The sequence below is a fragment of the Kineococcus sp. NBC_00420 genome (assembly GCF_036021035.1).
Lineage (GTDB): Bacteria > Actinomycetota > Actinomycetes > Actinomycetales > Kineococcaceae > Kineococcus.
Genome location: NZ_CP107930.1, coordinates 4,762,515 through 4,820,185, shown reverse-complemented (window position 1 = coordinate 4,820,185; position 57,671 = coordinate 4,762,515). Strand labels below are relative to the sequence as shown.

Sequence of the window (57,671 nt, the reverse complement as noted above, 5' to 3'; positions counted from 1 at the left end):
GAAGGCGGGCAGGCGGCGGACGACGGCGTGGACGAACGACTCGATCCCCCCGGTCCGCGGCGGGAAGTCGTTGGTGACGACGAGCGTGCTCACGGCCCCCACCCCACCAGGTCGCTCGCGACGTCGGCGCGCCAGGTCTCGACGACGTCCGCGAACGAGCGGCCCAGCGCCTGCCGGCAGGCGGCCTCCAGGTCCGTCCCGGCCAGCACCGTGCGGAGCAGCGCCGTCACCGCCGACGTCCCCGCCACCCGGGCCGCCGACGTCACCAGCGTCCACGCCGCGGCGTAGGCGAGCTGCAGCACCGCCGGCTCCGAGCTGCGGAACGCCGCGTCGTCGGGGACCTGCGGGACGCCGTCCGCGCTCAGCAGCGGGGCGGCGAGCGCCGTCGCGGCGACGTCACGGCGCAGGCGGGCGACGTGGTCGGCGTAGCCCTCGGTCAGCCAGGTGGGCACCACGGCACCGGCGGCGCGGGGGGTCGCCCGGGTCGCGACGTGGACGAGTTCGTGGGTGAGGGTGACGCTGCGCCCCAGCGGGCTCAGCGCGGTGAAGCGCTCCACCGAGAGCACGACGCGGACCCCGGCCGGGGCACCGTCGGGCAGGTCGGCGTCGAGGCCCACGGCGACGGCATCGAGCCGCCCGGAGGGGTCGCGTCCGGCGAACCGGGTGACCTCGGCGGCCGTGGGGAGGACGACGACCGCCGTCCCCCGGGGCCAGTCCCCGCCCCAGGCGGCGTCGACGCGCGCCGTGGCGTCGGGGAGGTCGGCCGCGACCTGGTCGGCGACCTCACCGGCGGCGAGGTCGAGCACGAGGACGACCCCGCCCCCGACGACCCGGGCCTCGACGTCACCGAGGTCCCACGGCTGCGGTGTCCCCGCGGTGGAGGTGCGGAGCCGACCGTCCCAGCCGGCCCGGAAGGCGCCGGCGACGGCCCGCCCCTCGCCCTCGACGCGGACCCGGAGGGTCCCCGCGACGCCCGCGGCAGCGTCGTCGAGCCCGCTGACGGCCCACTCGCGCAGTCCGGCGCGCACGGCCCGGGCGTCGAGGACGCGCACGGCGCTGCGCTCGGCGGGGTCGTAGCCCGCACCGGCCGCCGTGAGGTCACCGGCCACCAGCGCGGCCCCGCGGGCGGCGAGGACCTGCTGGACGCCGTCGGCTACGGGGGCCGTGGGCCGCGCGGAGCACCCGGCGAGGACGGGGGGCGCCAGGAGGAAGAGCCGTCGTGGCAACGACGGGACGGGACGCACCTCGGCATCATCCCGCCTCGCGCCGGGTCGCCAGCCGCAGCGGGGGGACCAGCCCGGAGGCCGCGAGCACCTCCACCGCCCCGAGCTCGTCGACGTCGAGCACCGCGTCCCCCGGTGGTCCGAGCAGGACCGAGACGACGCACTCGGAGCACGCCTGCGGACGGACCGTGCAGCTGTCGCAGTCGATGAGCACCGGGTGACCTCCGGATCGTCGGGACCGGCCCCAGCGGCCGGTGCTCCGCATCCCAGCACTGCCCTCCGACACGACCCCTCGAACGGGCGTTCGACCAGGTCAGCGGGCCGGGGGAGGTCCGTGGGCACCGCAGCGCCCGACGGAGCGGCGTGCCGGCCGACCACCGCGGAGGGCGGTCTGCGCGTGTCGCGCCGCGGTCGTGTCGGGCCCGGCGCCTACGGTCCCCCCATGTCCAGCGGCACCACCAGCTTCCAGAGCAGCTTCGAGGACCTGGGCCGGCCGCTGGCGGACGTGACCTTCGTGGTCGTCGACCTCGAGACGACCGGTGGCCCCCCGGCCGAGGCCGGCATCACCGAGATCGGCGCGGTGAAGGTCCGCGGGGGCCAGGTCCTCGGCGAGTTCCAGACCCTGGTGCGCCCGACCTCCCCCATCCCCGCCTTCGTCCAGGTCCTCACGGGGATCACGAACCGGATGGTCGCCTCGGCGCCGACGCTGCGGCAGGCGCTCCCCGCGTTCCTGGAGTTCGCCGGCTTCGACCGCGGCGCGGTCCTCGTCGCGCACAACGCCCGCTACGACGTCTCGTTCCTCGTCGCCGCCTGCGGGCTCACCGACCGCGACTGGCCGAAGCCGCGGGTGGTGGACACCGTCGTCCTGGCCCGTCAGCTCGTCGACCGCGACGAGGCCCCGAACAACAAGCTCGGCTCGCTGGCCCGGTTGTTCGGCACCGTGACCACCCCGGACCACCGCGCCCTCAACGACGCCCGCGCGACGGTCGACGTCCTGCACGCGCTGCTCGGGCGGGTCGGCAACCGCGGCGTCCACACGATCGAGGACCTGACCGCGTTCGCCGCGACGGTCGTCAGCAAGGCACGCCGGGAGAAGAAGCACCTCGCCGTCGGGCTGCCCTCGGCCCCGGGGGTCTACCAGTTCCGCGACGCCGCCGGGCGGGTCCTCTACGTCGGCACGTCCGTCGACGTGCACCGGCGGGTGTCGTCCTACTTCACGGCCTCGGAGACGCGTCCGCGGATGACCGAGATGGTCCGGGCGGCGACCAGCGTCGTCCCGGTGGTCTGCGAGACACCGCTGGAGGCGAGGGTGCGCGAACTCCGGCTCATCGCCGAGCACGCCCCGCCCTACAACCGGCGGTCGAAGACCCCGGAGAAGGTGACCTGGGTCAAGCTCACCACCGACGCCTGGCCCCGCCTGTCGCTGGTGCGGCAACGGCGCGAGGACGGTGGCGACTACCTGGGCCCCTTCCGCTCGGCCCGCACCGCCGAGCTCGCCGTGGAGGCCCTGCACGACGCCCACCCGTTGCGCCAGTGCACCCGTCGCATCCCGAAGAACCCTACGCAGGACGGCCCGGGCGCCTGCGTCCTGCTCGAGATCGGTCGTTGCGGCGCGCCCTGCCTGGGCACCGGACGCGGCGGGCAGGACGCGCAGTCCTACGCCGGTGTCGTCGCGGCCGTCCGCGACGCGATGCACCACGACGCGACGACGACCTTCACCCGCGGCCGGGACCGGTTGCAGCTCCTCACCGAGCAGCAGCGCTACGAGGAGGCCGCCGGGGCCCGGGACCGCCTCGAGGCGTTCCTGCACGCCGCCGACCGTTCCCAGCGTCGCGCGCCGATCGCCTCGGCCCCCGAGATCGTCGCGGCTCGGCGCAGCGTCGCGACGCCGGGCTGGCGCAACGGCGGCTGGGAGGTCGTCCTCATCCGTCACGGCCGGCTCGCCGGGACGTGCGTGACCCCGCGGGGGGCCGACCCGATGCCGCACATCGCCGCCCTGCGGGCCACCGGCGAGGCCGTCCCCGCGCCCGACGCCGCCCGCAGCGGCCTGCTGGTGGAGGAGACCGACCTGCTGCTGGGCTGGCTCGAGCAACCGGGGGTGCGCCTGGTCAGCGTCGAGGAGGACGACCGGCGCCCCTGGGCCTCACCCGTGCGCGGCGCGGGCTGGGCGCGGTACCACCTGCGCCCGGGGCAGCCCGAGTAGTCTCGGCGCGTGATCACCGCCATCGTCAACGTCCAGTGCGACGGCCGGCGCATCCCCGAGGTCGCGCAGGCGCTCGCCGACCTCGACGGGGTCAGCGAGGTCTACTCGGTGACCGGGGACGTCGACCTCGTCGTCATGGTCCGCGTGCAGGAGCACGACCGGCTGGCCGACGTCATCGCCGGCGGGATCGCGCGGGTCGACGGCGTCGTCAGCACGACGACGAACATCGCCTTCCGCGCCTACTCCAAGCACGACCTCGAGACGGCCTTCGCCCTCGGTTTCGACTGAGGGACGGTTTCGACCGAGGGACCCCCACCGCGGGGCGCCCGGGAGTCAGGCCGCGCTGGCGCGGACCCACCGGTCGAGCACGTCGGCCGCCGCGCCGGAGTCCAGCGCGGCCTCGGCCCGCCGCATCCCCTCGGCGAGGTGGTCGACGAGCGCGGGCGCGGGGTCGACGGCGGTGGAGCCCGCGGCCCGCACCCCGGCCGCGACCATCGCCGCGGCCGCGTTGAGGACGACGGCGTCGCGCACCGGACCCCGGGCTCCCGCGAGCAGGCTGCGGGCCACGCCCGCGTTGTAGGCCGCGTCCGCGCCGCGCAGGTCGGCCAGCGTCGACGGCGCCAGCCCGAGCTCTGCGACGGCGTCGAGCACCGTCTCGGTGACCTGGCCGCCGCTCACGACCCAGATCCGGGCCGGCCCCGTGCTCGTGAGCTCGTCGAGCCCGTCCTCGCCGCGGAAGACCAGCGCCGAGGTCCGCCGGCCGGCCAGGACGCCGGCCACGAGCGGGGCGATCCGGCGGTCGGCGACCCCGATGGCGCAGGCACCCGCCCGCGCCGGGTTGGTCAGCGGGCCGAGGACGTTGAAGGCCGTCGGGACCCCGAGGCCGCTGCGGGCACCGGCGGCGAAGCGCATGGCGGGGTGGAAGACCTGGGCGAAGCAGAACGTGATCCCGACCTCGACGGCGAGCTGGCCGACCCGCTGCGGCGGCAGGTCGAGCCGGACCCCGAGCGCCTCGAGCACGTCGGCGGAGCCGGAGGAGGACGAGGCGGCCCGGTTGCCGTGCTTGACGACGCGGTGGCCGGCTCCGGCGAGCACCAGCGAGGCCATGGTCGAGATGTTCACCGTGTGCGCGCGGTCCCCACCGGTGCCGACGAGGTCGACGATCGGGCCGGGGACCTCCAACGGCACGGCGTGGCTCAGCATGGCCTCGGCCAGCCCGGTCAGCTCGGCGCTGGTCTCACCCTTGGCGCGCAGGGCCACGAGGAAGCCCGCCAGCTGGACGTCGTTGGCCTCGCCGCGCATCACCTGGTCCATGGCCCACGACGCCTGCTCCAGGGCGAGGTCGCGACCGGCCATCAGCTCGGTCAGCAGCCCGGACCACGTGGGTGCGGCGGGGGTGGTCATGGCTGGTCCTGGCTCCCTGGGTCGACACGATCGAGCGCCGCGCTCGAGCACGCGGCGACCCGAACCCTACTGATCGCGGGAACGGGCGGGCCCACCTGCCGACGCGCCGGACACGCGGTCCCCAGATCGAGACCGTTCCGTGACCTCAGGGGGCGGTGGACGCCGTCGCGCGGCCCGGACGCCCTGCTCCACGCAGGATCCGCACCCTCCGCACGACCTGCGCACACCCCGTGGCGAACCTCCCCCGACCGGCCCAACGGAGATCTACGACACGTTGTCGGTGGGCCGGGCAGCGAAGCGGAAACGGGTGGGGCATGATTGTGCGCGTGGCGAGTGCACAGGCTGTCCAGAGCAGTACCCCGAGTCCGGCCCACGGGTCCGTGAACCGACCGAACATGGTGTCGGTCGGCGTGATCGTGTGGCTGTCGAGCGAGCTCATGTTCTTCGCGGGCCTGTTCGCCATGTACTTCACGATCAGGTCGGTGGCCCCGGCGCTCTGGGAGTCCGGACCCGAGCTGCTGAACGTGCCGTTCTCCAGCGTCAACACGACGATCCTCGTGATCTCGTCGTTCTGGTGCCAGTTCGGGGTGTTCGCCGCGGAGCGCTTCCAGCCGCGCCGCCTCGGCAAGCTCCACCAGCTCTCCAAGTGGGGCATGCAGGAGTGGTTCGTCCTCACCTACATCTTCGGAGCGCTCTTCGTCGCCGGTCAGGTCTTCGAGTACGCAGAACTCGCGCACGAGGGTCTGACCATCGCCACCAACGCCTACGGCTCGGTCTTCATCCTCGCCACCGGCTTCCACGGCATCCACGTCTTCGGCGGTCTGATCGCCTTCCTCATGGTCATCGGCCGGTCCTTCGCGGTGAAGCGCTTCGGGCACCAGGAGGCGACCAGCGCCATCGTCGTCTCGTACTACTGGCACTTCGTCGACGTCGTGTGGATCGGTCTGTTCACGATCATCTACATCCTGAAGTAACGGCCCGACCGCCAGCGCAGTTCCCGCAGTCCGAACGCCCCGTAGGAAGCGAGCACCAGCACCGTGACCAGGACCCTCACCGCACTCAGCGCCCGGCGGCGCCACCCGATGGCCGTCGTCGTGCTGATCGCGTTGGCGCTCCTCCTCGTCGGCGGCCTGTACGCCGCGGTGGCCCCGCGCGACGCGCAGGCGACCACCGCGACCGCGTCGGCCGACGACGTCGAGGCGGGCAAGAAGCTGTTCCTCGCCAACTGCAGCACCTGCCACGGGCTCAACGCGCAGGGTGGCGGCGTGGTCGAGGGCAAGAACCCCGGCCCCTCCCTCATCGGCGTGGGCGCCGCGGCCGTCGACTTCCAGGTCGGCTCCGGGCGCATGCCGTTGGCCCAGTCGGGCGCCCAGGCCCCCGAGGTGAGCAAGGTCCGCTTCTCGCAGGACCAGATCAACCAGATGGCGGCGTACATCGCCTCCCTCGCCCCGGGCCCGGCCATGCCGACGGACGAGCAGCTCGACACCAGCTCGGTCAGCAAGGAGCAGCTCGCGCAGGGCGCCGCGATCTTCCGCACCAACTGCGCGATGTGCCACAACTTCGCCGGCAAGGGTGGAGCTCTCACGGCCGGCAAGTACGCGCCGAGCCTCGACGGGGTCTCCGCCAAGCACATCTACGAGGCCATGGTCTCGGGCCCGCAGTCGATGCCGGTCTTCAACAACAACACCATCAGCACCGAGGACAAGACGGCGATCATCGCCTGGCTGACCAACGAGGACGTGCGGCCGGACCCGGGCGGCCTCACGCTGGGTTCCATCGGCCCGGTCTCCGAGGGTCTGCTGGCCTGGATCGGCGGCATCGGCCTCCTGATCGGCGTCTCCGTCTGGTTGGGGATGAAGTCGTCCTGATGAGCGACATCTGCAACACCGCGAAGCGACAGGCGAAGGAACCGGACGGACAGGGAGCATGAGCGACATCGAACGCGCCGAAGAGGCGCACGGGCAGGCGAACACCACCCTCGCCAAGCCCTCAGGCGGCGTTCCCGACCGCTTCGACAACCCGGGGCTGCCGGAGCACCGGCACCGCATGGGTGACACCGACCCGGCCGCCGCCCGGCGCGCCGAACGTCAGGTCGCCTTCTTCCTGATCCTCTCGATGATCGGCACGATCGGGATCATCGTCTCGATCATCGCGATCAAGTACGACGACAGCTTCGAGCGGGTCAGCCTGTCGACGAAGGCGATCGGCCTGTCGATGTTCGTCTCCCTCTTCGCCCTCGGGGTCGGGGCGGTGCACTGGGCCAAGACCCTCATGCCCGACGACGAGCGCATCGACCTCCGTCACCGCCAGCGCGGGACCACCGCCGAGCGTGACGAAGCCGTGGGGATCCTCAAGGAGGGCACCGCGGAGGCCGGTCTGGGGCGTCGTCCGCTCATCCGCAACACCCTCGTCGGTGCGCTGGCACTCTTCCCGATCCCCGCGGTGTTCTTCTTCCGCGACACGGGTCCGCTGCCCGGCAACAAGCTCTCCATCACGATGTGGGAAGCGGGCACCCACCTGGTCAAGGACCCCGAGGGTGGTCGCATCCGTGCGGCGGACGTCAGCATCGGGTCTGTCGTCCACGTGCTGCCCGAAGGCATCGAGAACGCCGAGTCGGTCCTCAACGAGAAGGCCAAGTCGGCCGTGCTGCTCATGCGTCTGGACGAGGGTCTGCTGACGCAGAAGTCCGCAGAGTGGGGGGTCGACGGAACCGTCGCCTACTCCAAGATCTGCACTCACATGGGCTGCCCGGTGGCCCTCTACGAACAGCAGACCCACCACCTGCTGTGCCCGTGTCACCAGTCGACGTTCGACCTGACGCAAGACTGCAAGGTGATCTTCGGCCCCGCCAAGAGGGCCCTCCCCCAACTGCCCATCGCGGTGGATGACGAGGGGTACCTCGTGGCGACGGACGGCTTCGACGAAGCCGTGGGCCCGAGCTTCTGGGAGCGCGGATGAGCACCATCGACAAGGCGGCCGGTGGCGTCGCGAACTTCGCCGACGACACCGTCGGCGCGAGCAAGGTCGTCAACGGGTTCGCCCGCAAGATCTTCCCCGACCACTGGTCGTTCATGCTCGGCGAGATCACGCTGTACAGCTTCGTGATCCTGCTGCTCACGGGCACCTTCCTCACGTTCTTCTACGAGCCGTCCGCGGCCGAGACGACGTACAACGGCATCTACCTGCCGCTGACGGGACAGCACGTCTCGGAGGCCTACGAGTCCACCCTGCGGTTGTCCTTCGACGTCCGTGGTGGACTGCTGATGCGCCAAGTCCACCACTGGGCCGCGCTGGTCTTCGTGGCCGCGACGGTCGTGCACATGTGCCGGGTGTTCTTCACCGGCGCGTTCCGCAAGCCGCGTGAGGTCAACTGGGTCATCGGCGTCCTGCTCGCCGTCCTCGCCGTCGGCGAGGGGTTCACCGGGTACTCGCTGCCGGACGACCTCCTCTCCGGTACCGGTATCCGCATCGCGTCGGCGATCATCCTCGCGATCCCGGTGGTCGGGAGCTACATCAGCTTCTTCCTCTTCGGTGGCGAGTTCCCCGGGACGGACTTCATCCCGCGGTTCTTCACCATCCACATCCTGCTGCTGCCGGCGATCATGCTCGCGCTCATCGCGGTGCACCTCATGTTCGTCGTCGTGCACAAGCACACCCAGTACCCCGGCCCGGGCCGCACCGAGGACAACGTCGTCGGCTTCCCCCTCTTCCCGGTGTACATGGCCAAGGCCGGCGGGTTCTTCTTCCTGGTCTTCGGGGTCATCGCCCTCATCGCGTCGCTGGTCTCGATCAACCCGATCTGGGCCTACGGCTCCTACGACCCCTCGCCCGTCACCGCCGGTTCGCAGCCGGACTGGTACATGGGTTGGACCGACGGTGCAGTCCGGCTGATGCCGGGGTGGCTGGAGTTCCAGCTGTGGGGTCACACCTTCTCGTTCAACATCCTGATGGCTCTCGTCATCTGCGGCTTGATGGTCCTCGCGGCGGTCGTCTACCCCTGGATCGAGCAGGCGGCGACGGGCGACCGTCGTGAGCACCACCTGCTGGACCGGCCGCGCAACCAGCCGACCCGTACGGGTCTCGGTGTGATGGCGCTGACGTTCTACGTCCTGCTGTGGATCTCGGGCGGCAACGACATCATCGCCCACATGTTCTCGTTGTCGATCAACGACATCACGCGCTTCCTGCGGCTCGCCGTATTCGTCCTCCCGGCCCTCGCGTTCGTCATCACCAAGCGCATCTGCCTCGGCCTGCAGCGGGCCGACCGCGAAAAGGCGTTGCACGGTCGCGAGACCGGGCGCATCGTCCGCCTCCCCCACGGTGAGTTCATCGAGGTCCACGCCCCGTTGACCGATTTGGAGCGGTGGACCCTGGTCCAGCACGACAACCCGCGCCCCATGGAGATCGACGACCGCGTCGACGCTGGGAACCCGGACACGATCTACGGGAAGATCCAGCGCCAGCTGTCGAAGTTCTACTTCGAAGACCGCGTCGAGCCGGTGACCCCGACGGAACTGGCCGCCTCGCACCACGACGAGCACAGTGAGCTCGAGAACGCCCACGCCGACGAGCTCGAGCGGGGTGACAACCCGGCCATCGGGACGTCGCAGACGACCCACGGCTGATCAGCTCCACCGAAGGGCCCCGAGCCGGGAACGGTTCGGGGCCCTTCTGCTGTCCCTCGACACGTCGAACCGTTGAACCGAACAGTTAGGCTCTCCCCCCGTGACTTCCCCCCTCGCCCCTGACACCCTGACCGGCAAGCGCGTCCTCGTCACCGGTTCCTCCCGCGGCATCGGCGCCCAGACCGTCACGTACTTCGCTCAGGCGGGTGCGTCCGTGGTGATCAACTACCGCAACAAGGCCGTCCGCGCCGAGAAGCTCGTCGCCCAGCTCACCGAGTCGGGCGCCACGGCCTTCGCCGTCGCCGCGGACCTGACGGACGACGCCTCCGTCACCGCGATGTTCGACACGGTCCGCGCCGAACTCGGTGGTCTCGACGTGCTGGTGCTCAACGCCTCGGGCGGCATGGAACAGGGCATGGCCGAGGACTACGCGATGCAGCTCAACCGCGACGCCCAGGTGCGCGTCCTGCAGACCGCGCTCCCCCTGCTCGCCGCCGGCTCCCGCATCGTCTTCGTCACCAGCCACCAGGCGCACTTCATCAACACGACCGAGACCATGCCGGAGTACGAAGCGGTCGCGCGCAGCAAGCGGGCCGGAGAGGACGCACTGCGGGCTCTCCTCCCCGATCTCGAGGCGCGCGGGATCGAGTTCGTCGTCGTGTCCGGGGACATGATCGAGGGCACCATCACCGCCACCCTGCTCGAACGCTCCAACCCCGGTGCGCTGGCCACCCGCAAGGAGGCCGCCGGCAAGCTCTACGACGTCGCCGAGTTCGCCGCCGAGGTGGCGAGTGCCGCGGTCGACCCGGTCCCCGCGGACCACACCCGCTACGTCGGCGACACGGGCAGCTTCACCGGCTGATCCCGCCCGCCCGGGTGGGAACCGTCGACGCACCGGGCGGACCGTCTCGCCCGGTGCGTCGACGGTCCGAACCCCTAGACCGCGCGGCGCCGCCGCAGCCAGAGGAGAGCGACCCAGGCGAAGGGTACGCGGAGCCAGAACGTCAGGGCCCGGTAGAGGAGCGCGGCGGAGAGAGCGGGCACCGGGTCGAGCCCCGACGCCACCAGTCCCGCGGCCAGTGAGGCCTCGGAGGCGCCGATGCCCCCCGGAACGGGGATCGCGGCGGCGACGGCGGAGCTCCCGACGACGACGAGCACCAGCAGGGGCAGCGAGGGGTCTCCCCCGACCGCACGGGCGCAGCAGAGCAGGGTGGAGGCGAACCCCAGGGGCACCGCCAGGTGTCCGAGCAGGGCCACCAGGACGCGGGTCGGGTGGGTCAGGACGCGGCGCAGCGCCGGCCATTCCGCCCGGACCGGCTCGACCACCTTCTCGGCGACGAGACGCCGGGCGCGGGGCCACCAGCGGACGACGAGGAACAGCACGCCCGCGAGCACGACCGCCCCGCCGAGGACCGGCCAGGGCAGCGACACCCCGGCCTCGGGCTCGCGACCCGCGAGGAGGACGCAGCCGAGCAGGAGCACCGCGGTGACGACGAACGAGGTGGACTGGACGATGCCGATGGTGGTGGCCGCGACCGCGAGCGGCAGGCCCCGCTGCTGCAGGTAGCGGACGGTCAGCGCGACCCCCCCGGTGCTCGACGGGGTGACGAGGTTGACGAAGGACGTCGCGAGCCAGAGCAGGCAGGTCCGCACGACCGGGATCCGCACGGGCGAGAGGGCCGTCATGGAGGCGACGTTGCCGAGCAGGGGGACGACGGCGACGATCGCGGCGATCGTCACCCAGCCGGGGTCGGCGGAGCGCAGCCGCTCCCCCAGGTCGGCCCCCTGCAGACGGTGCACGAGGACGACCACGGCCACGACGGTGGCGACCGCGAGGAGGGCCCGCCAGGAGCGACGGGCCCACAGTCGGCGGCGTCTCAGGCGGTCAGCGCGGAGCCCTGGCGCCACTGGTCGTAGGTCTCGTTCCACACGTTGAAGCCGTTGCCGGGTTCGATGCCGCGGTCGCTGCCGGTGTAGGTCACGACGTCACCGACCTTGGAGTTCTGGAACATCCACTGCGCGTTCTCGGTGCTCATGCCCGTGCAGCCGTGACTGACGTTCGCCCTGCCCTGCGAGGCGACGGACCACGGGGCGGCGTGCAGGAACTCCCCCGAGTTGGTGAGACGCATCGCGTACTTCACGTCGAGGTTGTAGTAGCGCGGGTCGTCCTGCCCGATGCCGGTGGTCTCGGAGTTCATCTCCCGGGACTTCTCGAGACTCATGATCACCTTGGTGCCGCTGCGGGTGACGAACTGCCCGCCGCTGCCGGACTGCCCCAGGGTGACGGGGATGGTCTTGAGGACCTCACCGTCGCGGGTGACGGTGAGGGTGTGCGCGCCGATGTCGACGGTGCTGAGCATCGCGGAGCCGATCGTGAAGTCGATGTCGCGGCTCTTGCCCCACACGCCCGGGGCGACCTCGATCGCGCCGAGCGCGAGGCCGACGTGCACCGTGCTGTGCGCGGGCCAGTACTGCTCGGGCCGGAACTCGACCTTGGTGTCGGAACGCCAGTTCCACGACCCGGCGACGGGGTTCGGGGACCCCGTGACGGTCATGTTCTGCTCGACGACGCTGCGCTTGTCCTTGGCGACGGGGGCGTCGAAGGTGACGATGACCGGCATCCCGACCCCGACCTCGGAACCGGCCAGCGGCGCCACGGCCGGGAAGGCTGTCTCGGTCGGGGTCAACGTCGTGAGGGTGCTGTCCCGCGTCGCGGCCGAACCCGCGGTGTTCGTGGCGACGGCGTGCACGGCGTAGGCCGTGGCCGGCGCGAGTGCCGCGCTGCTGGTCCACGTGGTCCCGGCGGCGTCCACGGCACCGGCCAGCGGGGTGCCGTCGGCCGCGGTCACGGTGACGTCGGTGAGCTTGCCCCCGGCCGCGGTGACGGTGACGGGTGCGTCCGGACGGACGTCACCGGTCAGGTCGGCCGGGGTCACGGTGATCGTGGCCGGCGGTGCGGACGGCGTCCCGCTCGCGGACGGCTTCCCGGCCGCGCCGGAGTCGGCGTCCGACTGGCAGGCGGTCAGCCCGAACGGCAGGGCGACCCCTGCCAGGACCGCCGCGACGATCGTGCGTCGCCGCACCTGGACGTACGTGCTGTTCTCCACCGAGCGCTTCTCCCCCGGGTCACCAGGACCCTCTCGTACTTCCCCCGCCGTCGATCCTCGCACCTGGACGGCTCACCCTGGTGACGCCGCGCGGACACGTCGCGTTGCACGCGTGCACATCACGATCCGGTCACGGTCGCGACAGGCACCGACCGGGGTGCCAGCAACGGGAGACCGCGATCCCCGGACGACCAGCCGCAGGGTTTCCCCGCCCGGGCAGGGCCCCGGATGTTCCCGGCCCCGGCGAAACGAGCTGTTCACAGGAACGAGACGAGCAAGCAACGCGGACGACCTACGTTCGACTCGAGTGACATTCGAAGTCATCGAAGCAGGTCACGCACCCACCCACGACCAACCGAGGAGTCTCGTGGACGTCGGCGTCTTCATCCCGATCGGCAACAACGGCTGGCTCATCTCCACGTCGTCGCCGCAGTACATGCCCAGCTTCGAACTGAACAAGACCATCGTCCAGAAGGCGGAGCAGCACGGGTTCGACTTCGCCCTCTCGATGATCAAACTCCGCGGTTTCGGCGGGGAGACGGAGTTCTGGGACCACAACCTGGAGTCCTTCACGTTGATGGCCGGGCTCGCGGCGGTCACCGACCGCATCAAGCTCTACGCCTCGACCGCGATCCTCACCCTGCCCCCGGCGTTGGTCGCCCGCATGGTGTCGACCATCGACTCGATCGCCCCCGGGCGGATCGGCGTGAACATCGTCACCGGGTGGGCCCCGAAGGAGTACTCGCAGATGGGTCTCTGGCCCGGCGACGACCACTTCCGCGACCGCTACCGCCGCGCCGAGGAGTACGTGCGGGTCCTGCGCGACCTCACCGAGAACGGTCGCAGCGACCTCGAGGGCGAGTTCTACACGATGGACGACTGCGTGCTCTCCCCCCGCCCCGGACACATCGACGTCGTCGCCGCCGGTCAGTCCGAGACCGGGATCCGCTTCGCGGCCGAGAACACCGAGTACGACTTCCTCAACGGCGTCGGGATCAACACCCCGACCGCGATGGCCCCGCACGGCGAACGCCTGCTGGCCGCGACGAAGGAGTCCGGGCGCGACGTCGGCGCGCTCGCCCTGTTCATGGTGATCGCCGACGAGACCGACGAGCTGGCCATGGCGAAGTGGCACGACTACCACGCCAACGCCGACCTCTCCGCCCTCGACTACCGCGCCGACGAGGCCGCCGCCGACGTGCACGCCGACGCTGACTCGACCGCCCGCACCATCTCCCTCCCCGAGGGCGCGGTGAACTTCAACATGGGAACCCTCATCGGTTCCTACGCCTCCGTCGCGCGGATGCTCGACGAGTTGTCCACGGTCCCCGGGATCGCCGGCGTCATGCTGACCTTCGACGACTTCGTCGCCGGCGTGGACGCGTTCGGGGAACGCATCCAGCCGCTCATGACCAGTCGCCGGCACGTGGCGGTCCCCGCGTGAGCCGGGTCCTGCGCGCGGCGGTCGTCCAGGCCGGGGAGTCCACCGAAGACCTCGACGCGAACCTCGATCCACTGGAAGCGCTGGTGCGCAGGGCATCCCGACGCGACGACGGGACGTCCCCGGACCTCGTGCTGCTCCCGGAACTCATCACCACCCCCTACTTCTGCACCTCCCGGGCGACGGACCGCTCCGGGTGGGCGCAGACCCTGCCCGGGCCCACCACCGGACGCTTCGCCGCCCTCGCCCGCGAACTCGGGGTCGCGATCGTCTGGGGGATGTACGAGCGGACGGGTTCCGACGTCCTGCACAACTCCGCCGTCGCGGTCGACGCGAACGGCGACCTGCTCCCCTGGCGGGACGCCGACGGGAACAGCCGCCCGGCCTACCGGAAGTTGTCGTTGCCGGCCAACCACGTCGGTGGTGTCGACGTGGACGAGAAGTTCTTCTTCTCCCCCGGCGCCTCCCCCGTCGTCCTCGACGTGCTCGGGGTCCGCTTCGCCTGCGTCATCTGCTACGACCGGTCCTTCCCCGAGCACTGGGCGCTGGCCCGGGCGATGGGCGCCGAGGTCGTGCTGGCCGTCGTGAGTTCCCTGGGGAGCCGGGAGGAGCTGTTCCTGCAGGAACTGTCGATCCGGGCGATGGAGTCGCAGGTGTTCGTCCTCGCCGCCAACCGGGCCGGCGCCGAGGAGCTCAACGGCCACCGGGTCAGCTACTTCGGCCGTTCCTGCGCGGTCGACCCCACCGGCGCCGTCCTCTCCGAGGCACCCGCGCACTCCGCCGGAGCAGTCCTGCAGGTCGACCTGGACCTCGACCTGGTCACCCGCACCCGCGCGGCGTTCCCGTTGTCGCGCGACCGCCGTTCCGACGTCGTCGAACTGCTCGCCCGCCTCGTCGCGACCCGCTGAACCACCAGCACGAAACCCCCCACGAACTCCCGCCGACCCTCCAGGAGCTCCTGTGCCCGTCGCCTCGCCGCGCCGCCCCTCGTTCCGGGCCGCTGCCCTCCTCCTCGCCGTCGGCCTGTCCGCGACCCTCACCGCCTGCAGCAGTTCCGACGCCTCGACCGGTGGTGGTTCCGGCGACGTCGACCAGGCCGGGGTGACCGCGGCCGCGGCCGCGGTCGAGGCCGCCAGCGTCGACCCGACGTTCACCCTCGACGCCCCGGCGTTCGCGATGTCCGGTATCAAGGGCAAGAAGATCTTCAACATCCCGAACTCCAGCGCGATCCCCTACATCCAGGCCGTCGACGACGAGAGCGCGACGATCGCCGAGAAGTACGGAGCCACCTGGGTGGAGTACACCAACCAGGGCACCCCCACCGAGCACAGCGCCGGGATCGACCAGGCCATCAGCCAGGGCGCGGACCTCATCGTGCTCGCGCAGGGCATCAACGCCGACCTGCTGACCCCGGCCCTGCAACGGGCCAAGACCGCGGGCATCCCGGTCATCGTGACCCACACCCAGCAGACGGGGACGACGTTCAGCGCCACCTCGGCGCCCCTGATCGCGGCTCAGGTCACGGCCCCGTTCAACGAGGCCGCCGCCCTCATCGCGAACTGGTCCATCGCCGACTCCGGGGGTTCGGTCGACGCCGTCATCATCACCTCCCAGGAGGTGCCGCCCTCCAACGGCATGGTCGAGGCGATGCAGGCCACGCTGAAGGAGAACTGCCCCTCCTGCACGAGCAAGGTCGTCAACGTCCCGACCACCGACTGGGCGACGAAGATCTCCGGCGAGGTCCAGACCGCCCTGCAGTCCGACCCGGAGGTGAACTACGTCCTGCCGATCTACGACTCCATGTCGATCTACGCGCAGCAGGGCATCACCGCGACCGGGAAGACCGGCCAGGTCCAGATGGCCTCGTTCAACGGGACCCCCGACCTGCTGAAGCTCATCCAGGACGGCGACGTCATGGCGATGGACGTCGGCGAGAACATCTCCTGGCTGGCCTACTCGACGTTGGACCAGGCCGGGCGCGTCCTGACCGGGGCCCCGATCGTCGAGGACGGCGACGAGGGCACCCCGCTGAAGGTCTTCACCGACGACAACGTCGCCGAGACGGGCACCCCGCCGGCCGCCGGCACCGGCTACGGCGACGCCTACGTCGCGGGGTACGAGGCGCTCTGGGGCCGACCGTGACAGCCGCCCCCGCCATCCGGCTGACCGGGCTGACCAAGACCTTCGGCGGCCACCGCGCCCTGGACGACGTCAGCCTGGAGATCCCCGCCGGGACCGTCCACGGGCTCCTGGGGGAGAACGGGTCGGGCAAGTCGACCCTCATCAAGGTCCTCACCGGGGTCTACGAGCCGGACGCCGGAGCGGTCCTGGAGGTGGGGGGCCGCCCTGCCCCCCTGCCGCTGGCCCCGGGGGCCTTCCGGGCCCTCGGGATCAGCGTCGTGCACCAGGACCTCGGGTTGCTGCCCGAGCTGTCCGTGGCCGAGAACATGCGCATCGCCCAGGGGATCGCCACCCGTCGCGCGGTGGTCTCCTGGCGGACCGAACGCCGACTGGCGGGCGAGACCCTGCGCCGGCACGGCCTCGACATCGACCCGGCCGCCGCGGTCTCCACCCTCAGCGACACCGAACGGGCGCTGGTGGCGATCCTGCGCGCGGTCGACGAGCTCGGGGACTCCCGCACGCTGCTGATCCTCGACGAGCCCACCGTCTTCCTCCCCCGCGAGGGCACCGACCTGCTGTTCCGGGTCGTGCGCGACCTCGTCGCGGACGGCCGCACCTCGGTCCTGCTGGTCTCCCACGACCTCACCGAGGTGCTGGAGCACACCGCCCAGGTCACCGTCCTGCGCGACGGTCGCCGGGCGGGGACGGTGGACTCCGCCACGACGGACCCGGTCGGTCTCACCGAGCTGATCGTGGGCGCCGACCTGGCCGCGGCCCTGCGCAAGCGCGCCGACGCGGACGCACCGGGTCCGCAGCCGGGACCGGTCCCGGGGCAGGGCCTGGTCCAGGTCGCCCGCCTGGTCGCGCCACGCCTGCACGGGGTGTCCTTCGACGTCGGACGCGGCGAGGTCCTCGGGCTCACCGGGTTGGCCGGTTCCGGCTACGACGAGGTCCTCCCCGCGCTCTACGGAGCCGCGGACGACGTCTCCGGGGACCTCCTCGTCGACCGCGACGCCCTCCAGCTCTCGTCCCTGACCCCCGCCCGGGCCCTCGGCGTGGGGATCGTCCTGGTTCCCGCCGACCGTCGCCGCGACGGTGGCATCGCCGAGGAGTCGGTGGAGCGGAACGTGACGATGCCGGTCATGACGACGCTGGGGTCGCGGTTCCGCCTCGACCGCCGTGCCCTGCAGCGCCGGGCCCAGGAGCTGTCCCGGCGCTACGACGTGCGGCCCTTCGACCCGGGCAAGGCGTTCGGGACCCTCTCCGGCGGCAACCAGCAGAAGGCCGTCCTGGCCAAGTGGTTGCAGACCGACCCGCGGGTCGTCCTGCTCGCCGAACCGACCCAGGGGATCGACGTGGGCGCCAAGGCCTTCGTCTTCGACCTGCTGCGCCAGGCGGCCGAGCGGGGCGCCTCGATCCTGCTCGCCAGCTCCGACTACGAGCAGCTCGCCACGGTCTGCGACCGCGTCCTGGTCCTGGCCCGCGGCCACGTGGTCGCCGAACTGAGCGGCGCCGAGCTCACCCAGGCCACGCTGTCCGACCGCGTCCTGTCCAGCACCCGGCTGCTGGACACCCACTTCCCCGTCCCCACCCAGACCAGGGAGGCCTCGTGAGCACGAGCACCCGCACCGCCACGTCCACCGACCCCAGCACGGAGGCCGGTGGCCGGAGCCGGTGGCGACTGGCTCCGCACGCCGAGCGGTTCGCCCTCATCGGCGTCTGGGTCGTCGTCCTGGTGGTGTTCTCCCTCGCCCGGCCGCAGACCTACCCGACCGCCGGGAACCTGCAGGGCGTCCTGGGTTCCCAGGCGGTCCTGCTGGTCGCCTCCCTCGGTGTCCTGCTCCCCCTCATCACCGGGGAGTTCGACCTCTCGGTCGCCTCCGCGCTGGGTCTGTCCTCCATGGTCACGGCCGTCATGAACGTCCAGCACGGCTGGAGCATCGGTGCGGCGGTGCTGGCCGGGGTCGCCTCCGCGCTCTGCGTGGGCATCGTCAACGCCCTCGGCGTCGTCGTGTTCGGGATCCCGTCGTTCATCGTGACGCTCGGGTCCGGCACCTTCGCGCTCGGCGTCGTGCAGTGGATCTCGGGGCAGTCCACGGTGACCGGGATCGACCCCCACCTCGTCCAGGCGACCGTCGGGACGCGACTGCTGGGGGTGCCGCTGCAGTTCTTCTACGGTCTCGCCGCCGCGGTCCTGCTCGCCGCGCTCCTGGAGTTCACCCCCCTGGGACGACGGCTGCTCTTCGTCGGTCGTTCCCCGCAGGTGGCGAAGCTGTCCGGGTTCGACGTCCCGCGCCTGCGGGCGGGGGCGTTCCTCGGGTGCTCGACCATCGCCGGTCTCGCCGGTGTCGTCTACGCCGGGGCCCTCGGCGGCGCCGACCCGTCCTCGGCGCAGTCGTTCCTGCTGCCGGCCTTCGCCGCGGCCTACCTCGGCGCGACCGCGATCGTCCCGGGCCAGTTCAACCCCCTCGGCACCGTCGTCGCCGTGTACTTCCTCTCCTCCGGGGTCGTCGGTCTGCAGATGCTGGGCGCGCAGAGCTTCGTCCAGCAGCTCTTCTACGGCGGGGCGCTGGTCGTGGCCGTCGGCCTCTCCCGCTACGTCCGCCACCGCGCGACCCGCTGAGCCCCCACCGCACGACGAAGGGCCCCGCACCGGATTCCGGTGCGGGGCCCTTCCTCGTGCGGGTGGAACTCAGTGGGCGTGCTCGCCCTTGTAGTACTCGAAGACCCAGCCGACGATCATCGGCACGGAGATGACGACCCCGATGAACCAGAGCCACCAGCCGACCGCGACCCCGAAGAAGGTCACCGCCCCGCCGGCGGAGAGGAACAACGGCCACCAGGAGTGCGGGGAGAACATGCCCTGCTCGCCCGCGCCTTCGCTGATGTCGGCCCGGGGGTTGTCCTCGGGACGCTCGTCGATACGCCGTGCGGTGATGGTCAGGTAGGTACCGACCAGCAGGGCGAGACCACCGGTGAGCAGCAGGGCGATGAAGCCGACCCACTCCGTCCACTGGGTCAGCATCCCGTAGACGAACGCGACGGGGACGAAGAACAGGATCCCGCCGGAGAACAGCCAGGTTTCGGGTTTCATCGTCAGCGGCCTTCCGTCACGTCTTCACGGCCACGGCGGTCGGAACCGCCGTACACCGCGTCCAGCAGGTTGCCGCCGCCGTCGTGGATGTCGTGCGCGGCGATCTCGGGGTGGTGCAGGTCGAACGCCGGACGCTCCGAGCGGATCCGGGGCAGCGAGGTGAAGTTGTGCCGCGGCGGCGGGCAGGACGTCGCCCACTCCAGCGAGGCGCCGTAGCCCCAGGGGTCGTCCACGGTGACCTGCTCGCCGTGGCGGGCGGTGCGGTAGACGTTCCAGAGGAAGGGCAGGAACGACAGGCCCAGGATGAAGGACCCGATGGTGGAGATCTGGTTCATGGTGGTGAACCCCTCACCGGGCAGGTAGTCCGCGTAACGACGCGGCATCCCGGCCGCACCCAGCCAGTGCTGGATGAGGAAGGTCGTGTGGAACCCGACGAAGAGCAGCCAGAAGTGCAGCTTGCCCCAGCCCTCGTGCAGCATCTTCCCGGTCAGCTTCGGCCACCAGAAGTAGAAGCCGGCGAACATCGCGAAGACGACGGTCCCGAAGACGACGTAGTGGAAGTGCGCCACGACGAAGTAGGAGTCGGAGAGCTGGAAGTCCAGCGGAGGCGCGGAGAGGATGACGCCGGTCAGACCACCGAAGAGGAAGGTGATGAGGAAGCCGACGGCCCAGAGCATCGGGGTGTCGAAGGTCAGCGACCCGCGCCACATCGTGCCGATCCAGTTGAAGAACTTCACGCCCGTCGGGACCGCGATGAGCATCGTCATGAACGAGAAGAACGGCAGCAGGACCTTGCCGGTCACGTACATGTGGTGGGCCCAGACCGTCACCGAGAGGCCGGCGATGGAGATCGTCGCGAAGACGAGGCCCTTGTAGCCGAAGACGGGCTTGCGGCTGAACACCGGGAAGATCTCGGTCACGATGCCGAAGAACGGCAACGCGATGATGTAGACCTCCGGGTGCCCGAAGAACCAGAACAGGTGCTGCCAGAGGATCGGCCCACCGTTCGCGGCCTCGAAGACGTGGGCCCCGAGGATGCGGTCCGCGGCCAGCGCGAGCAGCGCGGCGGCCAGCACCGGGAAGGCCATCAGGACCAGCACGCTGGTGATGAGGGTGTTCCAGGTGAAGATCGGCATCCGGAACATCGTCATGCCGGGGGCGCGCATGCAGATGATCGTGGTGATGAAGTTGACGGCACCGAGGATCGTCCCGAACCCGGAGAACGCCAGGCCCATGACCCAGAGGTTCCCGCCCAGACCGGGCGAGTGGACGACGTCGCTCAGCGGCGCGTAGGCGAACCACCCGAAGGAGGCGGCGCCGCCGGGGGTGACGAAACCGGCCGCGGCGGTGAGACCGCCGAAGAGGAAGAGCCAGTACGCGAACATGTTCAGCCGCGGGAAGGCGACGTCCGGTGCACCGATCTGCAGCGGCATGATCGCGTTCGCGAAGGCGGAGAACAACGGCGTCGCGAACAGCAGCAGCATGATCGTGCCGTGCATCGTGAACGCCTGGTTGTACTCGTTCTTGGTGTTGAACACCTGCATGCCGGGCTCGAAGAGCTCGGCACGGATGAGCAGCGCCATGATCCCGGCGAGCAGGAACCAGATGAACGCGGTGATGAAGTAGAGGTTGCCGATGACCTTGTGGTCGGTGCTGGAGAGCCAGCCGGCGATGACCGCGCCACGACGGCGCGGGATGACCTGCCCCAGGGGCTGGCGCGTGGTGACGCGCGCTGCCGTCCCGGGCAGGTTGAAGCTCTCAGCAGCCATCAGCCGTTGTTCCCGTCACTGGTCGTGTCCTTCGCGGTCTCAGGGGCCTCGCCGACGGAGTCGGCCTGGACACCCGCGAGTTCCTCGGCACCGGCGAGGGTCGTCGGCAACGAGCCGGTCTGACCCGCGGCGTCGAGGTCGTCGAGGTGCTGCTGGTACTCCTCCGCCGAGACGACCTTCACGTTGAAGAGCATCTCGGAGTGGTACTCACCGCAGAGCTCGGCGCACTTGCCCTTGAAGGTCCCCTCCTTGGTGGGGGTGACCTGGAAGGCGTTCGGGCTGCCCGGGATGAGGTCCATCTTCATGAGGAACGCCGGGACCCAGAACGAGTGGATGACGTCGCGGGAGTACAGGTCGAAGCGGACCGTCTCGTTGACGGGCAGGTACAGCGTCGGGAGCTCGTCCTCGACGTCGGCCCGACCCGAGAGGTCGGCCTGACGACCGGTGTCGTAGACGCCCGGCTTGGAGTTGTCCTCGAGGTAGTTGAAGTCCCAGGACCACTTCTTGCCCACGACCTGGATCGTGACGTCCGGGGCCTTCTTCGTGTCGAGGATCGTCTGCTGGTCGCGCGCCACGTAGTAGAAGAGGACACCGACCATCATCACGGGGACGATCGTGTAGAGGATCTCGATCGGCATGTTGTAGCGGACCTGCGGCGGCATCTCCGGGTCGTTCTTGCGACGCCGGTAGGCCACGACGCACCAGATCGTCAGGGCCCAGACCAGGACGCCGACCGCCAGGGCGGCGATCCACGACCCGTCCCAGAGCTTGGAGATCCGGTCGGTCATGTCCGTCGCGCCGATGCTGGCGTTCGGCAGGAAGAAGTTGCTCGCCGAAGCGTCCGGCCAGTCGCCGGCGCAGCCGGACAGCAGCAGGGCCGCACCACCGGTGAGGGCGCCTGCCAGCAGTGCCTTGGGGGGACGGCGACGACGTGTCGCGCCCGAGTCTCGCGTGCCCAACGTCGGCCTTCCCACGGTTCGTGCGGTGAACGGGGACGTTTCGTGCTCCCGACGCGTTGGTCTTGAGCAGAGCCGTCCTTTGGTGAGGAGACTACCCCTTGTCGTAGTCGATGGGCCGATCGGGGCGTGCCGCGTCGTGCACCTCGTCGCGGGGCACCCCCGCAGCGGTGAACGCGCGGGGCACGGGCAGCGGCAGGGCGGCCCCGAGGAGGCGCAGGTAGGCCGTGCGGTCGACCTCCTCCACCCCCAGGGTGGCCAGGTGGTCGGTGCGCCACTGCACGTCGACGAGGCGACCCGGGACGCCATCGGCGGTCATCAGCTGCGCCAGCGCCACGACCGCCGCCTTGGAGGCGTCGGTGACGCGGTGGAACTTCGACTCCGCCGCGAAGAGCCCGCCGATGCTGAGGCCGTAGAGACCGCCGGCGAGCTCCCCGTCGAGGAAGACCTCGACGGAGTGCGCCCAGCCCAGCCGGTGCAGCCGGGCGTAGGCCCGGGCCACCTCCCGGGTGATCCAGGCGCCGCTGCGTCCGGGGTCGGCGCAGCCGGCGACGACCTCCTCGAAGGCGGTGTCGACGCGCACCTCGAAGCGGCGCGACGAGCGGCGCAACGACCGCGACACGTGGATCCGCTCGGGGACGAGGAGGCCACGGGGGTCCGGCGACCACCAGCCGACCGGCCCGGCACCGCCGCCCCCCAGGCCCATCGGGAAGAACCCGTGCCGGTAGGCCTCGAGGAGGGTCGCCGGGGAGAGGTCCCCACCCGCGGCGGCGAGGTCCTCCCCCGCCTCGACGGCGAGGTCGGCGAACCCGAAGAGGGCCGGACCCGGATCCCGGCGTCGGCGACCCTGCGGCCCCTCGGGCAGGGGTACCCGCCAGACGCAGTCGGCCCCCGCACCGGTGGGTGCGGGGGCCGACGGGTGCAGTGCGGGGTGCTGCGGATCAGCTGAAGGAGTCACCGCAGGCGCAGCTGCTCCCAGCGTTGGGGTTGTCGATCGTGAAGCCCTGCTTCTCGATCGTGTCCGCGAAGTCGATGGTGGCGCCCTCGAGGTAGGGGGTGCTCATCTTGTCCACGACGACCTCGACGCCGTCGAAGTCGCGCAGGGCGTCCCCGTCCAGCGTGCGCTCGTCGAAGTAGAGCTGGTAGATGAGGCCTGAGCAGCCACCGGGCTGGACGGCGATGCGCAGACGCAGGTCGTCGCGGCCCTCCTGCTCGAGCAGCGTGCGGACCTTCGTCGCGGCCACGTCGGTCAGCAGGACCCCGTGGCTCGCACCCGTCGACCCGGTGGTGGTCGTGTCGGTGGTCGTGGTCATGAGCATCGTCTCCAGATTCGCTCGCGGGGCCTTGCCGTGCAGTCCTCGTCAGGAACGGCGCGGTGACCGCGGATGTTCCCTGCCCCGAGGTTACGTCGCCGCGGAGAGACCGTCGAGCAGGAGCACCTCGCCGAGGCACGCGTGGGTGAAGTCCACCAGGTGCAGCGACTCGTCGGCCCCGTGGGCCCGGGAGTCGGGGTCCTCGACCCCGGTGACCAGGATCGCGGCGCCGGGGTAGACCGCGGCGAGGTCGGCGACGAACGGGATGGACCCGCCCATGCCCATCTCGACCGTCGGTGCGCCGTAGGCCTCGGCGAAGGCGGCCCGGGCCACGTCGTGCGCCGTGGAGGTGGTGTCGGCGGAGAACGCCTGCCCCTCCTCGCCGTCGGCGACGGTGACCCGCGCCCCGAACGGGGCGTTGGCCAGGAGGTGGCGCCGCAGGGCCGTCATCGCCGCCGACGGGTCCTGCCCCGGGGCGATGCGCATGCTGATCTTGGCCCGGGCGGAGGGGACCAGGGTGTTGCTGGCCCGGTCCACCGGGGTGGCGTCCAGGCCGATGACGGCGATGGCGGGCTTGGTCCAGAGCCGTTGCGCGATCGTCCCCGTCCCCGCGAGGTGGACCTGCGCCAGCACGCCGGCGTCGGAGCGGAACATCTCCTCCGTGAGGTCGACGTCGGGGGCGGAGGTGGTGAGCAGCCCCTTCACCGCCACGTCGCCGTTCTCGTCGTGCAGCGTCGCGAGCAGACGGGCCAGGCTGGTGAGGGCGTCGAGCACCGGCCCACCGTTGACCCCGGAGTGCACGGCGTGGGTGAGCACGTCGACGGTGACGTCGCAGTCGACGAGACCGCGCAGGGTGGTGGTGATCGCCGGGATCCCGATCCGCCAGTTGCCGGAGTCCGCGACGACGATGACGTCCGCGGCCAGCGCCTCGCGGTGCTGGGCGAGGAAGGCGCCGAAGGTCGGCGAGCCGATCTCCTCCTCCCCCTCCAGGAAGACGGTCACGCCGACCCCGTCCCCGGGGCCCCACAGCGGCAGCAGCGTGCGCAGGGCGTGGACGTGGGCCATCACCCCGGCCTTGTCGTCGGCGGCGCCGCGGCCGTAGAGGCGTCCGTCCCGTTCCGTCGGCTCGAAGGCGGGCGAGGACCAGGCGGCCTCCTCCCCCGGCGGCTGCACGTCGTGGTGGGCGTAGAGCAGGACGGTCGGGGCACCGGCCGGGGCCGGGCGGTGCGCGATCACGGCGGGGTTGGACTCCAGGTCCCCCTCGGGCGTCGCGGCGTGCGCCGTCACGATCTCCACGCTCGGCATCCCGGCCGTGCGCAGCAGTTCCACGGTGGCCTGCGCGCTGGCGCTGACGTGCGCGGCGTCGAAGGCGCGCGCCGAGACGCTGGGGATGCGCACGAGCGCCTCGAGGTCGGCGCGGGTGGCGGCGTCCTGGGCGCTCGAGGCGGCCCGCAGGGCGGCGGTGCGGTCGGGTCCGGGGGATGGCAGCGTGAGGTCCGTCACGACCGCGACGCTACACAGGCCCCACCGCCGCAGGAGGAGGTGGAGGTGGTGCGCGGTGACGTACCCTCGGTCTCGTGTTCGGACGCTCGAAGGAGAAGCCAGCCGCCTCGACCCAGGTCGTCGAGGGGTCGCTCGTCGAGCTGACCAAGGAGGGCGGCAAGGGCCGCCCCACGCCGAAGCGCAGCGAGGCCCGCGCCCGCAACGCCCGCCCCCTGGTCCCCACCGACCGCAAGGCCGCGCAGAAGCTGAGCCGCGAGGCCCAGCGCGAACAGCGCGCCAAGATGCAGACCGCGTTGCTCACGGGCGACGAGCGCTACCTGCCGGTGCGCGACCGCGGAGCCCAGAAGCGCTTCGTCCGCGACGTCGTCGACGCCCGTCGCAACGTCGGTGAGTACTTCCTCATCATCGCCGGTGCCTCGCTGATCCTCTCGATGATCGCCCAGCCGCTGGGTTCCGCGCAGCTCCTGCTCGGCACCACGCTGCTCATCTACCTGATGCTGGCCGTCGTGATCATCGACAGCATCCTGCTGGGCCGCAAGGTGTCCCGTGCGGTGAAGGCCCGGTTCCCCGAGCCCGAGCGCGGTCTCGTCTCCTACGGCGTCACCCGTGCGCTGCAGATCCGCCGGATGCGCCGACCGGTGCCGATGGTGGACCGCGGCGCCCTCCCCCGCTGACCGGAGCCGCACCGTGACCCACTCCCGCGCCGTCCGCTGGACGACCGCGGCGGCCCTGGCCGTCGCCATCCTCATCATCGTGACCGGCGGGATCGTCCGGGTCTCCGGCTCCGGGCTCGGCTGCCCGACCTGGCCGCGCTGCACCGCCGACTCCTTCACCTCCGCCGCCGCCTCGACGGGCATCCACGGCGCGATCGAGTTCGGCAACCGGCTCCTCACGACGGTCATCTGCATCGCCGTCGGGGCCGTGATCATCGCCTGCCTGCTGCAGCGGCCGCGTCACCGCGCGCTGCTCTGGTCCGGCTGGGGGCAGTTCCTCGGGGTCGTCCTCAACGCCGTCGTCGGGGGGATCACCGTCCTCACCGGGCTGAACCCCTACATCGTGGCCGCCCACTTCGTCGCCGCCATCGCCCTGCTGGTCTCCGCGACGGTCAGCTACGACATCGCCCACCGCGCGGTGGTCCCCGCACCGGCCGAGACGACCCGCCGGCTGGCCCGTGGGCTGGTCGTGGTGACCGGTGTCGTCGTGGTGCTGGGCACGATCGTCACCGGGTCCGGGCCGCACCCCGGTGACAGCGCCGAGATCCACCGCATCCCGGCGAGCTGGACGGCCGTCACGGTCGTGCACGGGATCTCGGCCGTCCTCGCGCTGGTGCTCGCGGCCGTCGTGGTCGTCGTGGCGAAGCGTGCCGGGGACGACCTGGTCCACCGTCGCGCGACGATCCTGCTGGTCCTCTTCGTCCTCCAGGCCGGCCTCGGGATCTACCAGAGCCTCGACGGCCTCCCGGGGGTCGCGGTGGTCCTGCACCTCCTCGGTGCCGCGCTCACCGCGTCCGGTGCGACGCGCGTGCTGCTGGCCGCCCGCAGCTCCACGGTGGACCGACTCGCCCCCGAGGCCCTCGCCGTCTGAGCGCCCACAGGTTAGGTTCGCGACCATGGAGTTCCGACACCTCGGTCGCAGCGGACTGAAGATCTCAGAGATCACCTTTGGCAACTGGCTCACCCACGGCTCCCAGGTCGAGAACGACGCGGCGATCGCGTGCGTCCACGCCGCGCTCGACGCGGGCATCTCGACGTTCGACACGGCTGACGTCTACGCGAACACGGCCGCCGAGACGGTCCTGGGCATCGCGCTCAAGGGCCAGCGCCGGGAGAGCCTGGAGATCCTGACGAAGGTCTTCTTCCCGACCGGCCCCAAGGGCCACAACGATTCGGGCTTGTCCCGCAAGCACATCCACGAGTCCATCGACGGGTCGCTCAAGCGGCTCGGCACCGACCACGTCGACGTCTACCAGGCTCACCGCTGGGACGTCTCGACCCCGGTCGAGGAGACGATGCAGGCCTTCGCCGACGTCGTCCGCGCCGGCAAGGCGCTCTACATCGGCGTGAGCGAGTGGACCGCCGACCAGCTCCGCCAGGGCCACGCGCTGGCGAAGGACCTGGGTTTCCAGCTCATCTCCAACCAGCCGCAGTACTCCGCGCTCTACCGCGTGATCGAGGAGGAGGTCGTCCCGACCTCGCGCGAGCTGGGCATCTCCCAGGTCGTCTTCTCCCCCATCGCCCAGGGCGTGCTGACCGGCAAGTACACCCCTGGTGGCGCGCCGCCCGAGGGCAGCCGGGCCACCGACGAGAAGGGTGGCAAGCAGATGATCAGCCGCTGGATGCGCGACGACGTGCTGTCGCGGGTCCAGGAGCTGAAGTCGGTGGCGAGCGAGCTGCAGCTCTCGATGGCGCAGCTGGCCGTCGCGTGGGTGCTGCAGAACGACAACGTCGCGGCCGCGATCATCGGCGCCTCGCGTCCCGAGCAGGTGCACGAGAACGTCAAGGCCTCCGGCGTGACGATCCCGGCGGAGCTGCTCCAGAAGATCGACGCCGCCCTCGGCGAGGTCGTCGAGCGCGACCCCGCCCGCACCGCCGCGACCGCCCCCACGTCCCGCCCGTCCTGATCCCCGACCGTGATCTTGCTGGGTCTTCCAGCAAGATCACGGTTCGTCAGTCGACGGGGCGCAGCGAGAGCGGGCCGTAGACCTCGGCGCCGTCCGCCCACAGGTGGGCGTTCTCGACGCCGCGGGCGCGCAGCTCACGCCACGACTCACCGATCCACACCTCGGCGTCGGACTGCGTCGGGAACACCGTCTCGTCACCGTCGAGGGCACGACCCTCGACGTCCTCGTACTTCCAGGTCCACTGCGTCGGTCTCACCCTCGCGAACCTACTCGACCCGGTGCCGGGCCGCGCTGGCGTCGTGCGCGCCGTGCTGGTGCGCGGCGCGGCGGCGCAGGTCGACGATCGCCAGCACCAGCGCGAGCACGACGAGTCCCAGCGAGACGCGCAGCCCGTCGGAGAGCGCCTCGCCGAAGACCTCCTGCGAGCGCGGACCCGCGGCGACGGTGGAGAAGAAGATCGCGGTGGTGGCTGCGACACCGACGGCCGAGCCCACGCGCTGTCCCGTCTGCAGGACCCCGCCCGCGACCCCGGCGACGCTGCGCGGCACCTCGGCCAACGTCAGCGTCTGGTTTGGGGAGATCACGAGCCCGCTGCCGGCCCCCGCGACCGCGAGGCACGCCGACAGGGCGAGCGCGCCGGCGGTGCCCTGGAGGGCGGCGGACACCACGTCGGCCCCGGCCAGCCCCACGGCCACGACGACCAGCCCGACGACGACGACCGGCCGACCGCGCCGGTTCACCTGGCGCCCCCCGACCTGGGCGAAGATCGCGGACATCACCGCGAAGGGCGTCTGCACCAGCCCGGCCTGCAGGGGCGAGAACCCCAGCCCGGTCTGCAGGTAGAGCGTGACGACGAGGAAGATCCCGGTGAACCCGGCGAAGTAGGCGATCCCGACGAGGGCGCCGCCGGTGAAGGACGCCGTGCGCACCAGCTCACCGGCCACGACCGGGTCGCGACCGCGCTTGCCCTCCCAGCGTTCCCAGCCGACGAACGCGGCGAGCAGCACCGCACCCGGCAGCAGGAACCACCAGCGGGCGGGTGAGTCCCCCTGGCCGGTGGTGAGGACGAAGGGCAGCATGCCGAACACCGTGGCCGCGGCCAGCAGCAGCAACCCCGGGACGTCGAGGTGGAGCTTGGAGCGGGCCCTCGACCGGTCGCGGCCGGGCAGCCACTTCCACGCCAGCGGCAGCAGCACGATCCCGATGGGGACGTTCACCAGGAAGACCCCCCGCCAGCCCTGATCCTCGCCGAACACCGCGAGGATCCCGCCGCCGAGCAGCGGCCCGATGGCGGTGGAGAGCCCGATGGTGGTTCCGAACAGCCCGAAGGCCTTGCCCCGTTCGGCGCCGGAGAACAGCTCCTGGATGAGGGCGAGGACCTGGGGGTTGACCAGCCCGGCCGTCACCCCCTGGGCGAGGCGGACGATCGAGAGCGCCGTCGCGGACTGGACGAGCCCGGCCCCCGCGCTGGTGAGGACGAAACCGGCGAGGCCCACGACGAAGAGCAGCCGCCGGGAGTAGAGGTCGCCGACGCGCCCGGCGGGGACGAGGACCAGGCCGAAGGCGAGGGCGTAGCCGGCGACGATCCACTGGATCTGGCTGGACCCCGCCCCCAGGGACGTCTCGATCGAGGGCAGCGCGACGTTCACGATGGAGACGTCGAGGAGGGTCATGAACCCGACGGCGAGGCAGACCCCGAGGGCACGCCAGCGGTTCGGATCGGGTGCCGGGTCGGAGGAGGAGGGCCCGTCGGAGGAAGCGGAGGGGCGTCGGGCCAGGTCGGTCACGGGTCCGACCATCACCCGCGTCCGCGGGTGGCACAACTCAGAACCGCTTGTCGCCCTCACGACGGGTGCGGCTGGCAGCCAGTTCGCCCAGGACGCGTCGGGCCCAGCCCGGGCCCTCGTAGACGAACGCGGTGTAGGCCTGCACGAGCGAGGCGCCGGCGTCGAGGCGTTCCTGGACGTCCGCGGCCGTCTCGATCCCCCCCACGCTGATCAGCACGAGGCGTCCGTGGGTGCGCGCAGCGAGCCGGCGCAGCACCTCGACCGAACGCTCCTTCAGCGGGGCACCGGAGAGACCGCCCCCACCGGCGGCGACGACGAGCGTTGCGCCGGAACGCAGTCCCTCGCGCGAGATCGTGGTGTTCGTGGCGACGATCCCGTCGAGCTCCTCCTCCAGGGCGAGGTCGGCGACGGCGTCGACGTCGGTGTCGGAGAGGTCGGGGGCGATCTTCACCAGGAGCGGGACGTGGCGGTGGGCGGCGGCGTCGGCGGCCTCGCGCACGGAGCGCAGCACCGGCCGGAGCTTCTCGACGGCCTGGAGGTCACGCAGTCCCGGCGTGTTCGGGGAGGAGACGTTGACGACGAGGTAGTCGGCGTAGGGGGCGAGGAGCCGCGCCGAGACCGCGTAGTCGGAGGCGGCGTCGGCCTCGGCCACGACCTTGCTCTTGCCGATGTTCACCCCGATCACGACGGGGTGCACGGGCGGGACGGCCCGCACCTGGCGCAACCGCCGCGCCACGACCTCGGCGCCGGCGTTGTTGAAACCCATCCGGTTCACGACGGCCCGGTCGGCGACGAGCCGGTGCAGACGGGGTCTGGGGTTCCCCGGCTGCGGCAGGGCCGTCACGGTCCCGATCTCGACGCAGGAGAACCCGAAGTTGCCGAGCGCCGCGATCCCCGTGGCGTTCTTGTCGAACCCGGCGGCCAACCCCAGCGGGGTCGGGAAGTCGAGGCCGAAGACCGTCGTGCGCAACCGGGGATCCGGTTCGACGAAGACACGGCGCAGCACCTGCGAGGCAACGGGAACGCGGCTCGCGACCCGCATCCCGGCGAAGGCCCAGCGGTGGGCGTCCTCGGCGTCGATGCGCGTCAGCAGGTGTCGGTACACCGTCTTGTAGGCGCGTCCCGATCCAGCCACCACGTCCTGCACTCCCCCGGTCGTCACGCTGCGTTCGAGCACCACGGCCGCCGTCCCCGCGGCCGTGGTGCCTCACGATAGACGGTGGATCAGCTGATCGAGGACGTCCGGGTCTCGCGCAACAGCGACAGCGCGACGAGGCTGACGACGGCCGTGCCGGCCAGGTAGAACCCGACCCAACCGACGCCGTGGGCCGCGGCCAGCTTCACCGCGGTGTACGGCGCGAGGGAGGCGCCGAGGATGCTGCCGCAGTTGAAGGCCAGCGAGGCCCCGGTGTAGCGGACGTTGGTCGGGAAGAGCTCGGGCAGGTACGCCCCGATCGGACCGAACACCAGGCCCATGAAGAACAACCCGGCGCACAGCCACACCATGACCAGTGCGGTGCTGCCGGAACCCAGCAGCGGACCGGTCAGCAGCCCCACGACCGCGCCGCCGACCATCGCGGTGGCCAGGACCGGACGACGACCGATCCGGTCGGAGAGGATCCCGGAGAGCGGGGTGGCGGCGGCCATGAAGAGCACGGCGACGCACAGCATCAGCAGGAAGTCGTGACGGGAGTAGGCCAGCGCCTTGGTCCCGTAGCTGAGCGACCAGGTCGTGGTGAGGTAGAAGAGGGTGTACGTCAGCATCACCGAGAAGGCGCCGAGGACGACGATGCGCCAGCTGCTGCGGAAGGTCTCCGCGACCGGGACGCGCACCCGGCGGTTCTCCGACAGCGCCTTGGCGAAGATCGGCGTCTCGGCCAGGCTGAGCCGGATCCAGAGCCCCAGGACCACCAGCACGGCGCTGAGCAGGAACGGCACCCGCCAGCCCCACGCGGTGAACGTCGCGTCGCTCATGGTCGAGGAGAGGACGATGAACAGCGTGTTCGCGATGATGAAGCCGAGCGGCGCACCGAGCTGGGGGAACATGCCGTAGAGGGCCCGGCGGTTCGCCGGGGCGTTCTCCGTCGCGAGCAGCGCCGCGCCGCCCCACTCACCCCCCAGCCCGAAACCCTGCCCGAAACGCAGGATGCAGAGCAGGACGGGAGCGAGGGTCCCGGCGCTCGCGTGCGTCGGCAGGACGCCGATGAGCACCGTCGAGACGCCCATGACGAGCAACGCGGCGACGAGCGTCGTCTTGCGGCCGATCCGGTCGCCGAAGTGCCCGAACACGACCGAGCCGATGGGGCGCGCGACGAAGGCGATCGCGAAGGACGCCAGCGACGCCAGCGCGGCGGCGGTGTCGTTGTCGGAGGGGAAGAAGAGCTGCGGGAAGACGAGGACGGCGGCCGTCGCGTAGACGTAGAAGTCGTAGAACTCGATCGTGGTGCCGATGAGGCTGGCGGCTGCGACCTTCCCCGTGGGGTTGGTCGGCGGCGCGGCCCGGGTGGTGCTGAGGTCGGCGGGACCCATGAGTGGAAACCTTCGGACGACGGGTGGGTGCGGGAGCCGTTCCCAGGGTTCGTCCTGGCGGGCGGGTGACACCCGGAGTCGCCCAACCGGGGTCGCCGTCGCCGCTCCGGGTGTGACGCAGATCCTACGCCCCAGCTGTGAGGCATCCAACGAGCGAGACGACCGTCTCACTCCGTGAGATAGACGACCTCCTGGTGTTCGATGCTGCCGTGCACCGCGTCCACGGTGGTGCAGGTCTCGACCGCGTCCCACGGGTCGACGGGGACGGGACCCCGCCCGCGCACCGCGGCCGCGAACCCGGCGTAGAAGTCGGGCCAGCGGCCGGCCTCGCTGGGCACCCGGCGCACCGCGCCGCCACCGAGGGCGAGCCACCCCCAGCGACTCGCGGGCTCCGCGCCCCACGCCGCGCCTTCGGAGGAGGGTGTCCGGCCCGAGAGGAGGACCTCCTCCTGGACGTCCATCGGGGACTCGACGACGAAGCTGCCCCGGGTGCCCGTCACGCGGTAGCGCGGTCCCGGCAGGGCCTGCTTCCACGACCCGGACAGTTCGCTGCGCACCCCACCGACGTGCTCGATCTGGATCCGGAAGTCGTCCTCGCTCCCCTTCCCGCCCCGGGCCTGCGCGTTCACGCTGCGCGCCGGCCCGAAGAGGTGCAGCGCCTGGTCGACCAGGTGCGCTCCGAAGTCGCGGACCAGGCCGCCCCCGGCCGCCGGCGGGTCGCCCGCGGACCACCGCTCGAAGGAGGACTCCAAGCGCACCACGTCCCCGAGTTCCCCCTCGGTCAGCACCCGCTGCAGGGTCAGGAAGTCGGAGTCCCAACGGCGGTTCTGGAACGGCGCCAGCAGCACCCCGGCGGCCTCCGCGCGCTGCACCGTCTCGATCGCGCTCCGGGCGTCGAGGGCGAAGGGCTTGTCGCAGACCACGGGCAGACCCAGGTCGATCGCCTGGTTCGTCAGGTCCGTGTGCGTCGCCGCCGGGGTGGAGATCGCGACCGCGTCCACACCCAGGGCCTTCGCCTCGGCGAGCGAGCCGACGACCTCGACCCCGTGCTCGGCCCTCGCCCGCGCCGCCCGTTCGGCGTCGGAGGTCACGACGACCCCCAGCCGGGCCCCGGGGGCGCCCGCGATGATCGGGGCGTGGAAGAAGCGCCCACCCCCGCCGTACCCGAGCAGGGCGAAGGTCACGGGTTCAGGGCGGGTGTCGGCGTCGCTCACGCGGGCCACCGTAGCCACCCGTCCTCCGCGAGGACCGGGGAGACCGGGAACCTCCCGCTCAGACCCGGCACAACCGGGACCGGACGAGGAAGCGCACCCCGTCCGGCGCCTCGAGCGAGAACCCGGCCCCGCGCCCGGGGACGAGGTCGATGGTCAGTTCGGTGTGGGCCCAGCGCAGGTACTGCTCCTTCGACATCCACACCCCGACGGTGAACGCCTCGGAAGCCTCCTCGGCCGGGATCTCGAGGTTCCCGAGGAACTCGTCCGCGTCGGAGAGGATGAAGTCGCCGTCGGGGAAGCACATCGGGGAACTGCCGTCGCAGCAGCCCCCCGACTGGTGGAACATCAGCTCCCCGTGCCGGGCGCGGAGGCGGCGCAACTGCGCCGCCGCCTCCGCGGTCAGTCCTACCGGCACGTCGTCTCCCGGTCACCCGCGGGACGGGAGACGCCGGGCGGTGCGATCGTCGGGGTCATCGTCGAACTCCTTCTCGTCGGGAGGGGCGAACGCGCGCGGTGGCTCAGAAGAAGCCGAGCTTGCTCGTGGAGTAGCTGACGAGGAGGTTCTTCGTCTGCTGGTAGTGGTCCAGCATCATCTTGTGGTTCTCCCGCCCGATGCCCGAGCTCTTGTACCCGCCGAACGCGGCGTGCGCGGGGTAGGCGTGGTAGTTGTTCGTCCACACCCGCCCGGCCTGGATCCCCCGGCCCATGCGGTAGGCGAGGTGGATGTCGCGGGACCACACCCCGGCCCCGAGACCGTAGAGGGTGTCGTTGGCGATCTTCAGCGCGTCGTCCGGGCCCTCGAAGCGGGTCACCGAGACCACGGGCCCGAAGATCTCCTCCTGGAAGATGCGCATCGAGTTGTCGCCCTCGAAGATCGTCGGGTTCACGTAGTACCCGCCGGCGAGGTCGCCCCCGAGGTCGGCCCGGTCGCCGCCGATGAGGAGCTTGGCGCCCTCCTGCTTGCCGATGTCGATGTAGGAGAGGATCTTCTCGAGCTGGTCGTTGCTGGCCTGGGCGCCGATCATCGTCTCGGTGTCCAGCGGGTTCCCCTGCTTGATGGCGCGGGTGCGTTCCACGGCGTCGGCCAGGAACGACTCGTAGATCCCGTTCTGGATCAGGGCGCGCGACGGGCAGGTGCAGACCTCGCCCTGGTTGAGGGCGAACATCGTGAAACCCTCGAGGGACTTGTCGTAGAAGTCGTCGTGCGCGCTCGCCACGTCGTCGAAGAAGATGTTCGGGCTCTTGCCGCCCAGTTCCAGCGTGACCGGGATGAGGTTCTGGCTCGCGTACTGCATGATCAGGCGGCCGGTCGTCGTCTCACCGGTGAAGGCGATCTTGCGGATGCGCGGGTTGCTGGCCAGGGGTTTCCCGGCCTCGGCCCCGAACCCGTTGACGACGTTCACCACGCCCGGTGGCAGCAGGTCGCCGATGAGGTCCATCAGGAACATGATCGAGGCCGGGGTCTGTTCCGCCGGCTTCAGGACGACGCAGTTGCCCGCCGCGAGCGCCGGGGCCAGCTTCCAGATCGCCATCAGCAGCGGGAAGTTCCAGGGGATGATCTGCCCGACCACGCCCAGGGGTTCGTGGAAGTGGTAGGCGACGGTGTCCTCGTCGATCTGCGAGATCCCGCCCTCCTGGGCGCGGACGACGCCCGCGAAGTAGCGCAGGTGGTCCACGACGAGCGGGATGTCGGCGGCGAGGCACTCGCGGACGGGTTTGCCGTTGTCCCAGGTCTCGGCGACGGCGATCTTCTCGAGGTTGGCCTCGATGCGGTCGGCGATCCGGTTCAGGACGAGGGCACGTTCGGCGACCGAGGTGCGGCCCCAGGCGGGAGCCGCGGCGTGGGCGGCGTCGAGGGCCCGTTCGATGTCGGCCGCGGTGCCGCGGGCCACCTCGGTGAAGGTCTGCCCGTTCACGGGGCTGGGGTTCTCGAAGTAGCCGCCCTCGGCGGGCGCCACGCGTTCGCCGCCGATCCAGTGGTCGTAGCGGTCGGCGTACTCGACCACGCTGCCGGTGCGTCCGGGGGCTTCGTAGACCGTCATGGAGACCTCCGTGGTGAAGGAGAACAGCGACTGCTCCGTCGCTGCCCACCACAGTGCGCCGTGCTGCGTTGCAACCCCGTTGCAGGCGGCGCTCACCCGCGGAGGCGGACCTCCCGGGCCAGCGCCTCGGCCCGCCCGGGATCCCCGGGGGCGAGGCGTCGGACGAGGTCGTGGGCCACGACGGGGTCGTCACGACCGATGCCGGTCCGGGAGAACTCCAGCAGGGCCTGGTCGTCCTCCCCCTCGAGGACGGCGGCGCGCAGCCCGGCGCGCAGTTCCTCGCGCAGTTCCCGGATCCCGGGGGCGTCGGAGGCGGGCAGCAGGTCACCGGTCCAGCCCCGGACCGCGTCCCGCACCCGGCCGGCCCGCAGCGCGTCCCGGACCTCGAGGGCGTCGCAGCCGAGCGCTCCGACCAGCCGGTAGGGCGCGGGCGACAGCGCGACGAGACCCCGGGTGCGTTCCCCGAGCACCGACCGCAGCCGGTGCACCTCGGCGCGCACCGACACGGGGGCGAGGTGGCGTTCGTCGAGCTCGGCGGCCAGCCGGGCCGCGGACTGCCCACCCTCCGGGCCGGTGAGCAGCGTGAGCAGGACCTCGCTGTGGCGCAACGACAACGGGCGGACGTCGGCGGCGACCCCGAGGTGCGCGGCGGACCCCAGCACCGACAACCGGGGAGCGGGTGGCGGCAGCGCGACGGGCGTCCCCCCGAGGCCACGGCGCAGCGCGGCGACCCGCAGCTCCCCCTCGAGCGCCCCGACGGCGGCGCGCACGAACTGCAGGGCCCGTTCCCGGCCGAGGTCGTCCCCGCCGGTGAGGTCGAGGACGCCGAGCACCTCCCCGGAGGAGGGGTCGCGCACCGGGGCGGCGGAGCAGCTCCAGCGGGAGACGGCCGTCGCGTAGTGCTCCTCCGCCCGGACCCGGACGGGACGGCCGAGGGCGAGGGCCGTCCCCGGGGCGTTGAGGCCGGCGACGTCCTCGCTCCAGCGCGCCCCGGCGGTGAAGGCCATCCGTTCGGCCGCCCGGCGCAGTCCCGGGTCGCCCTCGACCCACAGCAACGTCCCGTCGACGTCGCTGACGGCCATCAGGACGGGCACCCCGAGGGGTTCCTCGAGCAGCAACCGACGGGCGGTGGGCAGGACACCGGCGAGGGGGTGGGCGTCGCGACGCTCGAGCAGGTCGGTCCCCTCGAGCAGGACCGGGGGCAGGACGCGGTCGGGGTCGAGGCCGGTGCTGCGCGCCCGCCACCAGGAGGAGGACACGAGGTCGCGGGCACCGGGCAACGGCGTCCCCGCGGGCCCGCTCTCGCAGGACGCCAGCCAGTCCTCGCGCGATCGGGACAACCGTGCCGACACCCGCTCGTCCCTCCCCCTCGGGCCCTCCGTCGGACCCGGGTGCGAGAACGGTAGGCCGGTCGGCGACGAGCGACAAGGGACGGCTCGCCCGCCGGGGCGCCCGGAGGTGCGACCATGCGGGGCACGCCGCCGTGCGCGGTCGCGTGGCACGCTGCGAGACCCGTCCCACCCGTCCCACCGAGGAGCACCGATGACCGACGGCCCGCGGCCGTTGAACCTGCGTGAGATCGCCGAGGGTCTGCGCTCGCCGCACACCCCGCTCGCGCGCCCCCGGCTGGTGGCGCCGCTGCGTCCGGCCTCGCGCGCCGATGGGCTGGCGTCCTGGCTCGCCGGGACGCAGGACCGTGACGTGCCGGCTCCGCTGGAGCGGGTGCGCCTGGTCGTCTTCGCGGGTGACCACGGTGTCGCCGCCCGGGGGATCTCCCGGCTGGAGCCGGGGTGGACGGCGCAGGCCGTGCGCGAACTCGTCGCCGGTCGGGGGGCCTTCGCCGCCCTCGCCGCGGCGGTCGGGGTCCCCGTGGCCGTGCACGCCCTGGGCGTGGACTGGGGCGAGCAGGGCCCCGACGGCGTGCCCGCTGCCGTGCTCGAGCACGCGCTCCGGCCCGCCGGGGACATCGCCGTCGGGGACGCGCTGAGCGCCGAGGAGGTCGAGGCCGCGGTCCGCGCGGGGGCGGCGATCGCCGACGCCGAGGTCGACGCCGGGGTGGACCTGCTGCTGCTCGGTGACCTGGGCGCCGGGGCGACGACCGTCGCCGCGACGCTGGTGGCCGCCTGCCTGCGCAAGGGCGCGGTCGACGTCGTCGGACGCGGCAGCGGCGTCGACGACGACGCCTGGATGCGCAAGACGGCCGCCGTGCGCGACGCCGTCCGCCGCTCGCGCAAGCTCGCGACCCGGCCCACCGCCGTCCTGCAGGCCGTCGCGAGCGCCGACCTGGCCGCTGCGGTCGGGTTCCTGCTGCGGGCCGCGGCCCGCCGGACCCCGGTGCTGCTGGACGGGGTGGTCGGGGTCGCCGCCGCACTGCTCGCCTCGCGCGGGGTGCCGGGGGCGGAGAAGTGGTGGCAGGTCGGCGCGGCGAGCGCGGAACCGGCGCAGGCCCTCGCCGCGGACCGGCTGAAGATGGTGCCGGTGCTGGACCTCGGCGCCGGTCGCGGGGGCGGGTCGGGCGCGCTCAGCGCCCTCGGCGTGCTGCGGGCTGCGCAGGCCCTGGCTGCGGCGGACGAGGCGGCGCTCCCCCCGCTGCCCGACCCGGAACCGGAGCCCGAGCCCGAGCCGGAGCCCGAGCCCGAGCCGGAACCCGGGGCCCCGGTTCAGGAGGCCGGAGCCGTCGCGGTGGAACCCGTTGCGGTGGAACCCGCCGCGGAAGGACCCACCGACCCGAACGACCGCCCGAACGTGTAGCCCCGCGCCGTCGCGGCGAGTTCCACCAACCCCGCGCGCCGGTAGAACGCGACGGCGCCGGGGTTGGCGCCCGACACGCCGAGGTGGACCCCCGGCGACCCGTCGGCCGCCAGCTGGGCGCAGACCCGCTGCACCAGCGCCCGCCCGATCCCCTTGCCCTGCAGCCGGGGCAGCAGGTCGACGTGCAGGTGCGAAGGGTGGGTGGCCCAGACGGGTTCCGGGGTGACACCGCCGTGGACGGTCCGCAGCGGCCCGGCGTCGAAGCCCTGCACGTCCTCCGGGCGGGGGTAGCGCGCCCGCAGCGGCGGCCACCACTCCGCCTCGCGCCAGCGTTCGAACGCGGCGGTGTCCCGGCAGCCGAGGAGGTACCCGGCGACGCCGTCGGCGTCCTCGACGACGGTTCCGAACCGGGCCTCGTGGTGGGCGTACGGCGTCGCGTAGACGTCGGCGAGCAGTTCGGGGAAGGCCGTGCGCGCGGTCGCGTCGCGACCCGCGTCACCGGTGCGCAGGCAGATCTCCTGCAGCGCGGGGACGTCGGCCACGCCGACCTGACGCCACCACAGACCGGGGCGGAGCTCGTGCGGGCCGGCGCTGACGTCGGGGTCCGGGTGCGGCGCAGGTGGCTGGATCACGCCCCCACGTTAGGGTGCCGTGGTGTCACGTCTCCTGCTCAGCAGCAAGTCCGTCAAGAGCGTCTCGGTCGACGCGCTGGTCCTGGGACTGGCTCCCGCGACCGGCAAGCGTCCCGGCGCCCCCGAGGTCCTGGGGGGTGACGACCTCCCCCGCGCGACGCGTTCCGCGCTGGCCGAGGCCGCGCTGGCCCTGGGTGCGAACGGCAAACCGGGCACCGTGCACCTCGTCCCCGGGACGACCGGGCTCGCCACGCCCCTGGTCGCACTCGTGGGCGTCGGCACCGCCCCCGACCACGAGACCCTGCGCCGCGCCGCGGGTCAGGCCGTGCGCGCCCTCACCGGCAAGGGCCGGGTCGCGTTCGCGTTGCCCACCCCCGACGCCGCCACGCTGGCCGCTGTCGCCGAGGGCGCCGGGCTCGGTGCCTACGCCTTCACCCGCTACAAGGCCGCCGAGCGTGAACCGGTCGCCGAGGTCACGCTGCTGGTCGACAAGCCCCGGGACAAGACCTTCCGCGCCGCGGTCGAGCGGGCCGAGGTCCTCGCCCGGGCCGTCGCGACGGCTCGCGACCTCATCAACACGGCACCGGGCGACCTCGCACCGGCCGACCTCGCCGCGGCGGCGCTGCAGGCCGCGGCGGGGACCTCGCTCACCGTCCGCGTGCTGGACGAGCAGGCCCTGGCCGACGGCGGCTTCGGCGGCATCCTCGGTGTGGGCCAGGGGTCTTCGCGTCCCCCGCGCCTGGTCGTCGTGGAGCACGCACCGGCCAAGGCCAAGGGCCACCTCGCGTTCGTCGGCAAGGGCATCACCTTCGACTCCGGCGGTCTCTCGCTGAAGCCCGCGGGCGGCATGGAGACGATGAAGAGCGACATGTCGGGTGCCGCGGCCGTGCTGGCCGCGGTCCGGGCGGTCGCCGACCTGAAGCTCCCCGTCAAGGTCACCGGTTGGCTGGCCATCGCGGAGAACATGCCCTCCGGCACCGCGATCCGCCCCTCCGACGTGCTGACGATGCACGGCGGGACGACGGTCGAGGTCCTGAACACCGACGCCGAGGGGCGGCTCGTCCTCGGTGACGCGCTCGACGCCGCCTCGGCCGAACGTCCTGACGCCATCGTCGACGTGGCCACCCTGACCGGCGCCCAGGTCGTCGCCCTGGGGAACCGGGTCTCGGGGATCATGGGCAACGACGAGGAGTTCCGCAGCGCGGTCCTCGCCGCGGCCGAACGGGCCGGGGAGTCGTTCTGGCCCATGCCGTTGCCCGAGGAGCTGCGGGCGACGCTGGACTCCCCCGTGGCCGACCTGGCCAACATCGGCGACCGGGCGGGCGGGATGCTCGTGGCGGCGGTCTTCCTGCGCGAGTTCGTCGGCGACTCCGCCGCGGGGACCGCGATCCCCTGGGCGCACCTGGACATCGCCGGTCCGGCCTTCGCCACGGGTGAGCCGTGGGGGTACACCCACCGCGGCGGGACGGGTGTCGCGGTGCGGACCCTGGTCGCGCTGGCCGAGGACCACGCCGGGCGCTGAGCCCGGCCGGGGCCCGGGACGCACTGCGGGGCCGTTCCCCGGAAAGGGCTGCGGCCCCGATGAGGCATTCCGGTGCTTCTCGGTCCGATTCCCGTGGTGAAACGTTCTGGGAACGGGAACCTCTGCATCAGAGGCTGTTCACCGACGGTTTCCATGATCGAAGAAGCCCCGGCCTGCTGATCGAGTGATCATTTCCGAGACAACTCGTGCACTCTCTGCAACTAGCTATATGCTCTCGGTGACGACCTAGTTCGGGGGCGTCACCACGCCGACCGGTTCGGTACATCGCACAGCTCCCCGGTGTGCACCGGGGCTCTCGTCACGGAGGCACCATGTCCAGCACCGCCATCCCGTCCCGCTCCTCCCGCCGCCTCGCGCGTCTCGCCGCCGGTCTCGCGGCCACCGCCGTCCTGGCCGGTGGCGGTCTGGCCTCGGCGGCCGTCGCGTCGGCTGCCCCGTCCGCGACCCTCACGACCGCCAAGGTGGCCCCCGGGTTGAAGGCGACCTCGACGGTCGAGCGCAAGGAATCGGCGACGCAGCGCAAGGAGTCCACGGTCGACCGCAAGGAGTCCGCGACCCAGCGCAAGGAATCCACGGTCGCCCGCAAGGAATCCAGCACGCAGCGCAAGGAGTCCACGGTCGCCCGCAAGGAATCCGCGACCCTGCGCAAGGAGTCCGCGGTGGACCGCAAGGAATCGGTCACCTCCGAGAAGGAGCGCTGAACCGCTCCTCCAGACCTGCCGGTCCAGACGAACCGAACCCCCCGCACACAGCGCCTGCTCCCCCGGGACCGGGCGCTGTCGTGCGTCCAGCCCTGCCCCCCAGCGTCACCGCTCGCTCACACACCCCCTCGCGCTGCGTGCGGGACGTGGTGAGAGGATCGCGACGGAGCAGTCGCCAGCACAGCCGACCTCAGGAGCATTTCGTGGCAGGTGCCGCCGAGCAGCAGTACGACGTCGTCATCCTCGGGGGAGGTAGTGGGGGCTATGCCGCCGCACTGCGTTCCGCCGAGCTGGGCCTGAAGGTGGCCCTGGTGGAGAAGGACCTCCTCGGAGGGACCTGCCTGCACCGCGGGTGCATCCCGACCAAGGCCCTCCTGCACGCCGCCGAGGTCGCCGACACGACCAGGGAGTCGGAGACCTTCGGGGTCCGCGCCTCCTTCGAGTCCATCGACATGGCGGGCGTCAACAAGTACAAGGACGGCGTCATCGCGCGCCTCTACAAGGGTCTGCAGGGGCTCGTGAAGTCCCGCAAGATCGACCTGATCTCCGGGACCGGCAAGCTCGTCGCGAAGAACACCGTCGAGGTCGACGGTCAGCGCTACACGGGCCGGTCCGTCGTCCTGGCCTCGGGTTCCTACTCCCGCAGCCTGCCCGGCCTCGAGATCGGTGGCCGGATCATGACCAGCGAGACGGCCCTCGGCCTGGACTCGGTGCCCGAGAAGGTCATCGTCCTCGGCGGCGGGGTCATCGGCGTCGAGTTCGCGAGCGTGTGGCGTTCCTTCGGTGCCGACGTGACGATCGTCGAGGCCCTCCCGCACCTGGTCCCCCTCGAGGACGAGGCGGCCAGCAAGGCCCTCGAGCGCGCGTTCCGCAAGCGCGGCATCACGTTCTCCCTCGGCGTCCGCTTCAAGGGGGTCGAGCAGACCGACTCCGGTGTCGTCGTCACCCTCGAGGACGGCAAGACCTTCGACGCCGACCTCATGCTCGTCGCCGTCGGTCGTGGTCCGAACACCGCCGGCCTCGGCTACGAGGAACAGGGCATCACGATGGACCGCGGGTTCGTCCTCACCGACGAGCGCCTCGCGACCAACGTCGCCGGCGTCTACGCCGTCGGCGACATCGTCCCCGGCCTGCAGCTGGCCCACCGCGGGTTCGCCCAGGGCATCTTCGTCGCCGAGGAGATCGCCGGTCTCGACCCGAAACCTGTCGACGAGCTCGGCATCCCGAAGGTGACCTACTGCGAGCCCGAGGTCGCCTCCGTCGGCCTCACCGAGGCCAAGGCCCGGGAGAAGTTCGGTGACGTCGACGTCCTCGAGTACAACCTCGGGGGCAACGGCAAGAGCCAGATCCTCGGCACAACCGGTTTCGTCAAGCTGGTCCGGCAGAAGGACGGCCCCGTCGTGGGCGTCCACATGGTCGGCTCCCGCATGAGCGAGCAGGTCGGCGAGGCGCAGCTCATCGTGAACTGGGAGGCCTACCCCGAGGACGTCGCCGCCCTCGTGCACACCCACCCCACCCAGAACGAGGCCGTCGGAGAGGCGTTCCTGGCGCTGGCCGGGAAACCGCTGCACTCCCACTCCTGACCCGAAACTGAAACCCGCGGCGTCCTCCGGGCGCCGGAGAACGTCCGTGAGGAGAACCGAAGACATGTCGAACTCGGTGCAGATGCCCGCTCTCGGTGAGAGCGTGACCGAGGGCACCGTCACGCGGTGGCTGAAGTCGGTCGGTGACACCGTCGAGGTGGACGAACCGCTGCTGGAGGTGTCCACCGACAAGGTCGACACCGAGATCCCCTCGCCGATCGCCGGTGTCCTGCTGGAGATCCTCGTGCCCGAGGACGAGACGGCCGACGTCGGCGCCGACCTGGCCCGCATCGGTGAGGCGAGCGAGCAGGGCGGTGGGGAGTCCGCGCCGGCGCCGCAGGAGGAGTCGAGCACGGAACCCGCGCCGGAGCCCGAACCCGCACCGGAGCCCGAACCCGCACCGGAGCCCGAACCCGCGGCCCCGTCCGCCCCGGCCCCGGCTGCTGCGCCCTCCGCCGGCTCCGGTGGTGGCGAGCCCGTCAAGATGCCCGCGCTCGGTGAGTCCGTCACCGAGGGCACCGTCACCCGCTGGCTCAAGGCCGTCGGGGACAGCGTCGAGGTCGACGAACCGCTCCTCGAGGTCTCGACCGACAAGGTCGACACCGAGATCCCCTCCCCGATCGCCGGCACCCTGCTGGAGATCCTCGTCGGCGAGGACGAGACGGCCGACGTCGGCGCCGACCTCGCCCGCATCGGCGACGCCTCCGCGCAGTCCCCGGCCCCGCAGGAGGAGACCCCCGCGCCGCAGGAGTCGCCGCGGGAGGAGTCCCTGGCCGACGAGGTCGCGGAGCGCGAGACCGCGCAGTCGCAGGCCGAGCAGGCCACCCAGCCCTCGACGCCGGCCGCGAAGGAACCCGAGGCCGCTCCGGCCCGGGAATCCGCTCCGGCACCCACCCCCGCTCCCGCCCCGGAGAAGCCGGCGGCTCCGGCCGCGGCCGAGGCCACCGGTGGCAGCACCTACGTGACCCCGTTGGTGCGCAAGATGGCCAAGGACCTCGGGGTGGACCTCTCCTCCCTCACCGGCACCGGTGTCGGTGGCCGCGTGCGCAAGCAGGACGTGCAGGAGGCCGCGGACAAGGCGGCGGCCGCCGCGAAGGCCGCTGCGGCCCCGGCCCCGGCCCCTGCGGCCGAGAAGCCCGCAGCCAAGCCCGCCGCGACGGTGGAGGTGTCCGCCAAGCGCGGCACCACCGAGAAGATGTCGCGCCTGCGCAAGGTCATCGCCCAGCGCATGAAGGACTCGCTGCAGAACTCCGCGCAGCTGACGACGGTCATCGAGGTCGACGTCACCCGGGTCGCCCGGCTGCGGGCGCGGGCGAAGGACAACTTCGCCGCGACCGAGGGCGCGAAGCTGACGTTCCTGCCGTTCTTCGTGAAGGCCGCGGTCGAGGGGCTCAAGCAGCACCCCTCGCTCAACGCCAGCATCGACGGCGAGAACATCGTCTACCACGGCACCGAGAACGTCTCGATGGCCGTGGACACCCCCAAGGGCCTGATCACCCCGGTGATCAAGAACGCCGGGGACCTCAACCTCGGTGGCCTGGCCCGCAAGATCGCCGACCTCGCGGCCCGCACCCGGTCGAACAAGATCACCCCGGACGACCTGTCCGGCGGCACGTTCACCATCACCAACACGGGCAGCATCGGGGCGCTCTTCGACACCCCGATCCTCAACGCCCCGCAGGTCGCGATCCTCGGAACGGGCGCGATCGTCAAGCGTCCGGTCGTCCTCACCGACGCCGAGGGGCAGGAGACCATCGCGATCCGCTCGATGATGTACCTGGCGCTGTCCTACGACCACCAGGTCGTGGACGGTGCGGACGCGGCCCGCTACCTGCAGACCGTGAAGAAGCGCATCGAGGCCGGCGAGTTCGAGGGCGACCTCGGTCTCTGACCCGACCTGTTCCGACAACCCCGTTCCCGCCCGGCGGGAACGGGGTTGTTCCTTTCCCGAGAACCTGGAGTTCCACCGTGCGCATCCTCGTCAGCGGAGCCAGCGGGCTCATCGGCCGTCACCTCGTCGCGAAGTTGCGCAACGGCGGTCACGAGGTCGTGGTGCTGGTCCGTCGCCCCGAACGCGAACCGTCCGAGCTGCGCTGGGACCCGGCCACCGGGGACCTCGACCCGGCCCGCCTCGGCCGGATCGACGCCGCGGTGAACCTGTCCGGGGCCGGGGTCGGCGACAAGCGGTGGACCCCGAAGTACAAGGAACTCATCCTCCGTTCCCGCACCGAGACGACGTCCACCCTGGTGCGCGCGCTCGTGGCCCTGGACGAACGCCCCGAGGTCCTGGTGAACGCGTCGGCGATCGGGGCCTACGGCGACGGCGGCGACACCGTGCTCACCGAGGCCGCCCCCCGCGGTGGGGACTTCCTCGCCGAGGTCGTGCGGGAGTGGGAAGAGGCGACCGAACCCGCTGCCGCAGCGGGGATCCGGGTCAGCCTGGCCCGCACCAGCCTGCTCGCCAACCCCGTCGGCGGCGCCTTCGGACAGTTGCTGACGCTGTTCCGCCTCGGTCTGGGCGGACCGCTGGGCGACGGCCGCCAGTGGTGGAGCCTCATCTCCATGCCGGACGAACTCGCGGCGCTGGAGTTCCTGCTCACCCACCCCGTTCCCGGGCCGGTGAACCTCGCGACCCCGGAACCCGCGACGAACACCGCCGTCGTGAGCGCCCTGGGGGCGGCCCTGCACCGTCCCGCCCTGCTGCCCGTCCCGTCGTTCGCGCTGCGGATGGTGCTGGGCGAGTTCGCCGAGCAGATCACCGCGAGCCAGCGGGTGGTCCCGACCGCTCTGCTGGAGGCGGGGTTCACCTTCCGCCATCCCGACGTCGCCTCGGTCACCGGCTGGCTGGCGAACGCCTGAGCGTCACCCGACCGCGCTGATCCGCCACTCCCCCTCGACCCGGTCCAGGATCAACCGGGACGTGCGCGGTGCGCTCTGCGGGACGCTGGTCCGGGCCCCGTCCGCGGCGACGGTCTCGTGCGCCGACGTGACGACGTCGGCGCTCAGGGTCCACTGCTCCTCCGTCCTGCTCTCGACCCGCACGTCGCTCACCGCGAACCCGAGCCCCGTGAGGGTGGTCCCCGCACGGGCGAGGTCGTCGAGCACCGCCCGGTCCGTCGCGGCAGCCGACGACCCGGGGACGTCCACCCGGTCGAGCGCACCGGCCTCCCCCGAGGAGAGCGCGCTCGCCCGGCGGTCGGCGAGTTCGGTCACGACGGCGACGGGATCGACCCCCCGGAGGACGTCGGCGCCGGCGATCACCGCGGGGGTCTCCCCCACCGGCGCTGCCGGGGTCTTCCCCGCGACCGGCGCCGCGACGTCGGGCGCCGCGGCGGACGCGACCGGGGAGGCGGGCGCCGACGACCCAGAACCGTCGCCGCGCAGCGAGAGGGCGAACGCCCCAGCGCCCACGACGAGCACGACGCCTCCGGCCACGAGGGGGAGCCGCACGCCGCGGGTCCCGCCGCCCGCCCGGCGCCGGGGCGGCCTCGCAGGAACCGCCCGGCGCCGAACGGTGGGCGTCGCGGGGCTCGGGCGCGCGCTGACCGGCGGCGGGGCCGTCTCGGACAGCTGCCGGGTGGCTCCCGGCGGTGGCGGGACCACGGGTGCCGGGGTGCCCGGAACCCGCCGGGGCGCGGCGGGTGCAGCGCTCGGCGTCAGACCCCGGACCGCCCGCGGACGAGACGCCGCGGACACCGCCGCGGCCAGCTCACCGGGTGTCGGACGACGGGACTGGCTGCGGTGCAGTCCTTCCTGCAACGCGGCGAGCACGACGGCGGAGGATCCGGGCGGCAGGTCCGCGGCCGCCCGCCGGACGGCCGACCGCGCGCCGAGCGCCCCGGCGCGGGCCGGCACCTCACCCGTCAGCGCCCACCAGCCCAGCGCGGCGAGCCCGTAGACGTCCGAGGCCGCACCGACACCACCGCCGCCCAGAGCGGTGGGGTCGGCGAAACCGGGTGTTCCCAGGACGCTGCCGTGCTGGCGCCCCAGGGCCCGCGAGACCCCGAGGTCGGCCAGCAGCGGTTCGCCGCGGGCGTCGAGCAGGACGTTGCCGGGGGCGATGTCCCCGTGCACCACACCGGCCGCGTGCAGGTCCTCCAGGGCCGGGCCGAGCACCGCGAGCAGCCCGGAGACCTCGCCGGCGCTGAGGCGCCGGCGCTGCGCCACCAGGGCCGCGAGCGACCCGCCGACCGCGAGGTCGAGGACCAGGACCGGTCGCCCCTCGGCGTCGGTGGAGATGTCGTGCACCGCCACGACCCGGGGGTGGCGGACCCGGCGCAGCATGGAGAGCTCGGCGAGGAGGTCCCCGGAACCCCCGGGGTGCAGGACCTTCAGCGCACGTTCGACGTCGTCGACGCCGGTGCCCGCCCAGACGACGCTGGAACCGCCGGCGCCCAGCAGGCGGTCGATGCGGTAGCCGTCCACCTCGGGGGCGCGGCGGCGGGGATCGTCCCCGAGCGCGGCCAGCGCCTCCCGCCGCCACTGCCGGGCGGGGGCCGTCTGCGTTCCGGGTCCTGTGCGCTCCACGTCTCAAGGGTGCGCTACGACGGGGACTGCCGTGCCGGTTGTCCACAGGCTCGATAGGCTCTGCGGGTGACCGTCAGCACCACTTCCGATGCCTCCTCCCTCAGCCCGTACGGGACGGAGTCCCCGCACGGCTCGGCGCTGCGCTCCTCGGCCGAGGTCGTCGTCATCGGCGCCGGGCTCGCCGGCCTCGCGTGCGCCAAGCACCTCAGCGCCGCCGGGCTCGACGTGATGGTGGTGGACTCCGCCGACGCCGTCGGTGGCCGGGTGCGCACGGAGACGGTGGGCAGCTTCCGCGTCGACCGCGGGTTCCAGCTGCTGAACCCCGCCTACCCCGAGGTCCCGAAGGTCCTCGACGTGGACGCCCTCGACCTGCAGTCCTTCGACGCCGGAGTCGCCGTGCACCGCGGTGGCCGGGTCAGCACGCTGCGCGACCCCCGGCGCCACCCGACGGCCGTGCTGGACGCCCTGCGCTTCCCTCTCGGTTCGGTGAAGGAGAAGGCCGCCCTCGCACGCTGGGTCCTGAAGGTCACCTCCGCGGGCGACCTCAAGGACGCCGACACGGGCTGGTCGGACGCGCTGGACGCGGCCGACGTCCACGGCGAACTGCGCTGGTCGATCCTCGAGCCGTTCCTGGCGGGGGTGCTCGGCGAGGTCGACGGGACCACGTCGCGCCGCTTCGTCGACCTGCTCGTCCGGAGCTTCCTGCGCCGGACCCCGGGCCTGCCCGCCCGGGGCATGCAGGCCGTCCCCGACCAGCTGGCGGCGGGGCTCCCCGCCGGGTCCGTCGTCCTCGGGACGGAGGTGCGCCACATCGGTCTCGCACCGCGTTCGCTGGTCGTCCAGACCGTGGCGGGCGGGGTGAACTGCGAGCGGATCGTCGTCGCGACCGACGCGCACACCGCTGCCCACCTCGTCCCCGAACTCTCGGTTCCCGACAGCAACGGGCTGTCGACGTTCTGGTTCGCCGCCGCGACCTCCCCCGCGCCGCAGTCGCGGGAGAAGCTGCTGCACCTCGACGGCGACCGGTCGGGTCCCGTCGTGAACTCCGCCGTCGTGTCGTCGGTGGCCCCCGGCTACGTGCTGGCCGGCAGCGACCACCGCGCGCTCGTCAGCGCCCAGACCCTCGGTACCGACACCAGCGCCGAGACGGAACAGCGCGTGCGCGAGCAGCTCGGCCGGGTCTACGGCGTGAACACCGGCGCCTGGGCGCTGGTCACCGCGCACTCCATCCCGCACGCGCTGCCCGTGGTCGCGCCGCCCTTCGAGGGGCCGCAGCCGGTCGAGGTGGGCGACGGCGTGTTCGTCGCCGGGGACCACCGCGAGAACTCCTCCCTGCAGGGCGCGCTCGTGTCCGGTCGGCGCGCCGCGGACGCCGTGGTGTCGAGCGTGTTCGGCCGCAACGGGATCCGCCGTGCCGGCTGACCGCCCGACCATCGTCGCGACGTCGGGCGGTTTCACCCGTCGCGAGCGCGGCGGGCTGGACTGGGCGGGAACGGCGCACCTCGCCGTGGAGCTCGCGAAGGTCCCCGCGAGCCGGCGTCCCCGGCTCACCTACCTGGGCACCGCCGGTGGCGACCAGCGGACCTGGGCCGCCGAGGTGCACGCCGCCGGTGAACGGGCCGGGTTCTCCACCACCGTGCTCGACCTGTTCCCGATGCCCAGCGTGGAGGACCCGGCCGCGCAGTTGCTGGGTTCCGACGTCGTCTGGGTCGGTGGGGGTTCGGTCGCGAACCTCCTCGCCGTCTGGCGCGTCCACGAGCTCGACGAGGCGTTCCGCGCCGCCTGGCAGGCGGGGGTCGTCCTCGGCGGGGTGAGCGCAGGGTCGATCTGCTGGTTCCAGGGGGGCACGACCGACTCCTTCGGGACGGAACTGCGCGCCGTGACGAACGGACTGGGCCTGCTCCCCTACGGCAACGGCGTCCACTACGACTCCGAGGCCCGTCGCCGTCCCCTGGTCCACGGACTCGTGGGTTCCGGGGTCCTGGGCGAGACGCACTGCAGCGACGACGGAGTGGGTCTGGTCTACCAGGACACCGAACTCGTCGAGGCCGTCACCGAGGTCCCCGGCAAGGGTGCCTACATCGTTCGGCGGGGCGAGGACGGCGTCGTCGAGACCCGCGTCGACCCCCGCCCCCTCTGACCCCCACTCGCGATCTCACCGGGTTTCCCCGAGGAATCGCGGGTCAGGAACGGGCGCGGAACAGGTCCGCGGCGCGTTCGGCGACGGCGACGACGGGGGCCTGGGTGTTGCAGGACGGGAGCGACGGGAACACCGACGCGTCGCAGACGAACAAACCCTCCACCCCGTGCACCGCGAGGTCCGGCCCGACCACCGACCGGTCGTCGGTCCCCATCGCGGCGGTACCGCTGGAGTGGAAGAACGTGTCGACGCTGCGCCGGACGAAGGCCACGGCCTCCGCCCGGTCGCGCGGGCGACGGTCCGGCGCCGCCGCCCCGGAACTCAGCGCCCGGTACCCCGAGGTCGCCATCAGGTCGAAGACGGTGTCGATCGACTCGACCAGCGCCTGCAGGTCGTCGGGTTCGGCGAGGTAGTTCGGCTGGACGTGCAGCGGAGCGCCGGGCTTCGCCGACGTCAACCGCACCGCACCGGTGCTGCGCGAACCCATCAGCCCGGGCGACACCGCGAAGACGTCGCCGGACACGTCGTGGGCGGCGCGCACCTCGGGACCGGCGTGCGGCCCCTGCACGACGAACGCGTGCAGGTCCGGGCCCACCCCGGCCACGGAACTGCGCCAGTTCAGCATCGCGCCACCCCCGTTGTCCCGCACCGGGCCCAGTGGTTCACGGGCCCGGAAGACCATGCCCATGAGCAGCGGGTGGTCGGCGTAGCGGTCCCCCACCCCCGGCAGCGCGACTCGCGTCGCGAGTCCGAGCCGGGACAGTTCCGCGGGGTCCCCGATCCCGGACAGCGAGAGCAGTCGCGGGGTCTCCAGGGCACCGGCGGACAGCACCACCCGCTCCGCCCGGCTCGTCCGCAGTCCACCGTCCACGATGTGCTCCACCCCGACGGCGCGCAGGCCCTCGAACACGACGCGGTGCACCGGGGAGCCGGTGAGCACGTGCAGGTTCGGCCGCTCCAGCGCCGGTTCGAGGTAACCCCGCGCCGTGCTCCAGCGTTCCAGGACACCGTCCGCGCGGCGGCGGGCGTTGAAGTTCGCCAGCGTCGCCCCGAGGTTGTCGGCGGCGTTGGCGTCCTCGACCACGGGTAGCCCGAGTTCGGCCGCACCGCTCAGCAGCGCCGACGCGACGGGGTGCGGGTCCCTCGAGGTCTCGATCCGCATCGGGCCACCGGCTCCGCGGAACTCGCTCGCCCCGCCCTCCCAGTCCTCGCTGCGGCGGAAGTACGGCAGCAGCGACGCCCAGTTCCAGCCGCTCGCCCCGCGACGTTCCCAGTCGTCGTAGTCGCTCGGGTGCCCGCGGTACCAGAGCATCGCGTTGATGCTGGAGGACCCGCCGAGCACCCGGCCGCGCGGGATCGGGATCGTCCGCCCGTCGACGAGGGCGGTGGGCGCGTGGACGTGCCGGTGGTCCAGGTCCCCGCCGAGCAACGACACCCAGCGACCGGCGTCGAGGACGTCGGCCAGCCCGCGGTGGTCGGGGCCGGTCTCCAGCAGCAGCACCCGGGCAGCCGGGTCGGCCGACAACCGGTTCGCCAGGACGCACCCGGCCGCGCCGCCACCGACGACCACGTAGTCGTAGGTCATGTCACCCGCCCGTGTCAGTTGTGCTCGCTCGGGCCCATGATGGTGATGCCCTCGGTCGCCTCGACGTGGCGGACGAAGACGTACTTGTCCTCCCGGCCGTCGGAGTGCTTGCGCTTGATCCCCGGTTGCAGGATCCCGTCGGTCTTGGCGACGAGCACGTAGGGTTCGTCGGCCGCGAGTCCCGCGGCGCAGTGGGCGTCGAACTCGTCGAGGTCGCTGGTGACGAACGCCTTCTCCACACCGCAACCACGGGCGATCGCGGCGAGGTCGACGCGACCGCTGGCGGTGTGCGTCCTCGGGCCGCCGATGGACTGGTACTGCTCGTTGTCCCACACCACGACGAAGAGGTTCTTCGGCTGTTCGTTGCCCAGGGTGGCCAGGATGCCGAGGTTGAACAACAATCCCCCGTCGGTGTCCAGGGACACGACCCGCCGGTGCGGCAGCCCGACGGAAAGGCCGAACGCCTCGGGGGTGACGCACCCGAGCTGCTGCTGGAAGAGGCTGGCGCTGCGCATGTGCGGGGCCGCGTCGTACCACTCGTCGACCGCCCCACCGAGGGACAGGACGACGAGTTCGTCCTGCAGGCGGGCCCCCAGCTTCTCCATGCACTGGTAGCGGGACATCCTGGCCGTCGTCGTGGTGCTCATCGGACGATCCCTCCGCCCAGCACGACGGCCGAGTGGTAGTAGGCGTTGTAGGACCAGTCGTAGGAGTCGGTGATCGCGCGTTCGATCTCGGCGACCTCCCGCACGATCCGGTAGGGGGTGCGCAGGGCGTCGAGCAGCGGTTCCATGGTGATCCCGTGCGGGATGGCCCACCAGTTGTTCTCGCCGAGTTCCCCGCGGTAGCTCATGAGCATGATGACGGGGATCCCGGCGCCGAGACCCATCCGCGCGAGGTGCTCCGTCGCGGCCCGCAGCCCGGAGTTCTCCATGACCAGGGCGGCGCGCTTGCCGGAGAGGAACACCCCGCCGCAGATCGCGGCCCCCTCCCCCTCGTTGGTCACCTGGATGGTCCGGATCTCCGGGTCGGCGTCCAGGGCGGGGTAGAGCTCCTTGAGCAGGGAGTCGGGCAGGTACGCGACGACGCTGACGCCGGCCTTCTTCAGCCCGGCGATCACCGCCTCGACGGCTTCGGGGGTCATACGCTCGTCTCCTCGATCTTCGCGGGGCCGGGGACCGAGAACCGGCTCCCCGGGTGGGTCGGTGCGAGCCGGCCACCGGGACGACCGGACAGCCTCTCGCGGAGCGTGGGGCCGGAGGCTCCTGTCGTCGTGGGGCCGGAGGCTCCTGTCGTCGTGGGGCCGGAGGCTCCTGTCGTCGTGGGGCCGGAAGACTCGCCGAGCAGACCGCGGTCGCGCAGCAACGGCTGGACGAGCTCGATGAACTCCTCGTAGCACTCCTGGCCGCCGAACGTCGGTTCGAGCATCAACCCGTCGACGTCGCTGCCGGTGACGATGGCGGTCAGCTCGTCGGCGACCTCCGGGGGGGAACCGGTGACCTGGAACCCCCGGATCGCCTTGCGCCGGAAGTCGTCGAGGACGTGCCCGACGGTCGGGACGGGTTCGCCGGGCCGGACGAAGCGGTTGACCAGGGTCTGCCCGGAGTCGCTGGGCGGCAACGCCGTCAGCGGGGTCGTGGGGTCGACCTCGCGGAGGTCGAGGCCGGTGAAACCGGCGAACACCACGGCCGCGTCCCGCACGGCGAAGCAGGCGTCGAGCTCGGCGCGCTTCTCCCGCGCGGCGGCGGGGTTCTCCGCCACGGTCACGGTCACCCCGGTGATGACCTTCACGTCGTCGGGCCGCCGCCCGTGCCGGACGGCCTGGGCGCGGATGTCGGCGACGTGCGCCCCGGCCTGCGCGATCGTCTGGCCCTGGATGAGGACGGCCTCGGCGTTGCGCGCGGCGAACGCCCGGCCGCGGGCCGAGGTCCCGGCCTGGAACAGGACGGGGGTGCGCTGCGCGGAGGGGGCGACGGCGAACTGCCCCGACACCCGGAACGCGTTCCCGGAGTGCTCGGTGCGGTGCAGCCGGGCCGGGTCGGCGTACACGTTGGCGCCACGGTCCCGCAGTTCCGCACCGTCCTCCCAGCCGCCCTGCCACAACTGCAGGCACACGTCGACGAACTCGTCGGCGACGTCGTAGCGCGAGTCGTGCGTCCCCGACGCGGCCACGCCGAACAACCCGTCCGTCGTGGACTGCGACGAGCCGGTCACGACGTTCCAGCCGATCCGTCCGCGGGTGTAGTGGTCCAGCGACGCGAACCGTCGGGCCGTCGCGTAGGGGTGCTCGACCGTCGTCGGGGAGGTCACCACGAAACCCAGCCGCTCCGTCGCCGTCGCCAGCGCCGGGATCGCGAGCATGGCGTCGAGCGCGGGGAACTGCAGGCCGTGCGCCGCGACCTCCACGGGCAGCGATCCCCCGATCGTGGGGTAGCCGTAGGTGTCGGCGAAGAAGAGGAAGTCGAACCCCGCGCGGTCCAGCGTCCGGGCGAGCCGGATCCAGTAGCCCAGGTCGTCCCAGTCGTCACCGCGACCGCCCGGGTGGGTCCAGGTCGGCATGCCGTTGCTGGGGTTGATCATCTCGAACACCCCGAGGGCGATGCGCTTGCGTCCCGGGGTCACAGCAGCCCCACCACGGTCTTGGTCTCCAGGTAGTTCTCCAGGCCCTGCGGCCCGTTCTCGTACCCCCAGCCGGACTCCTTGTGCCCACCCTTGGGCAGTTCGGGGCCGAGGTAGGAGTGGCAGTTGATCCACACCGTCCCGGACCGGATCCGGTGCGCCACCCGGTGCGCGGAGCTGAAACCCTGCGTCCACACGCTGGCGGCGAGGCCGTAGCGGCTGTCGTTGGCCCAGGCGAGGACCTCGTCGAGGTCGTCGTAGGGCGTGACGGTGACGACGGGCCCGAAGACCTCCTCGCGCACGATCCGGTGGTCCTGCGCGACCCCGGTCACGACGGTGGGTTCCACGAACGTCCCGAGCTCGCCGCTGCGCCGTCCGCCGCTGACGACCTCGAGACCGTCCTCGCGCAGGTAGCCCTCGACGCGTTCGGCCTGGGCGGTGCTGACCAGCGGCCCGAGGTCGGCCTCGGGGTCGAGGCCGTGCCCCAGCCGCAACCCCCGGCCGAACGCGGCCATCCCCTCGACGAGCCGGTCGTGCACGTCGCGGTGGGCGTAGACCCGGGAACTCGCGACGCAGACCTGGCCGCCGTTGTCGAAGATGCCGCGGGAGATCCCCTCGACCGCCTCGGTGAGGTCGGCGTCGGGCAGCACGATGGCGGGTGATTTGCCGCCGAGTTCCAGGGTGAGGCGTTTGAGGTTCCCCTCGGCCGCACGGAGCAACCGCTTGCCGACGGCGGTGGACCCGGTGAAGGCCACCTTGTCGACGCCGGGGTGCCCGGCCAGCGCCTGGCCCGTCTCGTGGCCGTAGCCGGTGAGGACGTTGACGACGCCGGCCGGGAACCCGGCCTCGACGACGAGCTCCGCGAGGCGCACCGCGGTGAGCGGGGTGTTCTCGGCGGGTTTGAGGACCACGGTGCAGCCGGCAGCCAGCGCGGGGGCCAGTTTCATGCTCGCCATGAGCAGCGGTGAGTTCCACGGCACGATGGCCGCGACGACGCCCACCGGTTCGCGGCGGGTGTAGGCGAGGACCTCGCGCCCGACCGGGGTGCGCGAGAGCGAGGTGGGGATCGTCTGGCCGAGGATCTTCGTGGCCCAGCCGGAGTAGTAGCGGAACTGGTTGATCGCGGCGGGCACCTCCCCGAACCGCGCGGTGCGCAGGTTCTTCCCCTGGTCGAGGACCTCCAGCTCGGCGAGCTGCTCGAGGTCGGCCTCCAGGAGGTCGGCGAGTCGCCACAGCAGCTTGGCGCGCTCGGCCGGGGTCGTCCCGGTCCAGGCCGGTCCCTCCAGCGCGGTGCGGGCCGCGGCCACGGCGGCGTCGACGTCGCCGGCACCGGCCCGAGCGAGCTCGCCCAGGACCGCACCGGTGGCGGGGTCCGTCGTGCTGAACGTCCGGCCGTCGGCCGCGGGCCAGAAGGCGCCGTCGATGAGCAGGCCGTGCGGAGAGCGGTCGAGGAACTCCCGGGTGCGGGTACCGGGGGCGGGAACGGTCACGGACGGTCCTTCCGGAGGGGGACGGCGAAGCACAGAGCGCGCACAGTCGCGCCAGGGTGTTCTCGCGGGGAGGCCGCCCACCGTGGGGTTCTCACCCGATCCGAGGAGGACGCGCGATGAACCACACCCCTGGTGGCCCGCAGGACGACCACCGCCGCGACCAGCCCGTCGAGGGCACCGTGGTCCCCAGCGGTACGAGCCCGATCGGTTTCACCGGCGCCCCCGCCCTGGCCACGACCGGTCCCACGACCGGTCCCTCGACCGCGCCGGTCTGGCCGCACAGCTACTGGGCCGCGACGCCGCTCGCCCCCGGTGGCGCTGCCCCCACCCGTCGCAGGCGCTGGATGCCGTTCGCGCTCACCGGTGCCGGACTGGTCCTCCTCGTCGGCGGCGGGGCCGGCGGTTACGCCATCGGGCACGCGAACGCGGGAGGTGTGGCGACGTCGCCGACGGGGCAGACGGGCCAGCTCGTCCCCGGCACGACCGGGCAGTTCCCCGGACAGCTCGACGGTTCCACCGGTCGGTTCGGCGCACCGCCGGACCTGAGCGACGGCTCGGGCGGGCAGCTCGACCAGCAGGACGGGACCACCGACGGGACGACTGGCGGAACCACCGACGGGACCACGGACGGGACGAGTGGCGGGACCGACGACGGCACCACGACCTGAGGGCGACGTCGGGCTGTTCGACACGGTGCTCCTGTCCACGGGTGGGGGTGCCCCCAGTGAACTCCCCGGCACGCGGGTTCGGCCACGTGCGATCGGACGAAACCACCGGGCCGCGAGCCCACCCTCCCGGTGCCTGCGACCACCAGGTTTCCGCGGTGTTTCGTCGACGTTGCGACGAGCTGCGTGCGGGGTTCAGCCGTCCCCGGGGGCGGGACGGCACTGCAGCGCCAGGAACACGTCGACGCGGTCCCGGATGGTGGAGAGGTCGCGGCCGGTGACCTCCTCGATCCGGGCGATGCGGTAGCGCAGGGTGTTGGGGTGCACGTGCAGCGCCCGGGCGGCGTCCTGCCAGGACCCGCCGTGGTCGAGGAAGACCCGCACGGTGCTCACCAGGTCGGCGCCGTGACGGCGGTCGTAGTCCTCGAGCTCGCCCAGGACGCCCGCGGCGAAGGCCGTCCGGGCGGAGGCGGGGAGCATCCGCAGCAGCGACCGGTGGTCGCCGCCGGCCGAGGAGTCCAGCAGCACCACGGTTCCGTCCACCGGCCCGGGGCGGGCGTCGAACTCCCCGAGGCGCTCGGTGGCGACGGCCAGCGCGCTCGCCAACCCCCCGACCCCGGTCACGGGGTCACTGGTGGCCACGACGAGGGTCCGCCCGTCGAGCAGGTCGAGGGGTTCGGGCAGCGCCTGCGTCAGGCGCGTGCCCAGGTCCGGTGCGGCGGGAGGTTCCGAGAGCACGGCGGTGGCGGTGACCGCGTGCAGCCCGACGGCGATCCGCACACCGTCGCCCGCGCCGACCCGGCCCAGCAGTTCGACGAGGGCCTCGACCGGGAACTCCGCTCCGGTGGTCCGGGCGAGCAGGACCCGCAGGGGTTCCTGCGGGTCGAGCGCGGCCAGCCGGGACAGCGCGGCGACCTCCCCCCGGGGCAGGGACTCGTCGGTGGCGGCGGCGAGGAGCCCGGAGGTCCGCTCCCAGCGCGCCGTGCGGGACCGGTGGGCGAAGCGCAGTTCCGGGCGGAGCACCGCGGCGAGCGTGTCGAAGGCCCGGGCCGCCTCCGGGACGAGGTCCGCACCGGGGTGGTGGGCCACCAGCCGGGCCCGCGAGGGCGGCGGCCCGAGCGGCCACCACGTCACTCCGACGGAGGGGGCCTTCCCGGCCCAGACGGCGACGACGAGCTCGGCGTCGAGGTCACCCGCGACCACCGGCACGGTGCCGTCGTCGTCGACCACCCAGCAGTCCACCCCGAACCGGTCCCGCACGAGGGTCAGTCCCCGCTCCAGCGTCCCGTCCGCGACGGTCTGCTGGATCCGCGCCGCGAGTTCCGCCGCGGGCGACGTCGCCGCCGGTGGCCCGCCGACCCCCTCGACGACGGCCTGCACGACGGAGCCGAAGGAAGCACCCTCGGGCAGCGTCGCGACGACGAGCCCCTCGCGCCGGGCGACCTCGACGAGTTCGGGCGGGACCTCCCCGAGTTCCACCAGCCCCAGGACCAGGGCGGTCGCGCGGGCGCCCAACAGGGCCCGGACGAACCGCTCCACGCCGTCGGGGCGTTCCACCCAGAGACCGTTGGAGAGGACGACGGTCCCCGGACCGAGGAACCGCGACGGATCGGGCAGATCGGTGATGAACGCGCCGGTGACCGGGAGTTCTCCTGCGGTACCGCCGCCGACGACGACGCGCAGCCCGAGGGCGCGCACCCCGACCAGCTCCGACAGCTTCACGGGAGGCTCAGACCCAGAAACCCTCGTGCACCGCGGCGGCCTCGTCGGCGAGCGCCGGGCCCGCCACGCGCACGACCCGCTGCCCGGCGTTGAGCACGGCGGCGCTGGAGAGGGCCATGGTCGGGTTCTCCTCGTGGTCCCCGGTGAGTTCGGCCAGCCGGGCCTCGCTCAGGGCGTGCACGACCCGGCCGATGCCCGACCAGTAGATCGCCCCGGAGCACATCGCGCAGGCCTCGGCGCTGGTGTAGAGCGTGAACTCCGCCAGCGCGGCGGACCCGAAGGCCTGGAACGCGGCGCGGGCGAGTTTCAGCTCGGCGTGCGCGGTGCAGTCGCCGTCAGCGGGGACGCTGTTCTCCGACTCCAGGACGACGGCTCCGGACGGGTCGACGAGCACGGCCCCGAAGGGGTGCTGGCCGTTCTCGCGGGCCCGGCGCGACACCACGATGGCGTCGCGCAGACGCGCGAGGTCGGTCTCGGTGACCGGGGTCACGGGGGTTCCGGTGCTCACGGCACGACTCCTTCCGGCTCGCCGTTCTCCGCGAGCCAGGCGCTTCGACGGGCGAAGAGGCCGGGGACGGCGGCGTTCGCCCGGGCGATGACCTCGTGCAGGTCCGCCGTGAGGAGTTCCCCACCGCGGACGACGACCTTCCCGGCGACCATCGTCAGGTCGACGTCGGACCCCCGGACGGCGTGGACGAGGTTGTGGTGGACGTTGGTGTAGGGGCCCGCGGTGAACAGCGGCGTCATCCGCGGGGTGTCGAG

At 72.4% G+C, this 57,671-nt stretch carries 54 protein-coding genes (2 of these 54 cut by a window edge); 24 read left to right on the top strand and 30 right to left on the bottom strand.

Annotation, left to right across the window (positions count from 1 at the left end):
- The 3 genes in view from OG218_RS23575 to OG218_RS23565 are tightly spaced (at most 7 nt apart) and all read right to left on the bottom strand, a layout consistent with a single transcriptional unit that may run on beyond the window.
- Positions 1-93 carry the 5' end (the start) of a glycosyltransferase family 4 protein gene (locus OG218_RS23575; protein WP_328295654.1) on the bottom strand. 1,098 nt of this gene lie to the left of the window's left edge, so 93 of the gene's 1,191 nt are visible here — the first part of the coding sequence; the start codon lies at positions 91-93; its stop codon lies beyond the left edge, outside the window.
- The gene (locus OG218_RS23570; protein WP_328295653.1) at positions 90-1,244 is read right to left on the bottom strand and encodes a hypothetical protein; all 1,155 of its coding nucleotides are present in this window, start codon (positions 1,242-1,244) and stop codon (positions 90-92) included. Before OG218_RS23570 ends, OG218_RS23575 begins: the two co-directional genes overlap by 4 nt.
- 7 nt (positions 1,245-1,251) lie before the next feature.
- A complete protein-coding gene (locus OG218_RS23565) occupies positions 1,252-1,437 on the bottom strand; it encodes a hypothetical protein (RefSeq protein ID WP_328295652.1) in 186 nt (61 codons plus the stop codon).
- A 228-nt stretch (positions 1,438-1,665) separates the two neighbouring features.
- Here OG218_RS23565 and OG218_RS23560 point away from each other — a divergent pair, with 228 nt between their 5' ends.
- Both OG218_RS23560 and OG218_RS23555 read left to right on the top strand, forming a co-directional pair.
- The gene (locus OG218_RS23560; RefSeq protein WP_328295651.1) at positions 1,666-3,426 is read left to right on the top strand and encodes a DEDD exonuclease domain-containing protein; all 1,761 of its coding nucleotides are present in this window, start codon (positions 1,666-1,668) and stop codon (positions 3,424-3,426) included.
- A 9-nt stretch (positions 3,427-3,435) separates the two neighbouring features.
- Positions 3,436-3,714 carry an Lrp/AsnC family transcriptional regulator gene (locus OG218_RS23555; RefSeq protein WP_328295650.1) on the top strand — a complete coding sequence of 93 codons (279 nt, stop codon included), beginning with the start codon at positions 3,436-3,438 and terminating at the stop codon, positions 3,712-3,714.
- A gap of 45 nt (positions 3,715-3,759) precedes the next feature.
- On the opposite strand, the gene trpD is transcribed toward OG218_RS23555, so the two are convergent.
- Positions 3,760-4,830, bottom strand: coding sequence for an anthranilate phosphoribosyltransferase (gene trpD / locus OG218_RS23550; protein WP_328295649.1), 1,071 nt, complete (start codon positions 4,828-4,830; stop codon positions 3,760-3,762).
- Positions 4,831-5,144: 314 nt separating this feature from the next.
- Here trpD and ctaE point away from each other — a divergent pair, with 314 nt between their 5' ends.
- From ctaE to OG218_RS23525, 5 genes are all read left to right on the top strand, one after another.
- Entirely contained in the window at positions 5,145-5,804 is a 660-nt protein-coding gene (ctaE, locus tag OG218_RS23545) for an aa3-type cytochrome oxidase subunit III (protein ID WP_380157032.1), read from the top strand.
- Positions 5,805-5,912: 108 nt separating this feature from the next.
- On the top strand, positions 5,913-6,698 hold the full coding sequence (gene qcrC, locus OG218_RS23540) for a cytochrome bc1 complex diheme cytochrome c subunit (protein ID WP_442906550.1): 786 nt from the start codon (positions 5,913-5,915) through the stop codon (positions 6,696-6,698).
- Positions 6,699-6,756: 58 nt separating this feature from the next.
- The gene (qcrA, locus tag OG218_RS23535; protein WP_328295646.1) at positions 6,757-7,788 is read left to right on the top strand and encodes a cytochrome bc1 complex Rieske iron-sulfur subunit; all 1,032 of its coding nucleotides are present in this window, start codon (positions 6,757-6,759) and stop codon (positions 7,786-7,788) included.
- Complete coding sequence (gene qcrB / locus OG218_RS23530) at positions 7,785-9,455, top strand: cytochrome bc1 complex cytochrome b subunit (RefSeq protein WP_328295645.1); 1,671 nt, start codon at positions 7,785-7,787, stop codon at positions 9,453-9,455. The genes qcrA and qcrB overlap by 4 nt, the downstream gene beginning before the upstream one ends.
- A 100-nt stretch (positions 9,456-9,555) precedes the next feature.
- Positions 9,556-10,317 carry an SDR family oxidoreductase gene (locus tag OG218_RS23525; protein WP_328295644.1) on the top strand — a complete coding sequence of 254 codons (762 nt, stop codon included), beginning with the start codon at positions 9,556-9,558 and terminating at the stop codon, positions 10,315-10,317.
- Between the two features lie 74 nt (positions 10,318-10,391).
- On the opposite strand, the gene OG218_RS23520 is transcribed toward OG218_RS23525, so the two are convergent.
- On the bottom strand, positions 10,392-11,363 hold the full coding sequence (locus tag OG218_RS23520) for a lysylphosphatidylglycerol synthase transmembrane domain-containing protein (RefSeq protein ID WP_328295643.1): 972 nt from the start codon (positions 11,361-11,363) through the stop codon (positions 10,392-10,394).
- Positions 11,333-12,562, bottom strand: coding sequence for a L,D-transpeptidase (locus OG218_RS23515; RefSeq protein ID WP_328295642.1), 1,230 nt, complete (start codon positions 12,560-12,562; stop codon positions 11,333-11,335). Before OG218_RS23515 ends, OG218_RS23520 begins: the two co-directional genes overlap by 31 nt.
- Before the next feature lie 367 nt (positions 12,563-12,929).
- On the opposite strand from OG218_RS23515, the gene rutA reads away from it, so the two are divergent.
- Genes rutA through OG218_RS23490 form a run of 5 tightly spaced genes read left to right on the top strand, consistent with a single transcriptional unit; the run spans position 12,930 to position 18,747 of the window.
- Positions 12,930-14,006, top strand: coding sequence for a pyrimidine utilization protein A (gene rutA, locus OG218_RS23510; protein WP_328295641.1), 1,077 nt, complete (start codon positions 12,930-12,932; stop codon positions 14,004-14,006).
- Positions 14,003-14,911, top strand: coding sequence for a carbon-nitrogen hydrolase family protein (locus tag OG218_RS23505; protein WP_328295640.1), 909 nt, complete (start codon positions 14,003-14,005; stop codon positions 14,909-14,911). The genes rutA and OG218_RS23505 overlap by 4 nt, the downstream gene beginning before the upstream one ends.
- 52 nt (positions 14,912-14,963) lie before the next feature.
- Entirely contained in the window at positions 14,964-16,145 is a 1,182-nt protein-coding gene (locus tag OG218_RS23500; protein ID WP_328295639.1) for a sugar ABC transporter substrate-binding protein, read from the top strand.
- Positions 16,142-17,737 carry a sugar ABC transporter ATP-binding protein gene (locus tag OG218_RS23495; RefSeq protein WP_328295638.1) on the top strand — a complete coding sequence of 532 codons (1,596 nt, stop codon included), beginning with the start codon at positions 16,142-16,144 and terminating at the stop codon, positions 17,735-17,737. The genes OG218_RS23500 and OG218_RS23495 overlap by 4 nt, the downstream gene beginning before the upstream one ends.
- Positions 17,734-18,747 carry an ABC transporter permease gene (locus OG218_RS23490; RefSeq protein WP_328295637.1) on the top strand — a complete coding sequence of 338 codons (1,014 nt, stop codon included), beginning with the start codon at positions 17,734-17,736 and terminating at the stop codon, positions 18,745-18,747. The genes OG218_RS23495 and OG218_RS23490 overlap by 4 nt, the downstream gene beginning before the upstream one ends.
- Positions 18,748-18,816: 69 nt before the next feature.
- Here the strand turns inward: OG218_RS23490 and OG218_RS23485 are convergent, their stop codons facing one another.
- From OG218_RS23485 to OG218_RS23460, 6 genes are all read right to left on the bottom strand, one after another.
- Positions 18,817-19,218, bottom strand: coding sequence for a cytochrome c oxidase subunit 4 (locus tag OG218_RS23485; protein WP_328295636.1), 402 nt, complete (start codon positions 19,216-19,218; stop codon positions 18,817-18,819).
- Positions 19,219-19,220: 2 nt separating this feature from the next.
- Positions 19,221-20,987 (bottom strand): aa3-type cytochrome oxidase subunit I, encoded by a 1,767-nt coding sequence (gene ctaD / locus OG218_RS23480; protein ID WP_328295635.1) that lies wholly within the window; start codon positions 20,985-20,987, stop codon positions 19,221-19,223.
- The gene (gene ctaC, locus OG218_RS23475; protein WP_328295634.1) at positions 20,987-21,946 is read right to left on the bottom strand and encodes an aa3-type cytochrome oxidase subunit II; all 960 of its coding nucleotides are present in this window, start codon (positions 21,944-21,946) and stop codon (positions 20,987-20,989) included. Before ctaC ends, ctaD begins: the two co-directional genes overlap by 1 nt.
- Before the next feature lie 91 nt (positions 21,947-22,037).
- Positions 22,038-22,901, bottom strand: a complete 864-nt coding sequence (aat, locus tag OG218_RS23470; RefSeq protein ID WP_328295633.1) for a leucyl/phenylalanyl-tRNA--protein transferase — start codon at positions 22,899-22,901, stop codon at positions 22,038-22,040.
- The gene (locus tag OG218_RS23465; RefSeq protein WP_328295632.1) at positions 22,885-23,256 is read right to left on the bottom strand and encodes a HesB/IscA family protein; all 372 of its coding nucleotides are present in this window, start codon (positions 23,254-23,256) and stop codon (positions 22,885-22,887) included. The genes aat and OG218_RS23465 overlap by 17 nt, the downstream gene beginning before the upstream one ends.
- Positions 23,257-23,346: 90 nt before the next feature.
- Positions 23,347-24,759 carry a dipeptidase gene (locus tag OG218_RS23460; protein ID WP_328295631.1) on the bottom strand — a complete coding sequence of 471 codons (1,413 nt, stop codon included), beginning with the start codon at positions 24,757-24,759 and terminating at the stop codon, positions 23,347-23,349.
- Between the two features lie 74 nt (positions 24,760-24,833).
- Here OG218_RS23460 and OG218_RS23455 point away from each other — a divergent pair, with 74 nt between their 5' ends.
- The 3 genes from OG218_RS23455 to OG218_RS23445 are packed head-to-tail and all read left to right on the top strand — an operon-like array spanning position 24,834 to position 27,379.
- Positions 24,834-25,433, top strand: a complete 600-nt coding sequence (locus OG218_RS23455; protein ID WP_328295630.1) for a DUF3043 domain-containing protein — start codon at positions 24,834-24,836, stop codon at positions 25,431-25,433.
- Between the two features lie 13 nt (positions 25,434-25,446).
- Positions 25,447-26,343 (top strand): COX15/CtaA family protein, encoded by an 897-nt coding sequence (locus OG218_RS23450; RefSeq protein ID WP_328295629.1) that lies wholly within the window; start codon positions 25,447-25,449, stop codon positions 26,341-26,343.
- Positions 26,344-26,368: 25 nt separating this feature from the next.
- Complete coding sequence (locus tag OG218_RS23445; RefSeq protein WP_328295628.1) at positions 26,369-27,379, top strand: aldo/keto reductase family protein; 1,011 nt, start codon at positions 26,369-26,371, stop codon at positions 27,377-27,379.
- A 46-nt stretch (positions 27,380-27,425) separates the two neighbouring features.
- Here OG218_RS23445 and OG218_RS23440 read toward each other — a convergent pair whose 3' ends face one another.
- From OG218_RS23440 to OG218_RS23405, 8 genes are all read right to left on the bottom strand, one after another.
- The gene (locus tag OG218_RS23440; protein WP_328295627.1) at positions 27,426-27,635 is read right to left on the bottom strand and encodes a hypothetical protein; all 210 of its coding nucleotides are present in this window, start codon (positions 27,633-27,635) and stop codon (positions 27,426-27,428) included.
- Between the two features lie 10 nt (positions 27,636-27,645).
- On the bottom strand, positions 27,646-29,166 hold the full coding sequence (locus OG218_RS23435; RefSeq protein ID WP_328295626.1) for an MFS transporter: 1,521 nt from the start codon (positions 29,164-29,166) through the stop codon (positions 27,646-27,648).
- 37 nt (positions 29,167-29,203) lie between these two features.
- The gene (locus tag OG218_RS23430) at positions 29,204-30,304 is read right to left on the bottom strand and encodes a quinone-dependent dihydroorotate dehydrogenase (protein WP_328296285.1); all 1,101 of its coding nucleotides are present in this window, start codon (positions 30,302-30,304) and stop codon (positions 29,204-29,206) included.
- Between the two features lie 86 nt (positions 30,305-30,390).
- Positions 30,391-31,695, bottom strand: coding sequence for an MFS transporter (locus tag OG218_RS23425; protein ID WP_328295625.1), 1,305 nt, complete (start codon positions 31,693-31,695; stop codon positions 30,391-30,393).
- A 167-nt stretch (positions 31,696-31,862) separates the two neighbouring features.
- A complete protein-coding gene (locus tag OG218_RS23420) occupies positions 31,863-32,909 on the bottom strand; it encodes a Gfo/Idh/MocA family protein (protein ID WP_328295624.1) in 1,047 nt (348 codons plus the stop codon).
- Positions 32,910-32,967: 58 nt separating this feature from the next.
- The gene (locus OG218_RS23415) at positions 32,968-33,324 is read right to left on the bottom strand and encodes a DUF779 domain-containing protein (protein ID WP_328295623.1); all 357 of its coding nucleotides are present in this window, start codon (positions 33,322-33,324) and stop codon (positions 32,968-32,970) included.
- A gap of 103 nt (positions 33,325-33,427) precedes the next feature.
- The gene (gene exaC, locus OG218_RS23410; protein ID WP_380162139.1) at positions 33,428-34,951 is read right to left on the bottom strand and encodes an acetaldehyde dehydrogenase ExaC; all 1,524 of its coding nucleotides are present in this window, start codon (positions 34,949-34,951) and stop codon (positions 33,428-33,430) included.
- A 92-nt stretch (positions 34,952-35,043) separates the two neighbouring features.
- On the bottom strand, positions 35,044-36,303 hold the full coding sequence (locus OG218_RS23405) for a GAF domain-containing protein (RefSeq protein WP_328295621.1): 1,260 nt from the start codon (positions 36,301-36,303) through the stop codon (positions 35,044-35,046).
- Positions 36,304-36,493: 190 nt separating this feature from the next.
- Here OG218_RS23405 and OG218_RS23400 point away from each other — a divergent pair, with 190 nt between their 5' ends.
- Entirely contained in the window at positions 36,494-37,702 is a 1,209-nt protein-coding gene (locus OG218_RS23400; protein WP_328295620.1) for a nicotinate-nucleotide--dimethylbenzimidazole phosphoribosyltransferase, read from the top strand.
- Here OG218_RS23400 and OG218_RS23395 read toward each other — a convergent pair.
- Entirely contained in the window at positions 37,612-38,334 is a 723-nt protein-coding gene (locus OG218_RS23395; protein WP_328295619.1) for a GNAT family N-acetyltransferase, read from the bottom strand. The genes OG218_RS23400 and OG218_RS23395 overlap by 91 nt on opposite strands.
- Before the next feature lie 22 nt (positions 38,335-38,356).
- Between OG218_RS23395 and OG218_RS23390 the strand changes: the two genes are divergently transcribed.
- The 5 genes from OG218_RS23390 (at position 38,357) to OG218_RS23370 (ending at position 45,020) form a co-directional block, all read left to right on the top strand.
- On the top strand, positions 38,357-39,856 hold the full coding sequence (locus OG218_RS23390) for a leucyl aminopeptidase (protein ID WP_328295618.1): 1,500 nt from the start codon (positions 38,357-38,359) through the stop codon (positions 39,854-39,856).
- 332 nt (positions 39,857-40,188) lie between these two features.
- Positions 40,189-40,578 carry a hypothetical protein gene (locus OG218_RS23385; protein ID WP_328295617.1) on the top strand — a complete coding sequence of 130 codons (390 nt, stop codon included), beginning with the start codon at positions 40,189-40,191 and terminating at the stop codon, positions 40,576-40,578.
- 203 nt (positions 40,579-40,781) lie between these two features.
- A complete protein-coding gene (gene lpdA, locus OG218_RS23380) occupies positions 40,782-42,161 on the top strand; it encodes a dihydrolipoyl dehydrogenase (RefSeq protein WP_328295616.1) in 1,380 nt (459 codons plus the stop codon).
- 64 nt (positions 42,162-42,225) lie between these two features.
- On the top strand, positions 42,226-44,052 hold the full coding sequence (gene sucB / locus OG218_RS23375) for a 2-oxoglutarate dehydrogenase, E2 component, dihydrolipoamide succinyltransferase (protein ID WP_328295615.1): 1,827 nt from the start codon (positions 42,226-42,228) through the stop codon (positions 44,050-44,052).
- A 77-nt stretch (positions 44,053-44,129) separates the two neighbouring features.
- Positions 44,130-45,020, top strand: coding sequence for a TIGR01777 family oxidoreductase (locus OG218_RS23370; RefSeq protein WP_328295614.1), 891 nt, complete (start codon positions 44,130-44,132; stop codon positions 45,018-45,020).
- 3 nt (positions 45,021-45,023) lie between these two features.
- On the opposite strand, the gene OG218_RS23365 is transcribed toward OG218_RS23370, so the two are convergent.
- The gene (locus OG218_RS23365; protein ID WP_328295613.1) at positions 45,024-46,688 is read right to left on the bottom strand and encodes a protein kinase domain-containing protein; all 1,665 of its coding nucleotides are present in this window, start codon (positions 46,686-46,688) and stop codon (positions 45,024-45,026) included.
- A 66-nt stretch (positions 46,689-46,754) separates the two neighbouring features.
- Here OG218_RS23365 and OG218_RS23360 point away from each other — a divergent pair, with 66 nt between their 5' ends.
- Positions 46,755-48,110 (top strand): NAD(P)/FAD-dependent oxidoreductase, encoded by a 1,356-nt coding sequence (locus tag OG218_RS23360; protein ID WP_328295612.1) that lies wholly within the window; start codon positions 46,755-46,757, stop codon positions 48,108-48,110.
- Entirely contained in the window at positions 48,100-48,828 is a 729-nt protein-coding gene (locus OG218_RS23355; RefSeq protein WP_328295611.1) for a peptidase E, read from the top strand. Before OG218_RS23360 ends, OG218_RS23355 begins: the two co-directional genes overlap by 11 nt.
- 43 nt (positions 48,829-48,871) lie before the next feature.
- Here the strand turns inward: OG218_RS23355 and OG218_RS23350 are convergent, their stop codons facing one another.
- The 5 genes from OG218_RS23350 to OG218_RS23330 are packed head-to-tail and all read right to left on the bottom strand — an operon-like array spanning position 48,872 to position 54,522.
- The gene (locus OG218_RS23350) at positions 48,872-50,413 is read right to left on the bottom strand and encodes a GMC family oxidoreductase (protein WP_328295610.1); all 1,542 of its coding nucleotides are present in this window, start codon (positions 50,411-50,413) and stop codon (positions 48,872-48,874) included.
- A gap of 14 nt (positions 50,414-50,427) precedes the next feature.
- On the bottom strand, positions 50,428-51,060 hold the full coding sequence (locus OG218_RS23345) for a thiamine pyrophosphate-dependent enzyme (RefSeq protein ID WP_328295609.1): 633 nt from the start codon (positions 51,058-51,060) through the stop codon (positions 50,428-50,430).
- Positions 51,057-51,557, bottom strand: a complete 501-nt coding sequence (locus tag OG218_RS23340; RefSeq protein WP_328295608.1) for a thiamine pyrophosphate-binding protein — start codon at positions 51,555-51,557, stop codon at positions 51,057-51,059. The genes OG218_RS23345 and OG218_RS23340 overlap by 4 nt, the downstream gene beginning before the upstream one ends.
- Complete coding sequence (locus OG218_RS23335) at positions 51,554-53,035, bottom strand: NtaA/DmoA family FMN-dependent monooxygenase (protein WP_328295607.1); 1,482 nt, start codon at positions 53,033-53,035, stop codon at positions 51,554-51,556. Before OG218_RS23335 ends, OG218_RS23340 begins: the two co-directional genes overlap by 4 nt.
- A complete protein-coding gene (locus OG218_RS23330) occupies positions 53,032-54,522 on the bottom strand; it encodes an aldehyde dehydrogenase family protein (protein WP_328295606.1) in 1,491 nt (496 codons plus the stop codon). Before OG218_RS23330 ends, OG218_RS23335 begins: the two co-directional genes overlap by 4 nt.
- A gap of 116 nt (positions 54,523-54,638) precedes the next feature.
- On the opposite strand from OG218_RS23330, the gene OG218_RS23325 reads away from it, so the two are divergent.
- Positions 54,639-55,190: a hypothetical protein gene (locus tag OG218_RS23325; protein WP_328295605.1), complete on the top strand. Its 552-nt coding sequence runs from the start codon at positions 54,639-54,641 to the stop codon at positions 55,188-55,190.
- A 192-nt stretch (positions 55,191-55,382) separates the two neighbouring features.
- Here OG218_RS23325 and OG218_RS23320 read toward each other — a convergent pair whose 3' ends face one another.
- The 3 genes in view from OG218_RS23320 to OG218_RS23310 are tightly spaced (at most 7 nt apart) and all read right to left on the bottom strand, a layout consistent with a single transcriptional unit that may run on beyond the window.
- A complete protein-coding gene (locus tag OG218_RS23320) occupies positions 55,383-56,909 on the bottom strand; it encodes a PucR family transcriptional regulator (protein ID WP_328295604.1) in 1,527 nt (508 codons plus the stop codon).
- A 7-nt stretch (positions 56,910-56,916) separates the two neighbouring features.
- Positions 56,917-57,417, bottom strand: a complete 501-nt coding sequence (locus OG218_RS23315; protein ID WP_328295603.1) for a nucleoside deaminase — start codon at positions 57,415-57,417, stop codon at positions 56,917-56,919.
- Positions 57,414-57,671: the 3' end of an amidohydrolase family protein gene (locus OG218_RS23310; RefSeq protein WP_328295602.1), read on the bottom strand. Its footprint extends 1,125 nt past the window's final position; the window shows 258 of its 1,383 coding nt (coding positions 1,126-1,383); its start codon lies beyond the right edge, outside the window — the gene reads right to left on this strand; its stop codon occupies positions 57,414-57,416. Before OG218_RS23310 ends, OG218_RS23315 begins: the two co-directional genes overlap by 4 nt.

What these genes read in the sequence shown, in the direction of transcription:
- OG218_RS23465 (WP_328295632.1), bottom strand. Translation starts at nt 23,256, where the DNA reads ATGACCACGACCACCGACACGACCACCACCGGGTCGACGGGTGCGAGC.
- trpD (WP_328295649.1), bottom strand. Translation starts at nt 4,830, where the DNA reads ATGACCACCCCCGCCGCACCCACGTGGTCCGGGCTGCTGACCGAGCTG.
- qcrB (WP_328295645.1), top strand. Translation starts at nt 7,785, where the DNA reads ATGAGCACCATCGACAAGGCGGCCGGTGGCGTCGCGAACTTCGCCGAC.
- OG218_RS23345 (WP_328295609.1), bottom strand. Translation starts at nt 51,060, where the DNA reads ATGAGCACCACGACGACGGCCAGGATGTCCCGCTACCAGTGCATGGAG.
- OG218_RS23560 (WP_328295651.1), top strand. Translation starts at nt 1,666, where the DNA reads ATGTCCAGCGGCACCACCAGCTTCCAGAGCAGCTTCGAGGACCTGGGC.
- OG218_RS23425 (WP_328295625.1), bottom strand. Translation starts at nt 31,695, where the DNA reads ATGGGTCCCGCCGACCTCAGCACCACCCGGGCCGCGCCGCCGACCAAC.
- OG218_RS23400 (WP_328295620.1), top strand. Translation starts at nt 36,494, where the DNA reads ATGACCGACGGCCCGCGGCCGTTGAACCTGCGTGAGATCGCCGAGGGT.
- qcrC (WP_442906550.1), top strand. Translation starts at nt 5,913, where the DNA reads ATGGCCGTCGTCGTGCTGATCGCGTTGGCGCTCCTCCTCGTCGGCGGC.
- ctaE (WP_380157032.1), top strand. Translation starts at nt 5,145, where the DNA reads ATGATTGTGCGCGTGGCGAGTGCACAGGCTGTCCAGAGCAGTACCCCG.
- OG218_RS23385 (WP_328295617.1), top strand. Translation starts at nt 40,189, where the DNA reads ATGTCCAGCACCGCCATCCCGTCCCGCTCCTCCCGCCGCCTCGCGCGT.
- ctaD (WP_328295635.1), bottom strand. Translation starts at nt 20,987, where the DNA reads ATGGCTGCTGAGAGCTTCAACCTGCCCGGGACGGCAGCGCGCGTCACC.
- sucB (WP_328295615.1), top strand. Translation starts at nt 42,226, where the DNA reads ATGTCGAACTCGGTGCAGATGCCCGCTCTCGGTGAGAGCGTGACCGAG.
- exaC (WP_380162139.1), bottom strand. Translation starts at nt 34,951, where the DNA reads ATGACGGTCTACGAAGCCCCCGGACGCACCGGCAGCGTGGTCGAGTAC.
- OG218_RS23340 (WP_328295608.1), bottom strand. Translation starts at nt 51,557, where the DNA reads ATGACCCCCGAAGCCGTCGAGGCGGTGATCGCCGGGCTGAAGAAGGCC.
- qcrA (WP_328295646.1), top strand. Translation starts at nt 6,757, where the DNA reads ATGAGCGACATCGAACGCGCCGAAGAGGCGCACGGGCAGGCGAACACC.
- OG218_RS23445 (WP_328295628.1), top strand. Translation starts at nt 26,369, where the DNA reads ATGGAGTTCCGACACCTCGGTCGCAGCGGACTGAAGATCTCAGAGATC.
- OG218_RS23325 (WP_328295605.1), top strand. Translation starts at nt 54,639, where the DNA reads ATGAACCACACCCCTGGTGGCCCGCAGGACGACCACCGCCGCGACCAG.
- OG218_RS23485 (WP_328295636.1), bottom strand. Translation starts at nt 19,218, where the DNA reads ATGAAACCCGAAACCTGGCTGTTCTCCGGCGGGATCCTGTTCTTCGTC.
- OG218_RS23350 (WP_328295610.1), bottom strand. Translation starts at nt 50,413, where the DNA reads ATGACCTACGACTACGTGGTCGTCGGTGGCGGCGCGGCCGGGTGCGTC.